The sequence below is a fragment of the Asanoa iriomotensis genome (assembly GCF_016862515.1).
GTDB classification, from domain to species: domain Bacteria; phylum Actinomycetota; class Actinomycetes; order Mycobacteriales; family Micromonosporaceae; genus Asanoa; species Asanoa iriomotensis.
In genome coordinates, this window is the sequence record NZ_BONC01000001.1 from 115344 (window position 1) to 170966 (window position 55623).

Sequence of the window (55623 nt, forward strand, 5' to 3'; positions counted from 1 at the left end):
GGTCAGCCGGCGGGTCGCTTCGATGCCGTCGACGCCGGGCATCCGGATGTCCATCAGCACCACGTCCGGCCGCGTCCGCCCGCAGACCTCCACCGCCGTCGCGCCGTCGGCCGCGGTGCCCACCACGGAGATGTCCGGCTGCGTGGCGAGCAGCCCCGCGAACCCGCCGCGGACCACCTCGTGGTCGTCGGCCACCACCACCCGGATCATCCGTCCTCCGAAACCGGTGCGGGCAGGGTGGCCTCGACGACGAACCCGCCGGCCGCGCCGGCCACCCCGGTGCGCAACCGCCCGCCGACCGCCGCCGCCCGCTCCCGCATGCCGCTCAAGCCATGGCCCCCGGCGTCGAGCGGACCGGCGGGTCCGGGGCCGTTGTCGCGGATCCGCACGCACACGCCCTCCGGGGTATAGGTCACCGACACGTCGACCGCGGCGCCGGGCGCGTGCCGGCGGGCGTTGGTCAGGGCTTCCTGGACGATGCGGTACGCGGCCAGCTCCACCCCCGGGTCCAGCGGCACCGGCGGCCCGCGCAGGATCAGCCGCGTCCCGGCGCCCGACGCGTCCCGCGCCTCGTCCAGCAGTGCCGCCAGCTCCCGCAGGCCCGGCTGCGGCGCCCGCTCGGCGACGGCCGGCGCGTCCGAGCGCAGCACGCCCAGCAGCCGCCGCATCTCGGTCAGTGCGGCCCGGGCCGTGCCGCCGATCGCCGCGAACCGTTCCGCGCCCGCCGGTGGGAGGGCGGGCGTCGTGAACCGCGCGTTCTCCGCCTGCACCGAGATCATCGAGATGTGGTGCGCCACCACGTCGTGCAGCTCCCTGGCGATCCGTGCCCGTTCCCCACGCGCCGTGTGCTCGACCAGCGTCCCCGCGAACGCGGACCGGGCCGCGGAGTGCGCCGCGTCGGCGCTGCCGACCCGACCGGCGAGACCGGCGAGCGCGCAGAACGGGACCAGACCGGCCAGCAGCACACCGAGCGGGTCGAAGAAGGCGAGCACGAGGTACGGCAGGCCCAACGGCACCGCGACCGCCAGCGCGCCGGACCGCCCTACCAGGTAGGCCGCGGCGAGCTGGGCCAGCACACCGGCGACGGTCCAGAGGCCGAACCCGGCCAGCGAGACCACCACGGCGGCGGTCACCACCACCGCGACCGCGGTCGGGCGGCGCGCGGCCAACGCCAACGGACCCGTCGACGCCAGCGCCAGGCACCCGACCAGCACCAGGAACGGGCCGCCGGTCACGTCCGAGGCCACGTACCGGGCCAACGCCTCGACGACGGCGGCCACCGCCAGCACGGCGGGGGCCACCCGGCGCGCGGCGGTTCCCTTCACGCTGCCATTCTGACCGCCGGCCGCGCACCGGTCGTCCCTCGTGCCAGGGACTCCGAAGATGGCTCCCACGCGGGACGACCACGGCCGCCGCGGTTCGTAGCGTGATCTGTCATGGAAGCCACCATCGAGGTCTCCGACCTGCGCAAGACCTACGGGTCGACGGTCGCGCTGGACGGGATGACGTTCACCGTCACGCCCGGCCGGGTCACCGCGTTCGTCGGGCCCAACGGCGCCGGCAAGTCCACGACCATGCGCGTCGTGCTCGGTCTCGACCGGGTCGACGCGGGCACCGCGCTGATCGGCGGCCGCCCGTACCGCAGCCTGCGCACCCCGCTGCGGCACGTCGGCGCGCTGCTCGACGCGTCCGCCCTCCACCCGGCCCGCAGCGGCCGCGACCACCTGCTCTGGCAGGCACACTCCCAGGGCCTCGGCGCGCCCCGGGTCGACGAGGTGCTCCGGCTCACCGGCCTCGCCGACGTCGGCCGGCGCCGGGCCGGCGGCTACTCGCTCGGCATGCGGCAGCGCCTCGGCGTCGCGGGGGCGCTGCTCGGCGACCCGCCGGTGCTGATGCTCGACGAGCCGTTCAACGGGCTCGACCCGGAGGGGATCCGCTGGATGCGCGGCTTCCTGCGGGCGCTCGCCGCCGAGGGCCGGGCCGTGCTGGTCTCCAGCCACCTGATGAGCGAGCTCCAGGACACCGCGGGCCACCTCGTGGTCGTCGGCCGCGGCAAGGTCGTCGCCGACACCAGCGTCGCGGACCTGATCGCCGCCGCCTCCGCCGACCGGGTCACCCTGCGCACCATCGCCCGCACCGAGGCGATGACCGCCCTGGCCGAGCGCGGCGCCACGGTCGCGGTCACGGACCGGGACACGCTGACGGTCGACGGCCTGCCCGCCGACCAGGTGGTGACCGTGCTCAGCCAGGCGAGCGTCCCGTTCTCCGAGATCTCCGCGCACCGCGCGACGCTCGAGGAGGCCTACATGGAGCTCACCCGCGACGCCGTCGAGTTCCGGGCGACGGAGGTGGCGGGATGAAGGGGCTGCTCCGGGCCGAGTTCACGAAGTTCCGGTCCGTCCGCGGTTGGGTCGTCGGGTGCGGCGTCGCCGTCGTGCTGATGCTGTTCTTCGCGGTGCTGGCCGGCGCCGGCACGAGCGACCGGGGCGGTGGCCCGCGCGGCGGCGGCGCGCCGCCCAAGGGTCCCGACGGCACGCCGGTCGTCGACGGGTTCACCTTCGTGCGGCAGCCGCTGCCCGCCGACGGCACGCTCACGGTGCGGGTGGCCGACCTGACCGGCACCGACCTGCCGCCGCCCCGCCCGGGTGACGACGGCGCGCCGCCGGCTCCGGCCGAGCCGGAGCGGCCTGGGCCGGCCGAGGCCGAGCCATGGGCAAAGGCCGGCCTGATCGTCAAGGCGGGCACGACGCCAGGGTCGCCCTACGCGGCGGTGATGGTGACGGGCGATCATGGCGTACGCATGCAGCACGACTTCGTCCACGACCTCGCCGGTCCCGCGGACGCCCGCTGGCTGCGGCTGGAGCGCAAAGGCGGGACGGTCATCGGGTACGCGTCGGCGGACGGCGCTGCCTGGACCAGGATCGGCACGGCCGCGCTGGCGACCGGGGAGGTGGAGGCCGGGCTGTTCGTCGCCACCCCGCCGCACGAGGAGTACGACCAGTTCCTGGGCGGCACCAGCAGCATCGGCGGCAAGGTGATCGCGACCGGCACGTTCGAGCACCTCACGGCCACCGGCACGACCGGCGACTGGGAGACCGAGATCGTCGGCGCCGACCCGTCAGCGGGCCGGCCGGACGTCGGCGCGACCCGCACCGGCGACGGGTTCACCGTGACCGGCACGGGCGACATCGCGCCGGCCGGCGGCGGTGCCGGGCCCAAGCTGGAGCAGACCTTGGTCGGCGGGTTCGCCGCCCTGACCGTGCTGGCCGTGCTCGGCGTCCTGTTCGTCACCACCGAGTACCGGCGCGGCCTGGTCCGCACCACGTTCACCGCGACGCCGGGCCGGGCCCGGGTGCTCGCCGCGAAGGCCGTGGTGATCGGGGCGGTCACGTTCGGCGTGGGCCTGGTGGCGTCGGCGGCGGCGCTGTTGATCGGCGAGGCGGTGCGGGGCGGCGACCCTTATCCGGTAGCCGTGTCGACCCAGGTCCGGATCGTGGTCGGCACGGCCGCGCTGCTCGCCGTCGCGGCGGTCTTCGCGGTCGCGATCGGCACGATCCTGCGGCGCGGTGCGGGCGCGGTGGCGGCGGTCGTCCTGCTGACCACTCTGCCCTACATCCTGTCGGTGGCGGCGGTGCTGCCGGCCGTACCCGCGCAATGGGTGTTGCGCCTGACCCCGGCGGCGGCGTTCGCCGTCCAGCAGACCGTGCCGGAATGGCCGCAGGTGCACCAGGCGTACACGCCGGCCTTCGGCTTCTTCCCCCTGCCGCCGTGGGGCGGGTTCGCGGTGCTCTGCGCCTGGACCGCGGCGGCCCTGGCCATCGCCGCCGTGCTGCTGCGCCGCCGGGACGCGTGATGGGCACCGCGTTGCACGCCGAGTGGACGAAGCTGCGCACCGTCGCCGGCCCGTACTGGCTGGTCGCCACGGCGGCGGTGCTGACCGCGGGCCTGAGCGCGGCGACGGTGGCCGCGGTGACCTGCGCGGACACCGGGTGTGGGCTGGACGCGCCGCGGATCGCGCTGACCGGCGTGCAGATCGGCCAGGCGGTCGTGGCGGTGCTCGCGGTCATGGTGGTCGGCGACGAGTACCGGACCGGCATGATCCGCACGACCCTGGCCGCGGTGCCGTCGCGGGTCGCCGTGCTCGCGGCCAAGGGCGTGGTCGTCGCCGGCGCCACGCTCGCCGCGGCGGTGCCGGGCGTGCTCGGAGCCTGGCTGGCCGGTCGGCTGATCATGCCGGGCCAGGGCTTCACCGCCGCGCACGGGTACGCGCCGCTGTCGCTGACCGACGGGCCGACCCTGCGGGCGGTGGCCGGGTCGGTGCTCTACCTGACGCTGGTCGCGCTGCTGAGCCTGGGCCTGGCGGCGGCGGTACGCGACGCCCCGACGGGGGTGGGCGTCGTGCTCGGCGTGCTCTACCTGGCACCGATCCTGGCCGCAGTCGTCTCGGACCCCGACTGGGAACGCCGCCTGCGGCAGATCACGCCGAGCACCGCCGGGCTGTCGGTCCAGCACACGCTCGACGTGGCGAGCCTGCCGATCGGCCCGTGGCCCGGTCTCGGGGTGCTGGCCCTGTGGGCGGCGGGTGCACTGCTGCTGGGCGGGCTGCTACTCCGTTTCCGGGACGCGTGACCGGGATCGCCACAGGAGGCCGGCGCCGAGCGCGAGCAGCGCGGCGCCGGCCACCGTCAGCGGCAGGTCCAGCGGGTCGCCGGTGGTGGCCAGGGCCGGCGGATCGGCCGGCGGCCCGCCCGGCCCCACCTGGAAGGCGCGCAGCGGGGTCGTCTCCGTGCCGTCGGTGGCGCTCAGCGTCCACCGGCCCGGGCCGAGCCTGGTCAGCACGCACGACCAGGTGCCGGCCGCGCCGGCCGACCCGCCGCAGGACGCGACGTCGATGTCCGGGCCGCTACCGGTGGCGGCGGTGACCACCACGGCGGCGCCGGGCCGGGCGGCGGCGCCGGAGACGGTGGCCGACGCGCCGTCGACGGTCACGCCGGTGACCTCGACGGCACTCGCCGCCGCGGCGGGCAGGGCGAGGGTGAGGGCGGCAGCTCCGAGGGCGACCGCCGTACGCAGCAGGATCATGTCGTGGGCACCTCGCCGGGCTCGAGCGTCGCGTGCACGACGAGCCGCTGGTCGTCGGACCACTTCGGCTCGCAGGTCGTGAGGGTGAGGGACGCCGCGGTCGCGGTGGCGTCCGGCCGGTCCGGGACGGGCGCGAGCACCTCGACCGCGGTCGGCGCGACCACCCGCGCGCCGGTCACGGTGTAGGTGAAGGTGCGGCGCCCGTAGTCGACGACCACCGCGTCGCCGGGCACGAGCCGGTCCAGGTCCCAGAAGAGCCCGCGAACCCGGTGACCGGCGACCGCGAAGTTGCCGACCGCGCCGGGCACCGCGGTCTGCGGGTAGTGGCCGGGCGCGTCCTCGATCGACGCGGCGTCGACACCCTCCACCACGGTCCAGCGCTCCCCCAGACGCGGGATGGCGAGCCGGGCGATCGGGGTGCCGGGCCGCGGCCGGACCGGCGGATCGGCCGCCAACCGGGCGCCGAGGTCGGCCTGCGCGACCGCCTTTTCGGGCCCGCGCGAGCGCGGCACGCCGGCCAGCGCGAGCAGCACGAGACCGGCGCACACCACGACTGTGCCTGTCCACCGGCGGACGCCCACACAATGGACGATAGGCGCGAAAGCCCCTCAACCAGACCAGAATCTCCGATCCGGTGCCGGCGACGCGGCGGTTAGTCGCCGCCGTCGCCGGCGTAGGTGTGGCGGAGTGTGTGGGGTGGGCTCAGCAGGCGGCGGGCGAACAGCGGGTCGATCGCGCGCAGAGCCGTCGGTCCGAACAGGGCCACCGCCAGGGCGGCGTCCGACGAGGTCACCTCCCGCCACGACGCCCGCGGCCGTGGGTGCAGGTCCGGGCGGGCGGTGCGGACCTGGCGGACCAGACGCTCGCCGGCCAGGCTGCGCCGGGTCGGGCGGATCAGCACCAGATAGATCGGCACCAGCGCCGCGAGCGCCCACCACGGCAGCGCGGCGAGCGGGACGGCCGCGGCGGCCGCGCCGACGAAGGCGAGGGTGTGTGCCGGCAGCGGTCGTAGGGCGCCCGAGAGGCCCTGCGCGACCGCCCGCGCGGCGACCTCGTCGGTGGCCTCGCGCACGTCGACCCCGTCCCGCACCCGCGGCCAATCGCGGCCGCGCCGCACCGCGTCGACCACCGATCGCTCCACATCGGACAACCGCGAGCCACCCGGGAAGCGGAACACCGCCCCGTGCGGCAGCATGTCGATCGCGCCGGTGACGCGGGCGGCGGTGAGCGCCGCCAGGGCCACCCGCCCGCGCCCGCCGGCCAGGTGGGCGACCAGGGTGTAGTCCGGTTTCGCCGCGGAGCGCCGGCCCGGCGCGGGTGCCAGCCACCGGATCAGCAGCCGCACCACGACCAAGGTCACGGCGAGCGACAGGAACGGCGGCACACGGTCAGCATGCCGCGCTCCGGCGACGGGCGGATGACGGGCGGATGTCCGTTCAGCGCAACGCCGAGCGCGGGGTGGGCTCCAGCCGCAGGAGTTGGACCGGTCCGAGGCCCAGCGTGGCGACGTGCGCGGCGAACCCGTCGAAGTCCCCGTCCAGGCGCGCGAACCAGACGAACACGTCCTCGCCCTCGCGCACCGGCAGGGCCGGGAAGTCGTTGGGCTCGTGGATCGTCTGCGCCGTGCCGAGCACCTCCACGCCCAACCGCGGGCGCACCGCGCGGTCGAACTCGGAAGCGTAGGACGACGGTCCGGCCAGCGGGCACAGGCCCGCGACCACCACCGAGCCCGGCGGCGGCGCGACGTCGCGCGACGCGCCGCCGGTGAAGGGTTGGATCCCGCGCATCAGCAGCACGTCGTCGACGTCGACCATGGTGGCGTTGGCCGCGTCCCGATGCGCCTTCCAGACCGGGCCGGAGTAGAACGCGGTCAGCGCCGCGTGCCGCACCGCCATCGTCGGGAACTCCCGCACCCAGACGAACCGCTCGGGCCGGTCGAGGTCCCGGAACTGGCCGACGATCCGCATCCCCTCGGCCTCCTGCGACTCGACGAAACGCGCGTCGAAGAGCGCCACGAGCGTGTCCCGTCCGCCAGGCACGAGCGTGTACTGCCGAAGCTCCACAATGGTCATCTTCGCGCCCTCACGTGCCGGTGGTGCTGAAGTGCTGGTAGTCCGGGTTGGCGCCGCCGACGTTCCACTTCCAGCCGACCGCCGCGAACGCCTTGACCAGGACGCCGCCCTTGACGGCCATGCCGGGGCGGTAGCGGGACCGGTCGACGTACGCGCTGCCCGCCGGCGGCAGGACCTCGTCGCCGAACAGGTACGGGTTCTCCACCGGGTTGACGTCGATCGCCTTCCCGTACGCGTGCACCGACCACGACGGCTTGCCCGACGACACCGCGTTGCGGCAGTTGAACGCCGACGTGTTGTCGGCCGCCATGGAGTCGTCGTCGCTGCCGCCGTACGCCGAGACGGGTTTGAGGCTCCGGATCGGGAAATGCTTCGCGAACAGCGTGCGGAACACCGTGGTCACGTCGGCGGCCACGTCCTTGTGCACGACGATGGCGCCGCTGTGCGGCCGCTCGTCGAAGCCCCAGTAGCTCAACCGCAGCATGCGCAGGTCGGCCGGCCCGACCGGGCAACCCGCCCGCCAGCTCTTGCCGAGCTGGGCGGCGGTCACCGGCGAGGTCTTCGCGGCGAACGCGACGGGCGCCGCCGCGGTGGTCGCCACGGGAGCGGATGCGGACGGTGCCGGCGGCGGCGGCGACCACGCAGCGGACTCGGCCGGTCGCGCAGCGCAGCCGGCCAGCGCCAGGGCCACCGCCAAAACGGTCAACCGGTAAGGTCTCGTCCGCAGCATCGTCCATACGATACGGATCGGGTCTGACGTGTACGCACTGCGGCGGTCGGCGGTCGCCCTCCTGGCAACGTTCGCACTCGCGGCATGCGGCACGGTGCCTGGCGGCGGCGAGACCGACGCCGCACCCGGAACGAGCCCGAACCCGACGGCGTCCGCCCGCGACCAGCTCGCCCGCCGCGGCGACGTGCCACTCCCCGACCGCGCCACCCGCCCGACGCCGACGAAGACAGCGACGGCCAGCCCCAAGCCGAAGACCACCACCCCCGCCAACGACGCGTCCCGGCTGCGCACGCTGCCGTCCACCACCACCCAGGTGATCGTCGTCAAGGCGAGCGGCTACGGCACCAGCAACGGCACCCTGCAGGCGTTCAGCAAGCGCAACGGCGCCTGGACGCCGGCGTTCGGCTCGATGACCGCGAAGCTCGGCACCAAGGGCTTCAAGGACAGCAAGATCGAGGGCGACCTGACCACCCCGACCGGCGTCTACGGCATCGGCGGCACGATGTACGGCATCGCCGGCAACCCCGGCGTGAAATACGGCTACCACAAGCTGGTCGCCAACGACTGGTGGAACGAGAACCCGGCCACCGACGGTTACAACTCGTTCTTCCACGGCGCCGACCCGGGCGGCGCCAGCGAGGCGCTCTGGGAGACCGACCCGCAGTACCGCTACTTCGCGGTGATCAACTACAACATTCCCGTGCGCAAGGCCGACCCGCCCCGCGGCAGCGGCATCTTCCTGCACGTGATGGTCCCGGGCCGGTCAACCGCGGGCTGCGTGGCGCTGGCCGAGTCCGATCTGGTCAAGGTGCTCCGCTGGCTCGACCCGGCCGCCAAGCCGCGCATCGTGATGGCGCCGGCGAGCGAGCTCGACCGCTACTGACGCGGCTCACTGGTCACTCTCAGCCAACTGTCAGTTTCGCCTGGTACGGTCTGCCGCACGGCCGCATTCTCCGATGTGGAGCAATTGTGAGAATGCCTTGCGCCGCAACGGATTGCGGCCCCGACTGATGCTTACGACACCAGGAGATACCACGTGGTCTTCAAGAAGATGTTGGGCGCCCTCGGGGTCGGCGGTCCCAGCGTCGACACGGTGCTGTCCAATCCCAACACCCGGCCCGGTCTGCCGCTGACCGGCCAGGTCAACCTCACCGGCGGCAGCAACGACGTCGAGCTCGCCCACGTCACGCTCGGCCTGGTCACCCGCATCGAGGTCGAGACCGGCGGCGGCGACCACGGCGCGGTCGGCGAGTTCCACCGCACCCCGGTGGCCGGCCGCTTCAAGCTCAACGCGGGCCAGCAGCTCTCGATCCCGTTCCAGGTCGACATGCCGTGGGAGACACCGGTCACCGACGTCTACGGCCAGCGCCTGCACGGCATGACGATGGGCCTGCGCACCGAGGTGGCCATCGACCGCGCCGTCGACAAGGGTGACCTCGACCCGGTCGCGGTGCACCCGCTGCCCATCCAGGAGCGCATCCTGGAGGCGTTCGGCCGCCTCGGCTTCCGGTTCAAGGGCGCCGACCTCGAATACGGCCGGATCCACGGCGTCAACCAGACGCTGCCGTTCTACCAGGAGATCGAGTTCTTCTCGGCGCCGCAGTACGCGCACGGCATCAGGGAGGTCGAGCTCACCTTCGTGGCCAACCCGCAGACCGTCGACGTGGTGCTCGAGTTCGACAAGCGCGGCGGCATGTTCGTCGGCGGCCACGACGCGTACGGCCGCTACACCGTGCCGCACGCCGACGCGGACGCGGCCGACTGGGCGCAGGTCGTCGACGGCTGGGTCCGGCAGGCGCTCGACCAGCGGCAGTCGTTCTTCGCGAGCCGCGGCGGCTTCCCCGGCATGGGCGGCGGCCACGGCTACCACGGCGGTCACCAGGGCCACGGCGGCCACCGCGGCAGCGGCGTCGGCGGCGTCGTCGCGGGCGCGGCCCTGGGCGTCGCCGGCGGCCTGATCGCCGGCGAGCTGATCGAGAACGCGTTCGAGGACGACGGCGGCGACGACGGTGGAGACTTCGGCGACGAGTGATCCGGATCGGCGGGGGCGGCCCGGTGCGGGCCGCCCCCGCGCCCGTCCTCAGGCGGTCGCCGCCGGCGCCAGACCCAACTCGGCCACGGCCCACTCGCGCATCTCGACCTTGCGGACCTTGCCGCTGATCGTCATCGGGAACGACTCGACCACCCGCACGTACCGCGGGATCTTGTAATGGGCGAGCTGCCCCTGACAGAACGCCCGCACCTCGTCGACGGTGAGCTGCGACCCCGGCTCGCGGACGATCACGCACGCCATGATCTCCTCGCCGTACTTCTCGTCGGGCACCCCGATCACCTGCACGTCCGAGACCTTCGGGTGCCGGTAGAGGAACTCCTCGATCTCGCGCGGGTAGACGTTCTCACCACCGCGGATGATCAGGTCCTTGATCCGGCCGACGATGTTGACGTAGCCGTCGTCCCGCATCGTCGCGAGGTCCCCGGTGTGCATCCACCGCGCCGAGTCGAGCACCTCGGCGGTCTTCTCCGGCTCGTCCCAGTAGCCGAGCATCACCGAGTAGCCTCGCGTGCACAGCTCGCCCGGCTCGCCGCGGCGCAGCGTCACCCCGGTCGCCGGGTCGACGACCTTGACCTCGAGGAACGGCAGCACCCGGCCGACGGTGCCGGTGCGCCGGTCGAGGTCGTCGTCGACCCGGGTCTGCGTCGACACCGGCGAGGTCTCGGTCATGCCGTAGCAGATCGACACCTCGGACATGTGCATCCGGTCGACGACCTTCCGCATCACCTCGACCGGGCACGGCGAGCCCGCCATGATGCCCGTACGCAGGCTGCTCAGATCGAATGAGGCGAAGTCCGGCAGGGCCAGCTCGGCGATGAACATGGTCGGCACGCCGTAGAGCGAGGTGCACCGTTGCGCGGCGACGGCCGCGAGCGTCGCCGCCGGCTCGAACGAGGGCGCGGGGATCACGATGCACGCGCCGTGCGAGGTCGCCGCGAGGTTGCCCATCACCATGCCGAAGCAGTGGTAGAACGGCACCGGCACGCAGATCCGGTCCACCTCGGTGTAGCCGCACAGCTCGCCGACGAAGAAGCCGTTGTTGAGGATGTTGTGGTGCGAGAGCGTCGCGCCCTTGGGAAACCCGGTCGTGCCCGACGTGTACTGGATGTTGATCGGGTCGTCGCTGGTCAGCGTCGCGGCGCGGGCCTCCAGGTCGGCCGCGCTCGCGCCGGCCGCGCCCGCCACCAACGAGGTCCAGGTCGGGTCGTCGAGATATGCGACGGTACGCAGCGCGGGGCACTCGCCGGCCACGGACTCGACCATCTCGCGGTAGGCGCTGCCCTTGTGCGCCAGCGCCGACACGAGCACGGAGATCCCGGACTGCCGGAGCACGAAACCGACCTCGTGCCGCCGGTACGCCGGATTGATGTTGACCATGATGGCGCCGATCGCGGCGGTCGCGTACTGCACGAGCACCCACTCGGGCCGGTTCGGCGCCCAGATGCCGACCCGGTCACCCTTGGCCACCCCGATCGCGAGCAGCGCCCGGGCCAGCTCGTCGACGTCGGCGGCCAGCTCGCGATAGCTCCAGCGCCGCCCGGAGGGCACGTCGACCAGGGCTTCGCGATCAGGAAAGCGGGCGACCGTGCGGGCGAGGTTCTGCCCGATGGTGTCGGCCAGCAAAGAGGTGTCGGACGGTCCGCTGGCGTACGCGAGCTCACTCATGTCGCCTCCCGGGTGCGATCCCCAACGGCACCGTACCCCCACGCGCACGCTGTCGGGAAAGGGACAGATAACGCCGGCCGCGCCGTCCAGAGTTGACCCATGGCAGGCGGCGTATCAGCGGATCCGATATCCGGGCACCCGACGTCCGAGATACCTCCGGAGAAGATCACCGAGTGGCTGGTCGCCGAATGCCGCGACGTCGGCAACCAGGTCGCACACCTGAACGCGGTTACCGAACGGATCATGGGCACCGTGGTCGCGGCGTTGGCGCTGACGGTCACCATCGCGGTCGGCGGCGGCCGAGCCTACCTGGCGATGTGCGTCCCGGTCCTGCTCACGGTGATCTGGGCGTACGTCCTGGTGTCGCAGAGCGATCTGCGCGGGCTCGCGGCCTACAAGGCGGAGCTGGAGATCGAGATCTCCCGCCGCTGTGGATTCCCGATCTCCCAATGGGAGTCCACCGTGGTCGCGGGTCAGCACAGCCGGACCCAGGTGCGGGTCGGCTGGTTCGTCTCGTTCGTCCTGCTCGCGATGTCCTCGGTCGCCGCGCTGGCCGCTGCCTTCACCACGCGGAAGGCCGGTAGCTGGGGACACGAGCACTCGGACCTGTTCGTGGTGTTGACCGTGCTGTCCATCCTCGTGGAGGTGGCGGTCATCGTGATCCTCACCGTGGCCAACCAGCACACCGCCACCCGGGTGGCGGCGTCGGTGCGGCGCTCGTTCGCCGCGTCGGCGGCCTAGCTACTCGACGCGGGGGCCGGTCTTCCCGGAGACGCCGAGGTCCAGGATGACCGGGATCTCCGGTGCGTCGAGCGCCTCGCGGGCGTGCGCGAGCGCCTGGCGTTCGATCCGGTCGCGCACCTCGGCCACGCGGGCGTCCTGCGTGAGGTTGACCCGGACGCCGATCTTCGGCTCCGTCGGTTCGCCGTACACCCGGACCTTGGCGTTCTGCACGCCCCGGTAGCCCTGGATCTCGTTGGTCAGCGCGTCGCGCAGCGCGGCCGAGCCGAGGGTCGTGCGCGCGCTGCCGTCGATCGAGATGTCGCCGGTCTTGCGCGCCGGGCGCAGGATCGCCACCAACCACAGCAGCGAGAGCACACCGAGCAGCGTCAGCGCCGCGGCGGCGATCGGCCAGAACCACGTGCTGTGTCCGCCGATCCAGCTCGCCGCCGGGTTCTCGAGCAGGGTGCGCGAGCTGAACCCGCTGGCGTACACGCTGAGGTTGGCCGCGATGATCGCACCGCCGATGGCGGCGAAGATCGCGCCCAGGACGATCAGGATGAGCCGGGTGGTCCGGTCGGCGTGTCCGCGCAACATCAGCGTTCCCTCGCCGTCGCGAGCTTGATGGTGATCCGCGGCGGCCGCCGCAGGTGCAGGTCGTCCACCGCCCGGTGCGTCACGTCCGCGACCGCCTGGGTGGTGACCCCCTCGGCCTGCTCGGCCCGCCGCCGGGCGTCCACGGTGACCTTGTTGCCGTGCAGGGCCACCTTGGCCTGGCTGATCCCGTCGATGTCGCCGACGGCCTGCTGGACGGTGCGCACCAGGCTGCGCCGGTCGATCGCCGCGTCGACGCCCTTCTCGCGGCCGTGCACCCGCAGCCGCTCGGGCTTGCGGGGGATGAACTGGAGGCCGAGCAGCAACAGCCCGCCGAACGCGCACAGGCCGCCGATGATCCGGACGCTGGTCGAGCTCCAGGTCTGCGTCGCCATCCAGTTGTACATGTCGTGCCAGTTGACGATCACCGGGCCGGCGCCGACCCGCTGGGCGATCAGCTCGACCACGACCAGGACGGCCAGGAACATGAAACCGAGCGCGATCGGGATCGCGATGATCCGGTTGAGCTGTTTCATCAGGACGCTCCGTCGACGACGAGGTCGGTCACGGAAATCCGGGTACGGGCGACGGTCAGCCCCGTCAACGCCTTGACCCGGTCCTCGACCGTGTTCCGGATCCACTCGGTCACGTCACCGAGCGGCTCCGCCCACCGCACGCTGATCGACATGTCGATGTAGACGACCGACGCGTCGATCCACGCGCTGACCTTGGGCCGCGAGGTCAGGTCCGAGGAACGGATGCCGAGATGCCCGGCGCCCGGCACCACGCTGCCGAACATCCGCGGTGCGGCCGAGCCGGCCCGCGGGTGCTCGTACACCGCCTGCGCCGCGAGCTTGGCCACGACCTGCGGCGCGACGACGATGTCGCCGAGGTAGTCCGGGTCGCCCGGCTCGGGCGGCGGCGCCGGCGCGGCCTCGGCGAGGTGCCGTTCCGCCCGTGCCGTGGACGTCGGTGCCGCGGAGCCGACCGGCCGACCCTGGACCGGACGGTCCTGGGTCACTGCTGACTCCGCTGCTGCTGCGACCGCTGGCGCAGCGGCGCGAACGTGGCGCCGAAGTCGACCTGACCGCCGAGCACCTTGCTCAGGGCGTACCCGACGATCGCGAACGCACCGACGATGGCCATGTCGCCGAAGTTGCCGAATGCCACCGCGAAGCCGAGCGCGATGCCGACCGCCGTACCAAAGATGGTCCTGACCATTGTCATTGTCTTCACACCCCCGAGCGCGGATCCGTGATGTCCGCGACCACGATGTCCACCCGCCGCGGCCCGGCCAGCGGCGTCGCCGCGGCCCACACCTGTCTGGCGAGTTGCCCGACCGTCGACCCGTAGCGCAGGCGCACCTGGGTGGTCACCACGTCACCTTCGATCCGGATCCCGGTGACCCGGCGCCGGGGCAGGTACGTGGCGGCCATCGCGGGTGGGCCTTCGACCAGCGCGTCGACGGCCGGGCAGTCCTCGACGACGGCGGCGAGCTTGTCGACGTCGACGCCATCGACGGTGGCGTCCGCCTCCGTCATCGGCTCCGCCGTCATGACACCCGCGACTCGCTGCTGTCGGTCGGCGTGAAGCTGCCGGAGCCGGCGCCGCTGCTCATGCCCTCGCTGTCGTCGGGCAGGTGCACGTCGTTGATGTTGACGTTGACCTCGACGACGTCCAGCCCGGTCATCCGCTCGATCGACGACTTCACGTTGCGCTGGATGCCCTTGCCGAGCTCGTTGGCGGAGATGCCGTACTCGACCACGATGTCCAGGTCGACCGCGGCCTCGTTCTCGCCGACCTCGACACCGACGCCCTGGCCGACGCTCGCCCCGGTGCTGCCGGGGATCCTCTCCTTTATGGCACCGACGGTCCGTGCGGTCCCGGTGCCCATGGCGTACACGCCGGAGACCTCGCGCGCCGCCATTCCGGCGATCTTCTGAACCACACCGTCGGCCACGGTGATCTTGCCACCGTCGTGGCCACCGCCCCGAAGGTGCTGCTGCGTATCGGCGGACCGCTGCTCGGTCCGGCTGGCAGTCTGCGTCATCACTACGTCCCGTTCGTGAGGATTGACGACAGGTTGTGCAACGACAACTGACTTACCGCGATAATCTCCGTTAAACCACCCCGTGGTGTTTGACGAGTCACGACATGCCCGCCCTCGCGGGGTGCGGGTATGGGACGGGCCGCGTCGGGGAACATGGCCGCATGGCCAGGTACGCGCTCAATCCCGCCGCGGTGCGCAAGGCGCGCCAGTTGATCGACGCGAAGCAGTACGTGCTCAACAGCGACTGGGGTGTGGCGCAGCCGCGCGCCGACGACGAGAACAGCTATCTCGAACGGCACACCTGGGACGAGCTCGCGCAGTGGCATCTCGGCCTGACCGAGGGCGCGGCCGACGAGACCAAGGCGCGCTACGCGTTCGTCTACGGCGACCTGCGCCGGCTGCACCGGGCCGGGCTCATCGCGGTCGTCTACCGGGCCTCCTCCTGGAAGCACAAGGAGGTCGAGCTGGCCGCGCACGACCTGCTGCAGTACCTCGACAAGGTCACCGGCTGATGGAACGCGACCTGCGCCGCCTCGCCGCCGCACACGGAGTGGTCACCGCCTACGACGCGGCCGACCGTCGCCGGACCCAGGTCGACCGGGACATCGTCGTACGCGTGCTCGGGCTCCTCGACGTCGACGCGTCCGGCCCGGCGGCGATCCGGGCGGCGCTGGCCGACGCGCAGCGGGCGGCCGACCGGCTCCCGCCGACGATCGTCCTCCGCGAGGGCGACCGCCGCGACCTGGCCGGCACCGTCACCCTCGAGGACGGCTCGACCCGCGCGGTCGCCGCGCTCGAGGACCTGCCGCTGGGCTGGCACCGCCTGACCGTCGGGGACGAGACGGTCACCCTCGTCGTGGCTCCCCGCCGCCTGCCGCCGCCACCGGCCGCCTGGGGCTGGATGGTGCAGCTCTACGCGCTGCGCTCCCGGGCCTCCTGGGGCATGGGCGACCTCGGCGACCTGCGCGAGTTCGCCGGCTGGGCCGCCGGCACCGGTGCCGGTCTCGTGCTGCTCAACCCCCTCCACGCGATCGGGCCCAACCACCCCGTGCAGGCATCGCCCTACTCCCCCTCGTCCCGCCGGTTCGCCAACCCCCTCTACATCAGGGTCGCCGACACCGCCGAATATCGGCGCGCCGACGACGCGCTCAGGGCCAAGGTCGACGCCCTGCGACCCGACCAGGCCGAGCTGATCGACTACGACGCGGTCTGGCAGGCCAAGCGCGGCGCCCTGGAGCTGCTCTTCCCGTCGGCGGCGCGCGAGCCCGCGGGCCAGGACCTGACCCGGTTCGCCACCTACTGCGCCCTCGCCGAGCAGCACGGCACCGACTGGCGGCGGTGGCCGGCCGGCCTGACCGCGGACCAGACCCGCGTCGACTTCCACGCCTGGCTCCAGCGCCTCTGCGACCAGCAGCTCGCGGCCGCCGCGGAGGCGGCCCGCGACATGCCGGTGGGCATCGTCCACGACCTGGCCGTCGGCGTCGACCCGGGCGGCGCCGACGGCTGGCAGCTCGGCGACGTCCTGGCACAGGGCGTCCGGGTCGGCGCGCCGCCGGACGCGTTCAACCAGCTCGGCCAGGACTGGGGGCTGGCGGCCTGGCGACCGGACCGGCTGGCCGCGACGGGCTACGCCGCCTACCGCGACATGCTGCGCGCCCTGCTGCGGCACGGCGGCGGCATCCGCGTCGACCACGTGGCCGGGCTGTCCCGGCTCTGGTGGATCCCGCCGGGCGCCGGCGCCGCCGAGGGCACCTACGTCCGCTACGACGCCGACGCGATGTTCGGCATCCTCGCCCTCGAGGCCCACCGGGCCGGCGCGGTCGTGATCGGCGAGGACCTCGGCACCGTGCAGCCGTCCGTGACGCGGGCCCTGCGCGGGCGCAACATGCTCGGCTCGACCGTGCTCTGGTTCACCCGCGACGGCGACGAGTTCGTCGCGCCGCGGAAGTGGCCGCGCACCGCCCTCGCATCGGTCTCCACCCATGACCTGCCGACCGCCAAGGGCTTCCTGACCGAGGAGCACGTGGACGTCCGTGCGCGGCTGGGCCTGCTGGCGACGTCCGAAGAGGCCGAACGCACCCGGGCACGGGCAGACAAAGCAGCCCTGGTCGCCATGTTGCGGCAGGCCGGACTGTTGTCCGAAGTGGACGATGATGCGATCGTCACAGCGTTGCACGCGGCGCTGGCGGCCAGCCCAGCCCGGTTGATCACCGCTTCGCTCTACGATGTCCTCGGCGAGACCCGCCAGCCCAACCTGCCGGGCACGACCGACCAGTACCCCAACTGGCGGCTGCCGCTGCCGCTGTCTCGGGAGGAGATCCAGGAGCATCCGGGGGTACGCGAGGTCGCGCGCCTGTTGGCCGCCGCGCGGCCGCGGCCACGGCACCGGGATTAACCGGGCAAAAAGGGTTTACCACCGCCCGAATGGGGCACCCGCGTCAACACGGACGGCGGCTCACCGGTCAGCGACGACGAGCGCCGGCGTCCGGCGTGACAGAAGAGCACGGAGGGGTAGATGAGCACGGAAGCTCGCGCCGAGATCGGCGTGACCGGCCTGTCGGTGATGGGTCGCAACCTCGCCCGCAACCTGGCCCGCAACGGGTTCAGCGTGGCGCTGCACAACCGCACCGTCGCGCGCACCAACCACCTGGTCGCGGAGCACGGCGACGAGGGCGACTTCATCCCGAGCGAGTCGATGGCCGACTTCGTCGCGTCGCTGAGGCGGCCGCGCGCGGTCATCATCATGGTCAAGGCCGGCAAGGCGACCGACGCCGTGATCGACGAGCTCGTGCCGTTGCTCGAGAAGGACGACATCGTCATCGACGCCGGCAACGCCCACTTCGTCGACACCGCCCGGCGCGAGCGCGACCTCGCCGCCAAGGGCCTGCACTTCGTCGGCACCGGCGTCTCCGGCGGCGAGGAGGGCGCGCTGCTCGGGCCGAGCATCATGCCCGGCGGCTCGGCCGAGTCCTACCGCAAGCTGGGCCCGATCTTCGAGAAGATCGCGGCGCAGGTCGACGGCACCCCGTGCTGCGTGCACGTGGGTCCGGGCGCGGCCGGGCACTTCGTCAAGATGGTGCACAACGGCATCGAGTACGCCGACATGCAGCTCATCGCCGAGGCGTACGACCTGCTCCGGGCGGGTCTGGGTGCTTCGCCGGCGGAGATCGCCTACATCTTCCGCGAGTGGAACAGCGGCGACCTCGACTCGTTCCTGATCCAGATCACCGCCGAGGTGCTCGCGCACACCGACGGCAAGACCGGCCAGCCGTTCATCGACGTCGTCGCGGACCGCGCCGAGCAGAAGGGCACCGGCCGCTGGACCGTGCAGAGCGCGCTCGACCTGGGCGTGCCGATCACCGGCATCGCCGAGGCGACGTTCGCGCGGTCGCTGTCGGGCCACGTCAACCAGCGTGCGGCCGCTCAGGAGACGTATGCGGGCCGCGCCGCCGACACCGACATCGCCGGCCTGGTCGAGGACCGCAAGCAGTTCATCGAGGACGTGCGCAACGCGCTCTACGCGTCGAAGATCGTCGCGTACGCGCAGGGCTTCGACCACATCCGGGCCGGCAGCAAGGACAACGACTGGGGCATCGACCCGGGCGCCATGGCGACGATCTGGCGGGGCGGCTGCATCATCCGGGCCAAGTTCCTCGACCGGATCCGCGAGGTGTACGCCGAGAACCCGTACCTCGAGAGCCTGCTCGTCGCCCCCTACTTCGCCGAGGCCGTCGCGAACGGCTTCGAAAGCTGGCGGCGGGTGCTCGTCACCGCGATCCGCGGCGGCGTGCCCACCCCGGTCTTCTCCTCGTCGCTGGCCTACGTGGACGCGCTGCGCCGCCCCCGGCTCCCCGCCGCGCTGATCCAGGGCCTGCGGGACAACTTCGGCGCGCACACCTACAACCGCGTCGATCGCGACGGCTCCTTCCACACGATGTGGGCCGAGGACAAGCGGGAGGTCGACGCCTAGCGGCGGCCGCCCGGCCGCGGCCCCGGACTCATCCGGGGTCGCGGCAGGAATGAGGCGAGGGTCATGAGTGAGCAAGGCGTAGCGGTGCTGAGCCGGCCGGTCCGGCGCTTCGTGATCCACACGGGGCGGCCGTACGACCAGTTCCGCAAGCAGTGGGAGCGCGCCGTGCCGGCGTGGTCCTGGGGCACGGCGGTGGCGGAGGCCAAGGGCGGCGGCGGCTGGCCGGCCCTGGAGAACCTGTCCAACCGCACCGCCGCCGACGGCCTGGTCAACATCTCGACGTTCGACCCGAGCCCGGTGATGCGGCTCGCCGGCCACGAACTGCGGGCGGTCACCTACCTGGCCGACAACCTGGTGATCGAAGAGGGCCTCTACAAGCACGACCCGGCGGTGATCGAATACCTGCCGGTGCGCCTGACCATCTCCGAACAGCCGGGCGACGACTCGACGCTGACCTTCGACAAGCCGTGCGACCTCTTCGGCGGCTACGCGATCCAGGACCTGGTCGAACACGCCACCCAGGTCGAAGAGGCCATCGCCACGGTCCTACGCAAGGTCAACCTGCCGATCCCGCCGGAACTGACCAGGCCTTAGACACGCCGTTGGACGTGTAGCAGGTACTCCCGGCGGTCGAGCGGGTTGTGGTCGGTGCGCGGGCGTTCCGGCCGCGGGCACGGTGTCGGGCGGTAGTGGTCGAAGGCGGTCTCCAGCACGCCCTCGCCCCGGGTCAGGGACGGCAGGCGGGTCTCCCACTCGTGCACCCGGGCCGCCGCGACGTCGCCCTCGACCACCGCGGTCCTGCCGTCGGTCGTGGTGCCGGTGGGCAGGCCGCCCAGCTTGCCGAGCACCGGGACCACCGCGCCGAGCAGGTCCGTCGGCAGCTCCAGGCGGAACCGGTGCACCGGCTCCTCGACGACCGTGCCCGCCCGCTGGAGTGCGGACATCAGCACCAGCGGGGTGAGGTTGCGGAAGTCGCCGGCCGTGCTCGACATGCTCTTGTCGAACGTCCCGTGCGCGTGGCTCTGCCGCGCCCAGTAGCCCGAGTGCGTCATCGTCACCACGCAGTCGACCACCTGCCAGCCGTGCGGTCCCGCGCCCAGCACCTCGTGCACGGTCTCCTGCACCGCGGTGAAGAACGCCGGCGGCATCGAACCCAGCTCGACGCCGAGCCGGAACGCGTTGCCGGAGCCGGGCGGCCCCGGCTCGACGCGCAGGCCGACGGTGGCGAGGAACGGCCCCTCGCCGATCCGCTCGACCGCGGCGCCGGCGCCGGCCACCCGCTCGACGCAGATGGTCGTGGACTCGCGGAACGTGACGGCCAGCCCGTACTCCGTGGCCAGGGTCGCCTGGATGACCTCTTTCTGCACCTCGCCGTAGAGCGAGACCGACGTCTCGTCGCGGACGTCGTCGCGGCGCAGGTCGATCAGCGGGTCCTGCTCGGCGAGCTGGGTCAGCGCGGTGTGCAGCGCACCCGACCGGTCCGCGCGGTCCGGGACGACGACCGTCTCCAGCGAGGGCGGCGCGAAGTGCCGGTCGGCGCCGCTGGGGCGGGGCGCGCCGACCGGGTCGCCGATCCGCACGTCGGCCAGCCCGCGGAGCACGGCGATCCGGCCGGCGGACACCGCGGTCGCGGCGACCCGGGCGTTGCCGCGGTCGAGCACGCTGATCCCGGTGATCCGCGCTTCGCCACCCGGCACGGCCACCTTGTCGCGGACGGCGAGGGTGCCGGCGAACATCCGCACGTAGGCGAGCTTCTCGCCGGCCGGGCCGCGGTCGACCTTGAACACGGTGCCGGACGGTGGCGCCGCCGGGTCGCCGTCCGCGGCCGGCAGCAGGTCACGGATCCCGGCCATCAGCTCGGGTACGCCGGTGCCGGTGATCGCCGAGCCGGCGTACACGGGATGGACCCAGGTCCTGGCGGTCTGGACCGCGAGCTCGCGGCGGAGCTGTGCCCGGGTGACACCGCCGTCCCGGACGAACGCGGTGAGCACCGCGTCGGACCGCTCGGCCAGCAGGTCCGCGAGCCCGGGGTGCCCGGGTGCGAAGGTGGCGTCGCGGGTGCCGGCGGCGTGGACCGTGCCCATCGGCTGCGGGGTCAGGCCCAGCTTGTGCGCGAGGTCGGCGAGCAGCGCGGCCGGCCGGGCACCGCCGCGGTCGACCTTGTTGAGGAAGACCAGCAGCGGGATGCCCAGCCGGCGCAGCGCCCGGGTGAGGATCCGGGTCTGCGGCTGCACGCCCTCGACGGCGGAGACCACGAGCACGGCGCCGTCGAGCACGGCGAGGACCCGCTCCACCTCGGCGATGAAGTCCGGGTGGCCGGGCGTGTCGATCAGGTTGACGGTGACGTCGCCGATCGCGAACGACACCACCGCGGACTTGATGGTGATGCCGCGCTGCCGTTCGAGAGCGAGCGTGTCGGTGCGGGTGCTGCCCGCGTCGACGCTGCCGACCTCGTCGATCACACCGGCGGCATGGAGGAGCCGCTCGGTCAGACTGGTCTTACCGGCGTCGACATGAGCGAGAATCCCGAGATTGAGCGTGCGCAAGCGCGATGTCCTTCACGAAGGCGGAATGGGCCAGCGGAACGAACACGCGAGCTGCACGCATCTCTTGGTTCTCCTCTCGATGTCTTTGGGCTTACACCTCACCAGCCCGCGGCGCGGGCCGGCAAGCGATTTACAGGTGCGCGGTGAGCAGGGCGCGCAATGCCGACTTGGGCCGCGCGCCGACGGTGGCACTGACCAGCTCGCCACCCTTGAAGATCAACAGCGTGGGCAACGACCGCACCTGGTACGCCCGGCAGGTAGCCGGGTTCTCGTCGGCGTCGAGGGTGGCCACGACCATCTTCCCGGCGAGCTCCTCGGCCAACTCGGCCAAGCTGCGCGAGATCGCGTGACAGGGCGGGCACCACTCTGCCCAGACGTCGACGACGACGGGCGTCTGCGACGCGAGCACGTCAGCGGCGAACGTCTCGTCGGTAACGGTGACTAGCAGGTCTTGCTGAAGCATGCGGTCTCCCGGCTCTGGATGGCGAGGTTGAGCTGACCGACGAGCGTCTCCCGCACGTCCCGCATCCGCGCGATGCCGGCGTCGACCTCGGCGATCTTGCGACGCAACACGGCGACCGAGTCGGGACAGACATCCCCGGACGGATGCCCGGCCCGCAGACAGTCGACGAACGGGCGTATGTCGTCGAGCCCGAACCCGACGGCGAGCAGTGCCCGAATCTCCCGCACGACCCGCAACTCCGCGTCGTCATAGACCCGGTAGCCGTTGGCGGACCGCCCGGCCCGCAGAAGCCCGTGCGTCTCGTAGTACCGCAACGCCCGGGCACTCGTGCCGGCCGCCTCGGCCAACTCCCCGATCAGCATGGAACCGACGCTAGACCTTGCCACCGACGTCAAGGCAAGGACGACGGTCACGCCGGCCCCGGGAATCGCTGAGCGTTGCCTTTCCTGAATTAGCCTAGGCTTACCTTTCGAGCCTGCGTCGGTAACGCCGTTTCCGATCTCGCCATCGCCTTTAAAGAGAGCCTCTGACCTGCTTAAACATCATTAGCAACGCACGACTCAAATCGTTGCGCCCGAGTGCTGGAGGTTATTTGTTGTTAGGCTCGACGGAACATCTTGCGGCCCATTGAGGAAGCAGAGGACATCATGAAAACTCTCCTGCAGATGCCGGCCGTTGGTGAATGCGCGGCCACCGCGTGCAGCTTCAACGACGGCGGCTGTCACGCGCCCGCGGTGACCATCGCGTCGACCGGCGACGCCGCGTCGTGCGCGACCTTCGTCGAGTCGTCGGTGCGCGGCGGCATCGCCGACGTCACCGGCAGCGTGGGTGCCTGCGCGCGCACGGAATGCGTCCACAACACCAACCTGGCGTGCAAGGCGGAGTCCGTGCGGATCGGCCCCGGCGCCACCGTCAGCGACTGCCTGACCTACCAGGCCGCCTGACCAGGCAACGGCCCCTTCACGGCGGGAATTAGGTAAGGCTACCCTGGACGCCTGCACCGGTTCCCGCCGAAGGAGGCCGCATGGCGTCGGACGCCAGCCGGATGTCGGACGGCGTCCCCATCAGCGACGCGGTGGCGGCGCGCTCCGTCCTGGCGGTGTCCGGCTCGTTGCGGCTGACCGCGGGCAATGCGACCGCTGACCTCGTCGCCGCGCACACCGTCCTGCCCGACGGCTCGGTGGCGCTCGCGGTCGACGCCATGACCCCGGCCGGCGGCGGCCTCGTGGGGGCTCGCGGCCGGCACGGCGGTGTGCGGCTCGAGGTGACCTCGGTGGTGCCGGTGCGGGTGCGCTGCCGCGTACGCGCCCGGGTCACCGTTACGGGCACCGTGCGCCCGCTGGACCCGGCGACTCTGGACGAATGTGACGCCGACACCGTGCAGGCGCTCCTCGACCTGCCGCCGGCGGCCCTGTGGACCGTCGAGCCGGTCGCCGTGCACATCGCGCGGCACTCGACCGCCGCGGACGTGGCGATCGCCGACTACCGTGCCGCCCGGCCCGACCCCGTCGCGGCGGTCGAGGCGACCACGTTGCACCACCTCGTCCGGCACGACGGCCCGGGCATCGCGCACCTGACCCGGCTCCCGTCGACGGCCGGCGCCCGCCTCGTCCCGGTCGCGATCGACGCCGACGGGCTGACGATGCGGTCCGAGACCCGCGACGCACACCACGACGTCCGCGTGCGGTTCGGGTCGCGGGTCACCGGCGAGGCCGACCTGGCCCGCGAGCTGGCCCTGCTCCGGGCGGACCAACCCGGCCGCCGCTGACCCGCGGCAGGGACGCATGGCTCGTCCCCGCCGCGGTGGCCTTTCAGATGCCCTGGGCCAGGCGGTGGTAGGCGGCGCTCCAGCGCAGCTCCTTGGTCAGGCCCCGGCGGGTCGTGTCGGCGTCGATGTGGACCAGTTCGATGCCCAGGTGGTCGGCGATGATGGCGATCTCGTCCGCCGTCACCGCCGTCGACAGGACCGTGTGGTGCGGGCCGCCCGCGGTCAGCCAGCCCTCCGTCGCCGTCGAGAAGTCCGGGCGGGGTGTCCAGACCGCGCGGGCCACCGGCAGGTTCGGCAGCGGCTCGTCGGGCGACACCAGGTCGACGTCGTTGGCCACCCAGCGGAACCGGTCGCCCAGGTCGGCCCAGCCGACCACCACGCCCGGGCCCGTGGCCGCGGTGAAGACCAGGCGGGCCGGGTCTTCCCGGCCGCCGATGCCCAGCGGGTGCACCTCGATGCGCGGGCGTTCGCCGGCGATCGTCGGGCAGACCTCCAGCATGTGCGCGCCGAGGATCTTCGGGGTGCCGGGGCCCAGGTGGTAGGTGTAGTCCTCCATGAAGGACGTGCCGCCGGGGCGGCCGTGGCCGACCACCTTGAGGATCCGCAGCAGCGCCGAGGTCTTCCAGTCGCCCTCGCCGCCGAAGCCGTAGCCGTCGGCCATCAGGCGCTGCACCGCCAGGCCCGGAAGTTGCCGCAGCCCGCCCAGGTCCTCGAAGTTCGTGGTGAACGCCCGCGCCGGGCCGAGGAACGACCGCAGGCCGGCCTCGATCCGCGCCTGGTAGCGGACGCTCTCGTGCCGGTCGCCGCCCGGCCGCAGGTCCTCCGCGATCTCGAACACGTCGAGGTACTCGGCGACCAGCGCGTCCACCGCCTTGTCGGGCACCGCGTCGACCGCGGCGACCAGGTCGTTGACGCCCCACGTCGACACCGACACGCCGACCCGCAGCTGGGCCTCGACCTTGTCGCCCTCGGTGACCGCGACGTCGCGCATGTTGTCGCCGAACCGGGTCAGCTTCAGCGAGCGCGCCTCGGCCACGCCCGTCGCCGCGCGCGCCCACGCGCCGATCCGGGAGGCGACCGCCGGGTCGCTGACGTGCCCGGCCACCGTGGTGCGCGGCACCCGCAGCCGGGTCAGCGTGAAGCCGAACTCCCGGTCGCCGTGCGCCGCCTGGTTGAGGTTCATGAAGTCCATGTCGATCGTCGCCCACGGCAGGGCGGCGTCGGCTTGGGTGTGCAGGTGCAGCAGCGGCTTGCGCAGCGCGTCGAGACCGGCGATCCACATCTTGGCCGGCGAGAACGTGTGCATCCAGGTGATCACGCCGACGCACGACGGGGTCTCGTTGGCCTGCCCGATCACGGTGCGGATCGCGTCGGAGCTGGTCAGCACCGGCTGCCAGACGACGCGGACGGGAAGGTCCAGCGCGGCCGCCACCCGCTGGGACTGGGAGGCCACCTGGGCGAGGGTGTCCTCGCCGTACAGGCCCTGGCTGCCCGTCAGGAACCACACTTCCCTGCCGGCATAGGGGTCGTCGATCACGATCTGTCCTTTCACCGCTGCCCGTAGACGTTCTGGTACCGCTCGTAGAGCGAGTCGATGTCGGCCTGCGCGATCGGCAGCGGCTCGCCGAGCTGCCGGGCCAGGTGCACCGTGCGGGCCACGTCCTCGCACATCACCGCCGCCTTGACCGCCGACCGGGCGCTGTCGCCGATGGTGAACACGCCGTGGTTGCGCATCAGCACGGCCGGCGAGCGCTGGCCGGCGAGCGTCGCGACGATGCCCTGGCCGATCGAGTCGTCGCCGATGAGCGCGAACGGGCCGACCGGGATCGGGCCGCCGAACTCGTCGGCCATCGCGGTCAGCACGCACGGGATCGCCTCGCCACGGGCGGACCAGGCGGTCGCGTACGGGCTGTGGGTGTGCACCACCCCGTTGACGGCCGGGAGGTGCCGGTAGACGTACGCGTGCGCGGCGGTGTCGCTGGACGGCCGGCGCACACCGTCGACCACGGTGCCGTCCAGGTCGCACACGGTGATGCCTTCCCACGAGAGGCCGTCGTACGAGACGCCGCTGCCCTTGATCACGAACAGGTCCTCGCCCGGCACCCGCTCGGAGACGTTGCCGGCCGTCCAGGTGACCAGGGCGTACCGGACCAGTTCGCCGTGCAGGGCGGCGACCTGCGCCCGCTGCTCCTGGTGCAGCCCGCGCTCGGTCCGCGTCGGTGCGGTCACGCGTCCTCCTTCGACTTCGAGCCGGCCACCGCGGTGCGGCGGATGTCGCGCAGCCGGTGCAGCACGTCGTTGCCGCCCCGGCCGAAGTGGTCGTGCAGCCGCCGGTACTCCTCGTACAGCGCGTCGTAGGCGGTCGCACGCTTCTCGTCGGGCACGTAGACGGCCCGTTCGACCTTGCCCATCGCGGCCGCCGCGGCGTGCACGTCGGGGTAGGCGCCGGCCGCGACCGCCGCGTGGATGGCCGAGCCGAGCGCCGGACCCTGCTCCGACCCGATCACCGACAACGGGCGCCGGCAGACGTCCGCGTAGAGCTGCATCAGGAACGCGTTGCGCAGCAGCCCACCGGCGACGACGAGCTCGGAGACCGGGACGCCGCTGCTCTCGAACGCCTCGACGATGGTCCGGGTGCCGAACGCGGTCGCCTCCAGCAGCGCGCGGTAGACGTCCTCGGCCCGGGTCGCCAGGGTGGCGCCGACCAGCACACCGGACAGCTCGTGGTCGACCAGCACGGACCGGTTGCCGCCGTGCCAGTCGAGCGCGACGAGCCCGTGCTCCCCCACCGCCTGGGCGGCGGCGAGCGAGGTCAGGTAGTCGTGGATCCCGACGCCCTCGGCGGCCGCCGCAGACACATAGGACGGTGGCACGAAGTTGTCGACGTGCCACGCGAAGATGTCGCCGACCCCGCTCTGCCCCGCCTCGTAGCCGTAGAGGCCCGGCACGATCCCGCCGTCGACGACGCCGCACATGCCGGGCACCTCGCCCAGCCGGTCGCTGTTCATCACGTGACAGGTCGAGGTGCCCATCACCATCAGCATCTGACCGGGCTGCGTGGCCTGCGCGGCCGGCGCGGTGACGTGAGCGTCCACATTGCCCACACACACCGCGATGCCCTCGGGCAGCCCGGTCCACTCGGACGCCGCGGCCGTCAGCCCACCGGCCAGAGCGCCGAGCTGACCGATCTCGTGCTCCAGCTTGTCGGTCACGAACGACGCGAACCCGGGGTTCAGCTCGGCGAGATAGGCCGGGGACGGATAGGCACCGTCCTGGTAGATCCCCTTGTAGCCGGCAGTGCAGGCGTTGCGCAGGTAGCGGCCGCAGAGCTGCCAGACGATCCAGTCGGCCGCCTCGACCCAGCGCTCCGTCGCGGCGTACACCTCGGGATCGTCCTCGAGCACCTGCAGCGCCTTGGCGAACTCCCACTCGCTGGAGATCCTGCCGCCGTAGCGCGCCAGCCACTTCTCGCCACGGGCGGCGGCCAGCGCGTTGATCCGGTCGGCGTGCGGCTGCGCGGAATGATGCTTCCAGAGCTTCGGGTACGCGTGCGGCCGGTCCCGGAACGAGGGCAGCGCACACAACGGCGTGCCGTCCACAGTGGTCGGCAGCACCGTGCAGGCGGTGAAGTCGGTCCCGATGCCGATCACCTCGGCCGGGTCCACCCCGCTGGCCCGCACCGCCGCCGGCACCGCCGTGCGCAGCACCTCGACCCAGTCCGACGGCATCTGCAGCGCCCAGTCCGGCGGCAGCTTCGCACCGGTGGCCGGCAGCCGGTCCTCGACCACGGCGTGCTCGTAGGGGTGCACCGCGCTGGCCAGCTCCGCACCGTCGGACACCCGGACGACCACCGCCCGGCCCGACAAGGTGCCGAAGTCGACCCCGACGACGTACGCGTTCGTCATGCTCACCCTTCCCCGCGGCCCCGACCGCGAGCCGGTGGCGCGGTCGTGGCCCGCACCAGCAACTGCGGCGCGACCGGTCGCGGCCGCGCCTCCTGTCCCGCCAGCAGCCCGAGCACGAGCTGCAGCCCGCGCCGCCCGAGCTCCGCGAAGTCCTGCCGGACCGTGGTCAGCGGCGGGATCGAGTACGGCGCCTCGGGCACGTTGTCGAACCCGACGACGCTGACGTCGTCCGGCACCCGCAGCCCCGCCTCGTGGAACGCGTTGAGCAGCCCGAAGGCCATCTGGTCGTTGGCGACGAACACGGCGGTCACCGACTCGCCGCCGCGCCGGCGGGCGACCAGCTCCCGGCCGGCGGCATGCCCGGAGGCCGGCCACCAGTCGCCGTGCAGCACCGACGGCACCGGCGCGCCGACCGACTCCAGCACCTCCCGCCAACTCCGCAGCCGGGCCGCCGCCTCGATCGAGCCCGCCGGCCCGGTCACGTGGTGCACGGTGCGGTGGCCGAGGTCGAGCAGGTGCCTGGTGGCCAGCGCGGCGCCGGCCTCCTGGTCGACCCAGACCGCCGGGTCGTGCCCCTCGGGCCCAGCCTGCACCCTGATCAGCGGCACCGGGGTCTGCACCTGGCGCAGCGCGCGCACGGCCTCGTCGTAGGTGCTCAGCGCGATGATCGCGTCGAGCGACTGGGTGGCCAGCCGGTCGATCGCCTCGGTCATCGTCCGCGCGCCGGTGTCGTCGAGCACCGACACGGTCAGGAAGTAGCCGGCCTCCCGGGCCGCGCGCTCGAGCCCGAGCATGGTCTGCGCCGGCCCGTACTGGCTGCTGTTGGCGGTGACCAGGCCGATCGTCCGGGTCGACCCGGTGGCCAGGGCCCGGGCCGCGCCGTTGGGGCGGTAGCCGAGCTCCTCGATCGCCGCCAGGACCCGTGCCCGGGTGGCCACCGCCACGTTCGGATGGCGGTTGATCACCCGCGACACGGTCTGGTGTGACACGCCGGCGCGGGCGGCGACGTCCGACATGGCCAGCGGCCGGGCCGGCGCGGCGTCCGCGGAGGGTGTGTCCATGGTTCCTGTTCCGGGGCGCCGCGTCAGCGGTTGGCGCCGACGCGGCGCTTGTTGTAGATGTCGAACGCGACGGCGAACAGCAGCACGAGGCCCTTGATCACCGACTGCACGGACTGGTCGATGCCCATGAGCTGCATGCCGTTGCTCATCACGGCCATGATCAGGCCACCGACCATCGCGCCGACCACGGTGCCGACGCCGCCCGCGACGGCCGCGCCGCCGATGAAGGCCGCCGCGATCGCGTCGAGCTCGAACATGTTGCCGGCCGCCGGTTGCGCGCCGTTGGACCGCGACGAGTAGATGACGCCCGCGACACCGGCCAGGAAGCCCATGTTGACGAACATCCAGAAGTTGACCGACTTGACCTTGACGCCGGAGAGCTGGGCGGCGCTGAGGTTGCCGCCGATCGCGTAGACCTGGCGGCCGAACACTGTCCGGCGGGTGACCAGCCCGTACACGATGACCAGGATGGCCAGGATGATCAGCACGATCGGCAGGCCGCGGGCGTGCGCGAGCTGCCAGGCGAAGTACATGATCACCGCGCCGATCAGCAGGATCCGCAGCACGAACAGCGGGAACGACTCGACCGACTGCTGGTAGCCGATCCGGGCGGCCCGGGTGCGGTAGCCGCTGACCGCGATGCCGGCCACCGCGACCGCGCCGATGATCAGCGTGAAGGCGTCGTAGCCCTGCCCGCCGAGCAGGCCGTTGAGGAACCCGTTGGCGACCTTCTGGTATTCGGCCGGGAACGGCGAGAGCGAGATGTTGTCGAGCACCTGCAGCGTCAGGCCGCGGAAGAGCAGCATGCCGGCCAGCGTCACGATGAACGCGGGCATGCCGATGTACGCGACCCAGAAGCCGTGCCAGGCACCGACCGCGAGGCCCACCGCGATCGCCGCGACCACGCCGACCCACCAGGGCAGGCCCTGCTGGATCACCAGCACCGCGGAGACCGCGCCGGTCAGCGCCACCACCGAGCCGACGGACAGGTCGATGTGGCCACCGATGATCAGGATGACCATGCCGATCGCAAGGACCAGGATGTACGAGTACTGCAGCACGATGTTCGTGATGTTGCCCGGGCTCAGCGAGACGCCGTCGGTGAGGATCGCGAACAGCGCCACGATAACGACGAACGCGACGTAGATGCCGCTCTGTCGCAGGTTGCGCATGATCAGCGTACGCGGGTCGCTGGTGCCCGTGGTCAACGCAGCGGCCGGGGAGCCCCCGGACTCCCGCGTCTGCGGGGGTTTGGTGCTGGTCATCCGGCGAGCTCCTTCTCCTTGGTCATGAGCGCCATGAGGTTCTCCTGTGTGGCCTCGCGCACCGGGACTTCACCGGTGATGCGGCCGGCCGAGAGGGTGTAGACGCGGTCGCACATGCCGAGCAGCTCGGGCAGCTCCGACGAGATGACGATGACCGCCTTGCCCTGCGCGACGAGCTTGTTGATGATCGTGTAGATCTCGTACTTGGCGCCGACGTCGATGCCGCGCGTCGGCTCGTCGAGGATCAGCACGTCGGGGTCGGTGAACAGCCACTTCGACAGCACGACCTTCTGCTGGTTGCCGCCGGAGAGCGTGCCGACGGTGGCCATCACGGTCGAGGTCTTGATGTTCATGTCGCGCCGGCTCTGCTCCGCGACCTTGATCTCCTCGTTGCCGTTGACCCAGCCGCCCCGGGACAGCTTGCGCAGGGCGGCCGAGGAGATGTTGCGGCAGACGTCGGCGATCAGGTTGAGGCCGTAGCGCTTGCGGTCCTCGGTGGCGTACGCGATGCCGTTGTTGATCGCTTCGGCGACCGTGCGGGCGCGTACCTCCTTGCCGTGCATGAAGATCCTGCCGGAGATGTCGCGACCGTAGGAGCGGCCGAACACGCTCATCGCGAGCTCGGTGCGGCCGGCGCCCATCAGGCCGGCGATGCCGACCACCTCGCCCGCGCGCACGTTGAGGCTGGCACCGTCGACGACCTTGCGGTCCTGGGTCGGGTGCCAGGCGGTCCAGTCCTCGATCCGGAAGACTTCCTCGCCGGGCGCGGACTCGCGGTCCGGGTAGAAGCTGTCGATGTCGCGGCCGACCATGCCGCGGATGATCCGGGCCTGCGTCGAGTCCGCCGCGCTCATGTCGAGCGTCTCGACCGTGCGGCCGTCGCGGATGACCGTGGTCGAGTCGGCGATCGCGGTGATCTCGTTGAGCTTGTGCGAGATCATGATGCAGGTGATGCCCCGGTCGCGCAGGCGCCGGAGCAGGTCGAGCAGGTGCGCCGAGTCGACGTCGTTGAGCGCGGCCGTCGGCTCGTCCAGGATCAGTAGCTTGACCTCTTTGGACAGTGCCTTGGCGATCTCGACGAGCTGCTGCTTGCCGATGCCGAGCTGGATCACCGGGGAGGTCGGGTTCTCAGCGAGGCCGACCTCGGCGAGCAGCTTGGTCGCCTCGGCGTTGGTGCGGTTCCAGTCGATCAGGCCGCCGGCGCCGCGCACCTCGTTGCCGAGGAAGATGTTCTCGGCGATCGAGAGGAAGGGCACCAGCGCCAGCTCCTGGTGGATGATGACGATGCCCTGGGACTCGCTGTCGCGGATGCCGTTGAAGTGCACCGGCTTCCCGTCCAACACGATCTCGCCCGTGTACGAGCCGGTCGGGTAGACCCCGGAGAGCACCTTCATCAGCGTGGACTTGCCCGCGCCGTTCTCACCGCAGATCGCGTGGATCTCCCCGCGCCGGACGGCGATCGACACGTTCTCGAGCGCCTTCACACCGGGGAAGGTCTTGGTGATGTCGCGCATCTCCAGCAGCACGTCGGCCATCCGTCCTCCTTCTGCGTGCGTGCGGGCGGCAGGCCCGGTGACCCGTCGCGGGTCACCGGGCCTGCCGGTCGGTCACTTGGCCTGGCCGGCCTTGACCTCGTCGGCCGTCCAGTAGCCTGAATCGATCAGCGACTTCTGGATGTCGTCCTTGTAGACGGTCTCGACCGGCAGAAGGTACGACGGGACGACCTTGACACCGTTGTCGTACGTCTTGGTGTCGTTGGCCTCCGGCGTCTGCTTCTTCAGGAACGCCTCCGCGGCCTTGACGGCCTGGTCGGCCAGCAGCCGGGTGTCCTTGAAGATGGTCGAGCTCTGCACGCCGTCGTTGATCAGCTTGACGGAGGCGATCTCGGCGTCCTGACCCGTCACCACGGGCATCTTGCCGCTGTAGCCGGCGTTCTGCAGCGCGGTGATGATGCCGCGGGAGAGGCCGTCGTAGGGCGAGAGCACGCCGGCCACCTTGGCGCCGTCGTTGTAGCTGGAGGTCAGCAGGTCTTCCATCCGCTTCTGGGCGGTCTCCTGCTGCCAGCGCAGGGTCGCCGCCTGCTCGATGGCGGTCTGCTTCGACTTCACGACGAGCGTGCCGTTGTCGATCTGCGGCTTGAGGGTGTCCATCGCGCCGTCGAAGAAGAAGTGCGCGTTGTTGTCGTCGAGCGAACCGGCGAACAGCTCGATGTTGAACGGCCCCTTGGCCGTGCCCGGCGAACCGTCCTTGTTGAGGACGCCGAGACCCACCAGCAGCGCCGTCGCCTGCGCGACGCCGACCTTGTAGTTGTCGAAGCTGACGTAGAAGTCGACGTTCTTGCTGTCGCGGATCAGCCGGTCGTAGGAGATGACCGGGATCTTCTTGTCGGCGGCGGCCTGGAGCTGGCTGGACAGCGCGGTGCCGTCGATGGCCGCGATGATCAGAACGTTGGCGCCCTGCGTGATCATCTGGTCGACCTGTTGCGACTGGGTCGGGATGTCGTCGTTGGCGTACTGCAGGTCGACCTTGTAGCCCTTGGCCTCCAGCTTCTCCTTGACGGAGTTGCCGTCGGCGATCCAGCGCTCCGAGGTCTGGGTCGGCATCGAGACGCCGATCTTCAGCTCGGACGGTGCCTGCGCGGCGGTGTCGGTGCCGCTGCCGGCGCCCTCACCGCTGCAGGCCGCCATGCTCAGCGCCAGAGCCGCGGCGCCCAGAGCGGCCAGAATTCGTCTGTTCACAAGCTGTCCCCCCTCCGGGGTTGGTGCCATCAACGTTCCGCGGATTACAACGTCGGCCAGTGTTAGCGCTAACAACTGGAGCGTCAAGCCTTCGTGGGGAAATCCAGCGGTCACGGTCTCGTAACAAGGCGACGGTTGAAGGCCCGCGCTGACGGGCGAGTGTCGCAAATGGTGTGAGCGCTAACAGCTCGAACACCCGGCGAACACCTAGAGTGACACCATGCTCGATGCGTTGGTACGCCGGTTCGTCGCCGCCGGCGCGGTAGGAGCGATCGCGGCGCGCCGCCATGGTGACACGGGCGAATCAGCCACATTCGGGCGGGCCGGCGCCCGGCGAGAGGCAGGCCCGCCCGATGCGGACGGACATTTCCGAATTGGCAACGCGACCACGGTCTTTACCGGCACCCTGGTCCTCCACCTTCTGCCCTCCCGAGGGCCGCCCGCGGCGGACGACCATCGCATCACGCTGCGTCATCCACCCACCCACCACAGCGGCCTCGATACAGTCCGGAACATTTGTCGAAACCGATAGAACTTCTCTCTGGACGATTGAAAGTTCTGAATAGTCACGCCTATCTTCTGGTATGCGAACCCATTCCCTCGCAGTTCTTGCGTTGATTGCCGGATTTGTCGTGGCGGCTCCCGCACCCGCTTCCGCCGCTGTCGTGGCCGACCCCGTCGTCTCGGGGCCGGTCGCGGCCACCACTCCCGTCGGCGACCCCGGCCACGGCTATCCCTTCCTCGCCACCGACGTCGATCTGGCCGCGGCCGGCTACGTCGAGGAGGAGTTCCTGATCAGTGGCTCGGCCACCCGCTACGCCACGAGCGGCACCGCCACGGCGACCGCGGTGAGCACCGGGCACCCGTACACGACGAGGATCGTGGTCCGTCGCCCCGTCGCGGCCAAGGCGTTCAACGGCGTCGTGGTCGCCGAGTGGTACAACGTCAGCAACCAGTGGGACCAGGAGGTCGACTGGTTCCAGTCGCACGAGCACTTCCTGCGCGCGGGCTACGCGTGGGTGGGTGTCTCCGCGCAGCGGGCCGGCGTGCACTCCGCGACGGGGCTCAAGGCGTGGAGCCCGCAGCGGTACGGCGCGCTCGACGTCACCGCCGGCGGCACGATCAACGACGACTCCCTGTCGTACGACATCTTCAGCCAGGCCGTCCAGGCTGTGCGCGCGCCCGCGGCCGTCGACCCGCTCGGCACGCTGCCCGCGCCGTCGATGGTGATCGCCACCGGTCACTCGCAGTCGGCCGGGCGGCTGGCCAACTACTACAACGGCGTCCAGCCGCTGGCCGGCGTCGTCGACGCGGTCGTGCTGCACGGCGGCGGCGGTGTGCTGCGGACCGACCTCGCGACCAAGGTGTTCCGGATCAACTCCGAGGGCGACGTGGCGAGCGGGATCCTCTCGGCCGCGGCGCGCGCCCAGGCCGACTCGCCGGTGCTGCGGGCGTGGGAGGTGGCCGGCGCGTCGCACGGCGACTGGAAGCTGATCACGGACTACGGGCCGCTGCGGAAGCGGGACATCGGCACCTATCCCGGCGGGTACCCGGGCGAGCCGCAGACCTGTGCGCTGCCGTCGCTGTCGCGGGTGCCGCAGCACATGGTGCAGAACGCGGTGTACGACCACACGGTGGCGTGGGTGTCGCGGGGCACGCCGCCGCCCTCGGCTCCGAAGATCACCATGTCGGGCACCGCGGTCGCCCGGGACGAGCTGGGGCTCTCGCTCGGCGGCATCCGGCTGGCGCAGCACGAGGTGCCGGTGCGGGTCAACAGCGGCAGCAACACCGGGCCCGGCTTCTGCTTCCTCGACGGCAGCTCGCTGCCGCTGACCGACGCGCAACTCTCGGTGCTCTACCCGACCATCTGGTCCTATGTGGAGCCCTCGGTGGCCGCGACCGCGGCGGCCGTGCGCGCCGGGTTCGTGCCGCGCACGGTGAGCCGGGATCCCGCCTGGTACTCCGACATCCGCTACCTCATCGAGGAGTACGCGGCGGCGGACCGCATCGACCAGCAGGTCGCCGACGACCTGACCGCTCGGCTCGCGCGGGCCGAGCAGCACGGTGTGGCGGGACGGGACTTCGCGGCCATCGCGCAGCTCCTGCAGGTCTCGCTGCATGCCACCCTGCGGGTGTCCGACTCCGGTGCGCGGGCCGGGGTGCTGCGGGCGACATCGGCGCTGAGCGGGGTCCTCGCACTGACATAAGGCGTAAAATCCAACAATATGGTGACTGAGTCGGCGGCCCCGGGTGCCAGCTCGGGGCCGTCGCTGCTCGACCGCTGGCTGGCCCGCGCGGCCTTCCTGGCGGTGTTCGCCGCGTTCGTGCTGCCGGTCCTGGTCGGGGGCATCGTCGGCAGCGTCTCGATGCTGGCGATCGCGGCGGGCTGCCTGGTCGCCACGATCGCCGCGGCCTGGTGGTTCCTCGCGCACGCGGGCGTGCTGCGCTGGCTGGCCGCGCTGCTGCTGGTGGCCGCGCCGATCACGGTGCTGGTGGTCTTCGCGCTCCACCACCTGGTCTGGGTGGCCGCGGTCTCGGCGGGCCTGATCGTGCTGGCCGCCGGGCTCGGCCGGCGCGCACTGACCCAGGCGGTCCACTCGCCCCACGAGACGTTCACCCCGCCACCGAGCCGGCCATTCCTGATCATGAACCCGCGCTCGGGCGGCGGCAAGGTGGCCCGCTTCGACCTGGCGTCCCGGGCGCGCGCGCTGGGCGCGGAGGTCTTCCTCCTGGACACCACGGGCACGACGGACGTCGCGGCCGTCGCCGAGGACGCGGTCCGCCGCGGCGCCGACCTGCTGGGCGTGGCCGGCGGCGACGGCACCCAGGCCCTCGTCGCGGGCATCGCGGCACGGCACGACATCCCGTTCCTGGTCATCTCGGCGGGCACCCGCAACCACTTCGCGCTCGACCTCGGCCTCGACCGCGACAACCCGGCCGCCTGCCTGGACGCCCTGACCGACGGGGTCGAGGTCCGGGTGGACCTGGGCGAGCTGGGCGACCGCACGTTCGTCAACAACGCCTCGTTCGGCGTGTACGCGGCCATCGTGCAGAGCGACGCCTACCGGGCCGACAAGGCGCGCACCGCCCTGTCGATGCTGCCGGACCTGCTGGCGCAGCAGACCGGCCCGCCGTTGTCCCTGCGGGTGGGCGACACGGTCCGCGCGGCGCCGCAGGCGATCCTGGTGAGCAACAACCCCTACACGGTGGACGACGTCGCGGGCCTGGGCCAACGCCCGCGCCTCGACCGTGGCCGGCTGGGCGTGATCGCCCTGACGGTCGACTCGACCGCGGACGCGCTGCGGCTGGTCCGCGGCCGCCGGTCCACGTCGGTGACCGTTCTCGCGGCCCGGGAGGCAACCATCGAGTCCGGCGGCCGCCCGGTGCCCGTCGGCGTCGACGGCGAGGCGCTGCTGCTGCCGACGCCACTGGTCGCCCGCATCCGCCCGGCCGCCCTCCGGGTCCGGGTCCCCCGCCACCGCCCCGGGGTCCGCGCGGCCCGAGCGGCCCTCGACTGGGCCCACCTGGGCAGGGTGGCCCTGTCGGTCCCCCACCCCTTGCGCCGCGACTGACCTCACTGCCGGCGGAACGACTCGATGTCCTCCGCGAAGGCGGTGACGGCCTCGTCGGTCAGCGTGGGCCTGGTCTCGCTGATCGCGCTCAGGTAGTCGCCGGTGGTGGCGGGCTCGCCGCGGGGCTCGCGCACCTCCCGTTCGAACGCCGCCTGTGCGCCCTTGCGCGCGGCGAACTCGATGTCGGCCGGCGTGAACAGCTCGCTCGCGGCGACGAGCCGGTCCAGGTCGACGTGCTCGGCGGCCGGCCCGAGGTAGCGGCGCCAGATCGCGGCCCGCGCGGTGCGGTTGGGCGGTCCGACCGGCAGCACGTAGTCGAAGCGGCCCGGACGCAGGAACGCCGGGTCGAGGGCCCGCACCGAGTTGGTCGCGCAGATCAGCAGCCGGTCGCCGCGCTCGCGGAAGCCGGGAATCGTCTTGAGCAGCTCGTTGGTGACGGCGTGGCTCGGGTCGGTCGCCTTGCCGGAGCGTACGCCGGCGATCTCCTCGACCTCGTCGATGAAGACCAGCACCTCGTCGAGCTCCGCGAGGTCGCCGAAGGCCGAGCGGAGCGCGGCCGCGAGACCGTCGCTGTCGGCGGCGAGCCGGGCCGGGAACAGCTCGACGAACGGCCACTGCAGCCGCGACGCGATCGCCTTGGCGAAGCTGGTCTTACCCGTACCCGGGGGCCCGAACAGAATCGCGGCCTTCGGCGGCACGACGCCGTAGCGGTCCGCGAGCTCGGGATGGGCCAACGGCAGCACGATGCGCCGCTCGATGGCGTCCTTCTCGACCTCCATCCCGGCCAGCAGCTCCCACAGCCCCGGCGCCAGGAGCTGGCCACCGACCGCCGCGAGCAGCCCGGCGTGCCCGGCACCGTGCTCGACCTTCTCGTAGTACGTCAGGTCGGCGCGCGCCCGGTAGCCGGAGTTGCGCATGGCGATGCTGCCCGTGGCGTCCTCGGGCAGGACGGCGCTGATCCGGCGCACGCCGAGCCCGCGCAACCGGTGTTCGAGCCCGGCGAGCAGGGAGCTGCCGACACCCCGGTTGCGCCAGTGTCCGGCGAGCGCCACGATCTGGATCCACGCCCGCTCGCCGTCGACCCGGGCGACCGCCACACCGATGATCTCGTCGGCGTTGACCGCGACCACCGCGGGCTGACCCGCCCGCACGGTCGACACGGCCTCCGCGATCCCGAAGACGGGCGCGGGCGCGCCGGGCGGGCGGCCCTGCTCCCAGATGGCGATGGCGGCGTCGAGGTCGGCGCCGTGGAAGTCGCGGACACGCCAGGCGGGCACGCCGCCTCCTCAGGCCGGGGTGACGATCGCGGCCGTACCGTAGGCGACGATCTCGGAGAGCCCGTTGCCGATGTCGGACGAGTCGAACCGCACGCCGACCACCGCGTTGCCGCCCAACTCGTGCGCGTGCGCGACCAGCCGCTCGAACGCCGTGTGCCGCGCGGCGTCGACCACCTGCGTGTACTCGGGGACCTCACCCTGCCGCAGCGCCTTGAAACCGCCGGTCACCCCGCGTACGACGCCGACACTGCGCACGATGATCCCCCAGGCGATGCCCAGGGTCCGCTCGACCCGATAACCCGGCACCTCGAACGTGGTCGAGGCGAGGAACTCCGTCGTCGTCATATCCCCATCCTGGCGCCCGGATCAACGCCGGATGGCCGTTTTGCTAGCCTCCGGTGGCATGGCTCTGCACATCCAGAACGACGACCTGCCGGGCAACGAGACCTCGCGTACGTTTCTCGGGCGTGACCACGGCGGCGTGCCCGTCTCGTTCTTCATCCAGGCCAGTCCCAACGGACACGGTCCCAAGCCGCACCGCCACCCGTACGCCGAGGTGTTCGTGCTGCACGAAGGGTCCGGCACCTTCCTCGCCGGCGACGCGACCATCGAGGCCACCGGCGGCTCGGTCGTCGTCGTGCCGGCCGGGGAGCTGCACGGTTTCACCGCCTCGTCCGCCGGACCGCTGCGGATGACCTGCATACACACCAACGACGAGATGGTCACCGAGTGGGCGTCACTCGCGGCGGAAGACGACGACCAGCACCCGTAGCACCAGGACCACCGCGACGATCAGCAGGCCGTAGCCCAGCAGCGGGAACAGGTCGACCGTCGCGCTGACCCGCGGGCCGCCGCCGGCGCCGAGCAGCACCACGGCGATCACGCCGGCGGCGGCGCCGATGACGGTCAGCAGCGCCTGGTGCACGAGGCCCGTGACCAGCCGCCGGTCCTGGTCGTCGGCGAACAGCCGCACGTTGACCCGCAACCGGCCGTGTTCCAGCGCGTCGCCGATGCGGTCGATCCGCCGCGGGAGGCGACGCAGCACCGGCAGCAGCTCGACGAGCTCGTCCTCCAGCGAGCCCCGCAGCCGGGCCGGGCTGAACGCTTCCGCGACGCGCCGGCTGCCCGAGGACCGGGCGTGCGCGACGAGGTCGAAGCCCGGCCGGACCAGGGCGAGCGTGCCCTCCAGCGTGGCGAAGGCCCGGAAGACGGCCGCGACGGCCGGTGGCACGCCCAGCCCGTACGACGTGAAGGTCCGCAGCAACGCCGCCACCGCCGCGGCGCTCGCGGTGCCGCCGGGAGCCGCGTACCGGACGATCATCGCTCCGATCGCCCGCTGCAGGTCGCGTTCGTCGACCTCGTCGGGCCGGTCGACGATCTGGAGCAGCGCGTCGCTGGCCGCGACCGAGTCGCCGCGGCCCAGCGCGCCGAGGAGCTGGCCGATGCCCGCCCGGGTCGCGGCGTCGAGCCGGCCCACGGAGCCGAGGTCGAGCACGCCGAGGCGCCCGTCGTCGGCCACGAGCACGTTGCCCGGGTGCAGGTCGACGTGGAAGATCCCGTGCACCAGCACCTGGTCGAGCATCGTGTCGACCAGCCCGCCGGCGAGCTCGCCGCGCCGCTCGTCGCCGAGCCCGTCGAGCACGGCGGTGGCGCTGCCGAGCGGCGTGCCGGGCACCCGCTCCATCACGAGCACCCGTTCGGAGCTGAGCTCGGCGTACGCCGCCGGCACGCGCACACCCCGGTCCGGCGACGCGGCGAGCGCGGCGGCCATGGCCTGGAGGTTGTCGCGCTCGACGGTGAAGTCGAGCTCCTCGCGCAGCGCCTCGGCGAACCCAGCGGCCAGGGCCCGCAACCCCAGCGGCCGCCCCCACGCGGTGCGTTCCTCGATCGTGCCGGCCAGCCGCAGCAGGATGTCGACGTCGCGCTCGACCACGGCGGCGATCCCCGGCCGGCGCACCTTGACCACCACCGCGGTGCCGTCGGGCAGCCGGGCCGCGTGCACCTGCGCGACGGAGGCGGCGGCCAGCGGCTGGTGGTCGAACTCCGCGAACGCCTCGCCGACCGGCCGGCCGAGGTCGGCCGCGAGCACGGCGGCCACTTCGTCCCACGGCACCGGCGTGGCCCGGTCCTGCAGGGCGGTCAGCTCGTCGGCGATCTCCGCGGGCAGCAGGTCGCGCCGGGTCGATAGGAGTTGGCCGAGCTTGACGAAGGTGACGCCGGCCTCGTCGAGGGCGTCCCGCAACGACCGGCCGAGCCGGCGCCGCGCGGCCGCCGACGACGGACCGGGCGGTGGACGCCCTCGCAGGAATCGGCCGAGACCGTGCCGCAGCACGATGCGGATGATGGCGGCGTACCGGCGGCTGCGCCCGACCCGCCGCCGCGTGCCGCGCCAGAGCTCCACGGGCCCCGGCACGGACCCGGTCGGCACGAGCACCTCGAGGATCACCAGCGCGGCCATGGCGAGCAGCGCGGAGACGACGATGGCGACGAAAGCGAGGAGCACGAGGTCGCCGCCGCTCACGGCACTGGGGTCGGCGGGCGCGAGGGCGTTGAGGATCGGCGTCGCGATGAGGATGGCGAGAACGGCGGCGAGCAGGGTACGCACGGGCCCGACCCGCACGCCGAGCAGCCGCCGGATGACCGCCGCGAACAGCAGCACGGTCACGACCATCGTGGGCAGGAACACCAACACACCGACCGTCGTCTCCACGGCGACCGACGATATCCCGATGTGAGGCGCCCTCGCCCCTCGCGGGCGATTGGCAGGGATTCCGGTGGCGGGGAGAATACGAACCCCGACCTGAAAGCGAGCCCGATGTCCGGCGACACGGATCGTGAACGGTTCGCCGACTACCTCGCGGTGCTCGGCGCCGCCGGCGAGGCGTTGCGGTCACACACCGATCTGGTCAGCGTCGGCGCGCTGGTCAAGCTGTACGGCAGCCTGCTCAAGCTCGACGCGCGGGCGCGGCGCGTCGTCGGCTACCTGGAGGCACAGACCGACCAGCCGAAGCAGGTGGACGTCGCGCACCTCGACCTGTTCCACGACTTCTTCCGGGAGCTCGACAGGATGGGCGCGGTCGTCGGGGAGCTGGACGTCGCGCTGCTGGACATCTACCACCCGGGGCTGATGGCCGAGCTGGCCGCCGCGACCGGCCAGGACAACGACGTCGTCTACTTCTTCAACCGGCACCTCGCTCCGAAGTACGGCCTCGACGTCGCGGATCTGCCGCCGGCGCTCGCGCACCTGCTCGCGAACTACAACAGCGATTACGGCTACTCGGCCGGCTTCGGCCACGTCGAGGGTGCGCTGCTGCGCGGCCGGTCGCGGCGGAGCTTGCGGTGGCGCAGCGAGCAGGACGAAGACCCGGTCCTGCTGGGCCCGGAGCAACTCCGCACGCTGGGCGACCTCGTGGACGGGCTCGGCCGGCTGCACCGGGCGGTCGGGGGCCTGGTCCGGGAAAACTGGCGCCTGGCCGAGCTGGCGGACACGAGACCACCGACCGAGCCGACAGTGAAGGTGATCATGGGCGACAACTACCAGAACATCACCGGGTCCACGTTGGTCAACCGCTCGCTGGTCCAGGAGTCGTTCCAGCAGTCGGTGGACCGCGGCGACCGGGCGGCCGCCGAAGCACTCCGCACGGTCGCCGACGCCATCGCGCGGGCCGGCAACGACGTGGCCGCCGACCACCTCAACGCCTTCAACGAGGAGCTGGCGAAGAAGCGCCCGAACAAGGCACTCCTCAAGACCTTCTGGACAGGCCTCGTCGCGGCGATGCCGGCCATCACCCAACTGACCGACGCCGTAGCAAAGATCGAGTCCTTGTTTTAAGAAGGCGTCGGCCCGAAGTCGTCCGAGAAACGCTCGTCCGAATACCTACGGCGCCAATCGGTCAGGAACCAGCCGCCAAGTTCGCCGTCGCCGACCTCAACCAGGTCGACGACGCTGCCGTCCGGCGTGCGAAACGTTAGCGGCATCAGGCCCTGGTCGAGTCCGCGGTTCAAGAAATGGAAGATGACCTCGTCCACAATGTCCGGTACGGCCATGCGGATGGCATCTCGTCCGGCCGCATCCGTCGCGTTGGCCCATCGCCGCCCAACAGGCGTGCGAGGGTCGGTGGCGAGGAAGCCGTCGCAACTCCGGATCGCCTCATCGCGGACAGCGCTCATCAGCTGTCGCGCGAACTCCTGCAGGTCGTCAGGCACGTCTGCATCCTCCCAGCAAGCGGCCCCGGTCCGCGTCGGACCGGGGCCGCCGATGTGGCCGACGCGTCAGCGCACGTAGACCGGGGAGGTCATCGCGACCATGGCCGCGTCGTACGGGCAGAGGTTCACGCCCGCGTTGATCGGGCCGCACAGTGGGGTCTGTTCGAGCAGGTCGTTGCCCAGCCGCAGCTCGGCGCGCAACCAGCCCGGCTGCGCCGGTGTGGTGAGCTCAATCGCGCCGCCGCGCGTCAGGTGCTGGTCCAGCAGCTTCGCGCCGTTGGCGATGACGCGCAGCGAGCCGTCGGTGAGCGGGTCGAGCGAGCGCACCCGCACCTTCTCGCCGGGTCGGACGTCTTCGCCGATGACCGTCACCCAGCCGTTGCCGCGCTTGGCCTCGATCACCAGCGGGGCGCCGCCGGCGGACGGCGGCAGCGCGGAGACGCTGGTGCGGCCTTCGCGCAGCGCCTCCAACACCGCGTCCGCCGTGTTCCTGCGGGCGAGCACCCAGGTGGTGGGATAGCCGGCGCCCTGCGGCTGCGCGGTCCGTGTCCGGGCGTCGCTGCCGCCGGTCAGCCCGACGCGGGCCCCGCGCTGCAGCCAGCAGTCGAGGTAGTCCTCGGCGGCGCGGATGCTCGCGCCCGGGTTCCAGACCTCGATCGTGTCCGGACGCACGTCGTAGCCGTACCCCCAGGTGAGCGTCGAGGCGTCGCACCCCGCGAAGCGTTTGGTGATCCCCGCGCCGGGGTGGTCGACCTGGAGGAGACCGCCCTTCGCGCGCGCGTCGTTCGCGAGGCCGTTGACCGCGGCGGCCGAGCCGTCGCCGCTGTCGAGTACCTTCTTGACGCCGAGCACGTTGGCGTCGCCGTCGAGCCGGGCCTCGTACCCCGGGATCGCGAGCACGCCGTGGCTGCCGGCGCCCGGCGCGGTCACCGAGCGGACGTCGTTGTCGTCGGTCACCGCGAGGTAGTCGAGGCCGCGGTCGCCCGCCTCGGCGAAGCGCGACCGCACGTCGACGCCCGCGCGGAACGGGTCGGCCTCGCCCGGCTCGTCGGTGCCGGCGCAGTAGACGTCGCTGGAGTAGCAGCTGTGCACGTTCAGGTCGCCCGCCAGCCACCGACCGTCCGAAGTGGTCAGATCCGCCTCGGGCGTCTTCGGCGGGCCGGCCTGCTTGCCGTCGTTGACCCAGATCGGGCTCGAGTACGCGACGGGAGCGCCGTCGCGGCGGACGCGCAGGAAGTACCACGAGTCCTTGGCCGCCGTGACCGAGGTGTCGAGCTGGTAGCCGGTCGAGCTGGCGACCACCTGACCACCGTTGCTGACGAGCTCCAGTTGCAGCGGGGTGCCCGATCCGCGGACCGCGGCCTTGACCGCCAGCTTGCCGTTGCCGCGGATCCGCTCGCCCATCGTGTGGCCGTCGATCGTGAAGTCCATCCGCAGCGCGTTGTCGAGCACCGCGTAGAAGCGGCGGTCCGCCATCGCCTGCTTGATGTCCTTCTCGGTGTTGGCCTTGGCCAGGACCACGGTCTTGGCGTACTGCGCGCCGCCCCAGTCGTCGGTGCGGTCGTGGCCGTTGTCCTCGGCGCCGATCGCGCCGACGTGCCAGCCCTTGTCGAGCGCACGGGCGTACCAGCCCTCGGGCGGAGCGTTGTGCCCGGGCGGCGTGCCGAAGTCGTTGTCACCGTTGAAGACCTCGATGCCGACCATCTGGTCGTCGGCCTTCGCGAAATACTTGAAGTCCTCCCAGCCGAAGCCGAGGTCGCTGCGCACGTCGCACTTCAGCGGCCCGCACAGCGTCTTGTCGCCGGGGTGGTTGAACACCGCCAGGCCGTCCTTGCCTGTGGTGGTCAGCCAGTCGTAGAAACGATCCATCGCGACGGTGCCGCCGTCGGTCTCGGGCAGCGAGTTCTCGCGCGAGAAATAGACGTTGATGTGGCCCATCCGGTCCGAGGTCCACTCGAAGCCGCGGAAGCCGACGAAGTCCTTCGCGGGGTCGGTTGCGGCCTTGGCCTGCTCGAGCTCCGCGTCCCACTTGCGCAACGCGTCGAGCGGGTTGACCGGGTCGGCGTTCTGGCAGCTCGGCGCGACCCGCGGGTCCAGGCACTCCTCGTTGAACACGAACGGCGAGTTGACGTTCGAGGTGTGCTCGCTCGACCCCATGAAGTTCAGGTCGTGCTTGTCACGCCCGGACGCGAAGTAGTCGGCGGGTCGGGAGCCGGGCCATCCGTCGGAGTAGCCGCTGTGCTCGTGCAGCGCGCCGATGAGCTCACGCAGGGGTGGCGCACCGGGACGGGATGAGGCTTCCTGGGAATGGTCTGCCGCGCCGATGGCGGGACTCGCGGCGAAAATGAGTGCGAGTGTGCCCGCGGCGGCAGCAGCGAACAGCGCGCGGATGCGCATGTGCGGTTCTCCGTCTGTTGGGTGGGACGTCCGCCTCGGAGGAGGGGCGGACGCCTTCACCCTTCAGGCGGGCGATGACCCCCGGATGACCCGCACCTGAACGCCCGGCGCAGGTTCCGCCATGTGCGACCTTGGTCACCCGCCCGGGCCGCGGTTGGCGATGTCCGGCGGCTGGGGCCGGGTGTCGACGACGATCACCGTCGGCCGGTCCGATTCGCTGTTCAGCGCTGCGGTGAACTCCCGCTTGAGGTCGTCGGTGGTCTTCACCTCGACGGCCCGGCAGCCGAAACCTCGTGCGATCGACGCGATGTCGAGGTCGGGCAGTTCCAGCCCGGGTACGCCCGGCGTGTGCTCCAGCTCCCCGAAGGCCTTGAGGACCGCGTACTCGCCGTTGCGCATCGCCACGTACACGTTGGGCAGCTTGTGTGTCGCCGCCGTCCACAGTGACTGGATCGAGTACTGGAAGGAGCCGTCGCCGATCAGGCCGATCACCGGCCGGTCGTCGCCCCGGTCACGGTCGCCGAGCGCGATGCCGACGGAGGCCGGCAGCGCCCAGCCGATCCCGCCGCTCGGGGTGGCGTAGTCGGAGTCGGGCTCGACCGTCGGCAGCCATTCGGTGTGCTGCTTCATCGTCGAGGTCGACTCGTTGACGAGGACCGCGTGCGCCGGGCGCACCTCCGCCAGGGCCGCATAGACCTCGTCGGGTGTCAACGGGCTGCTCTCCTTGCGCGGCAGGGTCGTGTGCGCGCGCGACATCGGCGCGGGCCGCTCCCGGTGGCCGCCGTCGTCGACGAGCCGAGTGAGCTGCTCGATCGACAGCCGCAGCTCGCCGAGGACGCTGTCGCCCGCGCGGGCCGCCTCGGCCACCTTCGGGTCGTGGGTGACCTGGAGGAGTTCCGTGCCGGGCGGCAGGACGTCGCCGGCCTGGAAGGCGTAGTAGCGGAACACCTGCGCACCGATGACGACCACCAGGTCGTGCCCGGCGAGCGTGTCGCTGATCGACTTGAGCGACTCGCCGATCGGGCCCTGGTAGAGCGGATGGTCCTCGGGGAACGCGACCCGGTCCGGCAGTGGGGTGCCGTAGACGGCCGCGTTGAGCTTCTCGGCCAGCGCGACCGCCGCGTCCCACCCGCCGGCGCGGTCGACGTCGGGCCCGAAGATCAACGCCGGGTGCGCGCTCGCGCTGATCCGCCGCGCGAAGTCGCGCAGCCGGTCGGCGTCCGGCGCGTAGCTGGTGCTCGCGGTGCGCCGCACCGCCGGCCCGTCGAGCGGCTGGTCCCAGTCGTCGAGCGGCACCGACAGGAACACCGGGCCGGCCGGCGGCTGCTGGGCGGTGAGGAAGGCGCGCATGAACGCGGCCGGCACGTCCTCCGCGCGGTACGGCTCGTAGGCCCACTTGACCCAGGGCCGGGGCGTCACGGGCGCGTCCGGGTTGCTCAGGTACGGGTCGCCGATCATCATCTCGCGGTGCTGGTTGCCGGCCAGCACGATCAGCGGCGAATGGGCCTGGCTGGCGGTGACGATGCTGCCCATGCCGTTGCCGAGCCCCGCGTGTGAGTGCAGGTTCACCAGCGTCGGCCGGCGGGTGGCCTGCGCGTACCCGTCCGCCATGGCGACCGCCGACGCCTCCTGCAGCGCCAGCACGTAGGTGAAGTCGTCCGGGAACTCCGACAGGAACGTCTCCTCGGTCGAGCCCGGGTTGCCGAAGACCGTGGTCAGCCCCAGGTCCCGCAGCAGGTCGTAGGTGACGCTGTGCACGGTGGTCATGGCGCCCCCTCAGCTTTCGCTGCGGTCGAGGTCGATGAGCGCGAGCCCGATGTCGGGACGCGGCACCCGGCGCAGCTCCGCCGGCGTCTCGGTGGCCATCACCTCCAACGTCGGGAAGACCCGCGCCTCGAGCAGGTGGCCACCGCGGGTGGTGCCGTCGGCCAGGCCGAGCACGACGTGCACGTTGAGGCTGGGACCGTCGGGCCCCTCGGCGACGTCCCCGATCAGCGACAGCACCTCGGCGGGCTCGTCGATCCTGGTGCGCCGGAAGTCCTTCTTCTCCCTGTCGAACCAGCCGACGGTCGCGCTCTCGAAGCCGCCGAGGCCGCTGAGATGGGCCGCCTCGAGGTGCTCGTCGCGCGCGAACCCCTGCAGCGCGCCGAAGGCCTCCTCGCCCGGATCACAGACCATCACGTACGTGACGACGTCGGCGTCTTCCACGATCTTGGACTTCACGGGTCGCTCCTTCGGTCGGGAAACCAGCGCATTCCCCGCTTCGCCCGGCTCAACCGGCATGCCCGGCCGCCGACCCGGGTAGGCGGCTGGCACACGACGACGAGGAGGCGGACGACGTGACCGAGCCGGAGGAAAGCCGGGAGAAGGCGCCCAAGACCGACGCAGTGCTGTTCAAGGGTGACGAGAAGGACATCGACGACATGAAGCGCGAGGAGGAGGAGGACGACCTCAAGAAGGAGGAGGCACGGCGGCGCGAGCGCCGCACCCGCGACTGACCGCGACTCAGCAGCGGGGCACGCCGGGGATGAAACCGTTGTGTCCCGTGCGGACGTAGGTGTCGGAGACCCAGCGGTTGAGGCCGATCCGGTTCCAGACGTTGCTGGTGCCGAAGGTGCCGGTGACGGTCGTGCCGGTGGCCTGGCACCAGATGGTCACGGCGGCGCCGTCCGCGACCGAGCCGACCACCGCGTAGCCGGTGCCGGGTCCACTTCGGACGTTGAGGCTCGTCGAGGCCGTGTCGACGGTGCCGCTGCCGATCCCGGTGATCCCGTTGACGAGCTGCATGTAGTAGGTCCAGTTCCAGTTCGGACCCGGGTCGGTGTGCGTGGCGCCGGGCACCTCGCGGTGGCCGATGACGTGGGCGCGGTCGCGGGGTATGCCGTACTTCGTCGTGAGGTTGCGGGTCAGGGCGGCGGACGCGCGGTACATCGCGTCGGTGAACCACGCCGGGTTGTCGACGAAGCCCTCGTGCTCGATGCCGATCGAGCGCGTGTTGTAGTCCCAGTTGCCGGCGTGGTAGCCGATGTCCTTCTCCCGCACCGTCTGCGTCACCGCGCCGTCCGACGAGCGGAAGACGTAGTGCGCGCTGACGTTCGACGACGGGTTCTGGAACCAGGAGATGCTGCCCGCGTACGAGCCCTGCGTCACGTGGATGACCACGTAGTCGATCGGGTAGCTGCTCTCCCGGCTGGAGACCGTGAAGTTGCCCGCGTTGGCCGGCGCCCAGGCGGCCGGGCCGTAGTCGGTGCTCAGCACGGTGACGTCGCCGGCGAGGCGGCCGCGGTCGGGCGCGACCCGGCGGGGCGGCGCGCTGACCGGGCCGGCGACACCGGCGGCGAGCTGTGCGTAGACCGTGTCGGCGAACAGCCGCGCGACCGGGTCGCTCACCGCGCCGGCGAACCGGGCGACCGGGCCGTACCAGCGGCCGAGGTCGCGGCGCCCGGCCGCGTCGAGCCCGTCCCGGTCCGCATAGGAGCGCAGGACCGCGGCCGCACCGGCCACGTTGGCCGAGGCGTCGGTGCGCAGCTCCGCCCGCGACAGGCCGGTCAGGGCCGCCGCCTCCGCGAGCGTGTGCGTCACCGCGTTGTCGGCGAGCTGCATGATGCCGTGCCCGCCCTCGCGCCCGATCGCGGCCTGGTCCAAACGGGACTGCGTGAAACCCAGGGAAACAAGGAGATCACGGGGTACGTCGTACCGGGCGGCCGCCGACGCGAACGACCCGGCCGGGGTGGCGGCGGCCGCGGCCGGCGGAGCGGAGGTCGGTGCGGCGGCCAGCACCGCGGCGAGAACCAGACGAAGGACCATCGCGGATCCCCTTCCCGGCGAGCGATGGCCGAACCGTACACGGTGATGACCTTCGATGTAAAGCATGTTCGATGAATCCCGCGGACCCGAATGTTTCCTTCACGTTGCCGCTGCTAGGGTCGCCGTTATGCGGAGAATCGTCGCGCAGATGTTCATTTCGCTCGACGGCGTCGTCGAGGCGCCCGACCAGTGGCACTTCCCGTACTTCAACGACGAGATGGGCCGGGCCGTCGGCGGCACGCTCAGCGCGGCCGACACCTACCTGATCGGCCGGAAGACCTACGACAGCTTCGCCGGCGCCTGGCCGGCCCGCGAGCTGGCCGGCGAGGAGGACGCCCCGATGGCGAAGACCCTCGGCGACACCCGCAAGATCGTCGTGTCGCGCCAGCCGCTGGAGTTCACGTGGCGCAACTCGGAGCTGCTGCGCGGCGACCTGGTCGCGGCCGTCACGGCGCTGAAGAACGAGCCCGGCGGCACGATCGGCATGTCCGGCTCGGTCTCCGTCGTGCGCCAGCTCCTCGCCGCCGGCCTGCTCGACGAGCTGCACCTGCTGGTGCACCCGATCGTGGTCGGCAAGGGCATGAAGCTGTTCGCGGACGGCGAGCAGCCGGTCCCGCTGACGCTCAACAAGTCGGAGACCTTCACGACGGGCGTCCTCAACCTCTTCTACAGCCCGGCCGACCTCGCACCCGAGGGCACGTACGAGGACGCGAAGAAGGCTCTCTAGTCGCGCATCGGCGGCATCCCCGCGCCGCTGCCGGTCTGCAGCGTCCAGCTGATGGCGTGGCGGATGGCCAGGACGATGCCCGCCGACAGAGCCTTCAGGTAGGACGGGTTGGCGGCCAGGTGCAGCAGGCTGGCCGCCGTCAGGAAGTCCAGCAACACGGCCAGCGCGGCCAGCGGGCGGCGGGTCGAGACGAGTGTCGCGGCACCGGCCACGATGCCCATCGCCACCACGACCGCACTGGCCGCGTCGGTGAGCTCGCCCAGGCTCACGGGTTGCGCGAGGCGTGGTCGTCGGCGGCGCGGTCGCGCGCGTCGAGTTGGCGGCGTTCCTGGTCGATCTCCCGGCGCAGGGTCCAGTTGAGCGCGGTCCGGATCGCCGCGATCGCCGCGAGCTGGCCGATGTCGCTGAACGACGGTGAGATCGCGGTGCGCAGGATGTCGCCGGCGAGCTGGAACTCCAGGCCCAGCGCCAGGAACCGGCCCAGGTCCAGCCGGACCAGCACGAACGACGCCGTGTCCCGGTCGCGCGCGACCACCCACAGCAGCCGGCCGAACGCGTACAACGCGCCGGCGCCGATGATGATCGCGCCGCCGGCCTCGACGATCGTCACGAGGTTGTTGACGGCCTCGTCCACCCGCTCCGCGAGGCTCACCCGTCCACCTACTCATCGCCGCGCCGCGTCCCGCCGGCATCCGGCGCCGCTGTCACCCGGACGGGTGATTGCCGCTACTTGGTGCGGGTCACGCTCGTCGCGGTCACCGTGCCCGACCCGTCGTCCGCGCCCTCGACGGTCACCGGGTCGCCGGGCTTGAGGTTCTTCAACGCCGATGGGGTACGCACAGCCGTCTCGCCGGAGGTCCGCACCGTGACCACCTCCCCGCCCTCGGTCTGCACGTAGAGCGTGGTGCCGTCGACGAGCTTGACCGTGCCGGTCGTGGCCTGCGCCGTCGCGGCGGCGGACGGCTCGGCACCGCGGCCCGGGAACGCCGTCGGGAAGCCGCCCGGCCGGTTCCCGCCGGGGCCGGCCGCGGCCGCCGGCTCCGGACCGTACGCCTTCTGCACCTGCACCCCGGCCACGAACCCGCCGAGCAGCAGCACGAGCACGCCCAGCGCGAGCGTCCACCGGTTCCACCACCGGCGGGCGCCGGCCGCGGCCAGCTCGGCCCGCAGGATCTCGTCGTCGTCGACCGCGTGGGTCACCGTGGGCTCCTTCTCACTCGTAACGCAACGCGTCGATCGGGCGCAGCCCGGCCGCCCGGTGGGCGGGCACGCTGCCGAAGAACAGTCCGATGGCGACGGAGACGCCCAGCGCCAGCGCGATCGAGGCCGGCACGACCTCCGGGCGCACGCCGGCGATGGTGAACCGGCTGCCGGCCAGCGCCACCGCCACGCCGAGGCCGCCGCCGAGCAGGCTGAGCATCGTCGCCTCGGCCAGGAACTGGGTCAGGATCGCGCCGCGGGGCGCGCCGAGGGCCTTGCGGATGCCGATCTCGCGGGTCCGCTCGGTCACCGTGACCAGCATGATGTTGGTGATGCCCAGCCCGCCGACCAGCAACGAGATGCCCGCGACGGTGCCGAGCAGCGTGGTGAACGTCTTGGCGGTCTCGGTCTGCGTCTCGAGGAGCTGGGACGCGTTCTGGATCCGGTACGGCGTCTGGCCCGTGGTGGACGCCGGCAGCCGGGCGTCGAGGATCGCGGACACCTGCGCCTGTGCGGCGTCCACCTGGTCGGGGGCGGCCGCGCTGACCAGGATCGACGTGATCGACCCGTACCCGGTCAGCGTCTGCCGCACCGCGGTGACCGGGGCGATCGCGATGTCGTCGGGGTCGGCGAACCCGCCCGCGGAGCTCTTCGCGCCGAGCACCCCGCTGACGGTGTAGAGGGCGCCGCCGACGGTGACCTCCTTGCCGACCGGGTCGAGCCCGGGGAACAGCTCGTCCGCCGCGGTCTTGCCCAGCACCACCACGCGGCGCGCCCGGGTGACGTCGTCGGCGGTGAACGCCGAGCCGCTCGCGACCGGGCTGTTGGAGGCCGCGAAGTAGGCGGGGTCGGTGCCGACGAACTGCTGCACGTCGTGGTCCGTGCCGTCGTAGGTGATCGTCGCCTGAGCGGTGACCACCGGCGACGCGGACCGCACCGCGGGTGCGAGCACCGGGTCGACGAGCGCGCCGGCGATCGTGGTGGTCAGGCCGCCGGACGCGCCGCCCTGGACGGTCAGGGTGTTGGTGCCCAGAGCCTCGATCCTTTCGCTGACCTGCCGGGCCGAGCCCGTGCCGACGGCGACCAGCAGGATCACGGCCGCGACCCCGATCAGGATGCCGAGCATGGTCAGCCCGGAGCGCAGCTTGTTGGCCCCGATGCCGCGCAAAGCGAAGCGGAACGTCTCCCGCAGGGTCATGCCGCCGCCTCCCTTCGGTCGGCGGAGCAAGACCCTGGCACGCTGAGCTGACCGCGCTCGCTTCGCTCGCTCATACCGTCACCCGCGCGTCCTGGCGGTCGTCGGAGACGACCAGCCCGTCCCGGAGCCGGACCAGCCGCTTGGCCCGGTCGCCGACCTCCGTCTCGTGGGTGATCACCACGATCGTCCGGCCTTCCGCGTTGAGGTCGTCGAGGATGGCCAGCACGTCCTCGGTCGCCCGGCTGTCCAGGTTGCCGGTCGGCTCGTCGGCCAGCAGCAGTGCCGGCTCGGTGACCAGCGCGCGGGCCACGGCGACCCGCTGCTGCTGGCCACCCGAGAGCTGGTTGGGCTCGTGCCCGGCCCGGTCCGCGAGGCCCACCAGGTCGAGCGCCGCGAGGGCCCGGCGGCGGCGGGCGGCGGCACGGACGCCGGCGTACGCCAGCGGAAGCTCGACGTTGGCCAGCGCGGTCATCCGGGGAATGAGGTTGAACGACTGGAAGACGAAGCCGATCCGCCGGTTGCGCAGCAGCGCGAGCTGCCGGTCGCCGAGCGTGCCGACGTCGACACCGCCGAGCAGGTAGGCGCCGCTGGAGGGCACGTCCAGGCAGCCGAGGATGTTCATCAGCGTGGACTTGCCCGAGCCCGAGGCGCCCATCACCGCGACGTAGTCGCCCCGCTCGACCCGCAGCGAGACCTCCCGCAGCGCGTGCACGGCGGTCGGGCCGGCGCCGTACACCTTGGCGACCCGGCGCACGTCCAGGACCGCGGCCGTCATCGGCCGGTCCCCTGCCGCCCGCCGGCTCCGCGGAGGCCGCCACCGCCGGGCAGCCCGCCGCCGCCCGGGAAGCCACCGCCGCCGGGGAACCCACCGCCACCCGGGAAGCCGCCGCCGGGCTGGTTGCCGTTCTGGGTCCCGCCGGTCGGGATCGTCACCACGACCAGCTCGCCGGCCTCGAGGCCCGAGGTGATCTGGGTCGTCGAGTCGCCCTCGAGCCCGATCTCGACGCTGCGGGTCACGTGCTCGCCGTTCTGGTCGACCGTGACCGTGTGCCGGTTGCCGTTGCCGCTGACCGCCGCCGAGAGCACGGTCACCGCGTCGGTCGCCTCGCCGACCAGCACGGCCACCTCGACGGTCTGCCCGGCCCGCACGTCCTCGGGCAGCGACGCGAGCGTGAAGGTGGCCCCGTAGGTGACGGCGTTGCCGGACGAGGTCGCGGTCGGGTCGACCGCCGCCAGGGTCGCCTCGGCCCGCGCGTCGGGCAGCGCGTTCCAGGTCACCGTCGCCTTCTGGCCGGCCCGCAGCTTCGTGGCGTCGGCCTCCGGCACCGAGGCCGTCACCTCCAGCTTGGTGAGGTCCTCGATGGTGACGAAGCCGGAGCTGCCCGTGGACCCGGTGTCGCTCGTCGCACCGGTCCCGGTCCTAGACGACGAAGAGGACGACGAGGACGACGAGGAGGAGCCCGAGGCCGATCCGCCGAGGGTGCCGCTGACGGCGGTGACCGTGCCGGCCATCGGCGCCTTGAGCACCGTGCCCGTCACCGCGTCCTGCGCCGCGTCGACGTCGTTCTCGGCCTGGTCCACCGCCGCCTGCGCGGACGAGGTGTCGCCCTCGGCGCGGTCGAGCGCGTCCCGCGCGGCGTCCAGGTCGTCCTCCGCCGCGGCGAGCTGCCGCTTGGCCGCCGTGTCGTCGACGGTGGCGAGCGTGGCGCCCTTGGCCACCTTCTGGCCGACCGTGACCTTGATCGAGGTGACCGTCCCGCTGGTGCCGAACGACGGGGACGCGGTCGAGGCGCTGCGCACGGAACCCGACGCGGTGACCGTCCTGGTGACGGTCCCCCGCGACGCCGCTACGGTGCGGGTGGTGTTGCCGGCGGCACCGGCGGAGTCGCTGGCGGCGGCGGGCATGAACGACGAGTAGACCCAGAGGCCACCGCCGACGAGGGCGGCGCCGAGCAGCCCGTTGGCCAACCAGGCCGGGCGAAGGCGGACAGGCATGCGCGCCAGCCTGGCGGCCCCTCCTCGGAGTCAGCCCCACGCCACCTCAAGACCCGCTGGGAACCCGGCCGTCCTCGGGCAGCAGCACCCGGAAGGTGGCGCCGCCGCCCGGCGTCGCGTCGAGCTCGACCCGGCCGCCGTGGCTGGTCACGATCGCGGCCACGATGGACAGTCCGAGACCGGAGCCGCCGCTGCGCCGGTTGCGGCTGGGATCGGCCCGGTAGAGGCGCTCGAAGACCCGCTCGGCGTGCTCCCGCGGGACGCCCGTCCCGGTGTCGGCCACCTCGATGACGGCCAGCGGCCGGCCCGGCGCGATCTCGCCCACGCCCGGCACCGGTGCCAGGCCCGTGCCGGCGCCGCGGCCCACCCGCACGGTGACCGCGGCCGGCGCCGCGGTGTGCTGCAGCGCGTTGGCGACCAGGTTCGTGGCGACCTGGCGCAGGCCGTGCTCGTCGCCGAGCACCGTCACGGGCTCGAACGGGGCGTCGTCGCCGCCCAGCGCGGCCAGCCGCACGGGGCGGTCCGGCACGCGGGCGTGCGCGTCACGGATGGTGTCGGCGGCGATCGCCAGCAGGTCGACCGGGCGCCGCTCCGGGCGCCGCTGCAGGTCCAGCCGGGCCAGCATCAGCAGGTCCTCGACCAGGAGGCCCATCCGCGCCGCCTCCGCCTCGATCCGGGCCATCATCTCGTCGAGCCCCTGGCCGGGCACCGCTCCCCCGCGGCGGTAGAGCTCGGCGAAACCGCGGATCGACGTCAGCGGCGTACGCAGCTCGTGCGAGGCGTCCGCCACGAACTGCCGCAGCCGCCGTTCCGAGGTGGTCCGCGCGGAGACCTCGGCCTCGATCCGGTCGAGCATCGAGTTGAGCGCGATGCCGAGCCGCCCCGGCTCGGTGTGCGGGTCCACGTCTGTGACCCGCAGCGACAGCTCGCCGGCGGTGATCTGGATCGAGGTGCGTTCCATGACGGTCAGCGGGCGCAGCCCCATCCGCACGACCCACGCCGCGAGCAGGGCCAGCACGGCGAGCACCACGAGCATCACCGCGACGTCGATGGCCAGCAGCAGGTCGGCCGTCGCGTCGACACCCTTGAGCGACACGCCCGAGACCGCCAGGACGCCGTCACCCCGGTCGACCACGATCAGCCGCCACGACATCGAGTCGTCGACCGCGCCGACCGTGAAGGGACCGGCGCCGGCGTGCCCGACCAGCTCCGCGTACGCCGGGATGAGCGGCGCCGGCACACCGTCGGGCACCGCGACCACCGGCTGCAGGTCGCCCGGTGGCACGAACGCGACCGCCCGATCGACGTCGAACCGGCCGCGCGGGAACAGCGGGTTCGGCGGTGGCAGCGCGACGTCCCAGGTCGATCGGGCCCGCGCTGCCTGGCTCATCGCCCGGAGCTGCTCGTCGACCCGGTCGGTGAGGTTGCGCCGCAGCAGCGCCAGGCCGACCGCGTTGGCCACGAACAGGGCGACCGCGCACAGCGTGGCGACGACCACGACCAGCCGGGAGCGCAGGGTCCAGTGCCGCCACCGGCGCAGCCGTGGCGACACCACGGGGATCAATCCTGGTCCCGCGGCACGCGCAGCGCGTATCCGACGCCGCGCACGGTGTGGATCAGCGCGGGCTCGCGGGTGTCGATCTTCTTGCGCAGGTAGTACACATAGGACTCGACAATGCGGCCGTCCCCGCCGAAGTCGTAGCTCCACACCCGGTCGAGGATCTGCGCCTTGCTGACGACCCGGCCGGCGTTGACGAGCAGGTAGCGCAGCAGCTTGAACTCGGTGGGCGACAGGTCGACCAGCTTGCCGGCGCGGCGGACCTCGTGCGCGTCCTCGTCGAGCTCGAGGTCGGCGTAGCGCAGCACGCCCTCGTCGGGTGCCACCGCGTGGCTGCGCCGCAGGATCGCCCGGATCCGCAGCACGACCTCCTCGAGGCTGAACGGCTTGGTGACGTAGTCGTCCGCGCCGACCGTCAGGCCCGAGATGCGGTCCTCGACGGCGTCCCGGGCGGTCAGGAACAGCACGGGTACGGTGGCCCCGCCACCCGACCGCAGCCGCTGCGCCACCTGGAAGCCGTCGAGGTCGGGCAGCATCACGTCGAGCACGACCAGGTCGGGCGCGAACTCCTCGGCCGCGGTCAGCGCCTCGAAGCCGCCGGTCGCGACCCGCACGTCGAAGTCGACCAGCCGCAGCGTGGCGGAGAGCAGGGCGCAGATGTTCGGCTCGTCGTCGACGACGAGCACCCGGGTCGGTCGTGAGGGCACACCGTATCTCTTACGGTTCGTGGCTCGGAACTGCCTGGGAACGCCCTAGGAGGAAGCTGTGACGATCTCCTGACCATCGATGAGTCCGCCGGTGATCTCGGTGTACGCGTCACCGCGCAGCCCGACCGCGACCTGGGTCGCGCGGTCGCCGGCACCGTCGCGGACCAGCACGGTGTCGTCGGCGCGGACGGCGGTGCTGGGCACCCGCAGCACATCGCTCCGTGACGCCACCGTGACCCGGACCGCCGCGCTCTGCCCGACCAGCACGTCCTGCGGCGCCTGCTCGAACGCGAGCTG

Annotated in this window: 59 protein-coding genes (2 of these 59 running past the window's edge); 18 read left to right on the top strand and 41 right to left on the bottom strand. The window is 72.3% G+C overall.

Features of this window, described 5'->3' with window-relative positions:
- Together Air01nite_RS00495 and Air01nite_RS00500 are read right to left on the bottom strand one after the other, a co-directional pair.
- A protein-coding gene (locus Air01nite_RS00495) for a response regulator (protein ID WP_203699732.1) crosses the window boundary here: on the bottom strand, nucleotides 1–210 show its beginning. Its footprint begins 453 nt before the window's first position; only the first 210 of its 663 coding nucleotides appear in the window; its start codon is at nucleotides 208–210; its stop codon lies beyond the left edge, outside the window.
- Nucleotides 207–1325, bottom strand: coding sequence for a sensor histidine kinase (locus Air01nite_RS00500; RefSeq protein WP_203699733.1), 1119 nt, complete (start codon nucleotides 1323–1325; stop codon nucleotides 207–209). The genes Air01nite_RS00495 and Air01nite_RS00500 overlap by 4 nt, the downstream gene beginning before the upstream one ends.
- 111 nt (nucleotides 1326–1436) lie before the next feature.
- On the opposite strand from Air01nite_RS00500, the gene Air01nite_RS00505 reads away from it, so the two are divergent.
- Genes Air01nite_RS00505 through Air01nite_RS00515 form a run of 3 tightly spaced genes read left to right on the top strand, consistent with a single transcriptional unit; the run spans nucleotide 1437 to nucleotide 4629 of the window.
- The gene (locus Air01nite_RS00505) at nucleotides 1437–2360 is read left to right on the top strand and encodes an ABC transporter ATP-binding protein (RefSeq protein WP_203699734.1); all 924 of its coding nucleotides are present in this window, start codon (nucleotides 1437–1439) and stop codon (nucleotides 2358–2360) included.
- The gene (locus tag Air01nite_RS00510; protein WP_203699735.1) at nucleotides 2357–3853 is read left to right on the top strand and encodes an ABC transporter permease subunit; all 1497 of its coding nucleotides are present in this window, start codon (nucleotides 2357–2359) and stop codon (nucleotides 3851–3853) included. Before Air01nite_RS00505 ends, Air01nite_RS00510 begins: the two co-directional genes overlap by 4 nt.
- On the top strand, nucleotides 3853–4629 hold the full coding sequence (locus tag Air01nite_RS00515) for an ABC transporter permease (RefSeq protein ID WP_203699736.1): 777 nt from the start codon (nucleotides 3853–3855) through the stop codon (nucleotides 4627–4629). The genes Air01nite_RS00510 and Air01nite_RS00515 overlap by 1 nt, the downstream gene beginning before the upstream one ends.
- Here Air01nite_RS00515 and Air01nite_RS00520 read toward each other — a convergent pair.
- The 5 genes from Air01nite_RS00520 to Air01nite_RS00540 form a co-directional block, all read right to left on the bottom strand.
- Entirely contained in the window at nucleotides 4606–5082 is a 477-nt protein-coding gene (locus Air01nite_RS00520) for a hypothetical protein (protein ID WP_203699737.1), read from the bottom strand. The genes Air01nite_RS00515 and Air01nite_RS00520 overlap by 24 nt on opposite strands.
- Complete coding sequence (locus tag Air01nite_RS00525; protein ID WP_203699738.1) at nucleotides 5079–5663, bottom strand: class E sortase; 585 nt, start codon at nucleotides 5661–5663, stop codon at nucleotides 5079–5081. Before Air01nite_RS00525 ends, Air01nite_RS00520 begins: the two co-directional genes overlap by 4 nt.
- Before the next feature lie 71 nt (nucleotides 5664–5734).
- The gene (locus Air01nite_RS00530; protein WP_203699739.1) at nucleotides 5735–6466 is read right to left on the bottom strand and encodes a TIGR04222 domain-containing membrane protein; all 732 of its coding nucleotides are present in this window, start codon (nucleotides 6464–6466) and stop codon (nucleotides 5735–5737) included.
- Between the two features lie 52 nt (nucleotides 6467–6518).
- Complete coding sequence (locus Air01nite_RS00535) at nucleotides 6519–7154, bottom strand: NIPSNAP family protein (protein ID WP_203699740.1); 636 nt, start codon at nucleotides 7152–7154, stop codon at nucleotides 6519–6521.
- Nucleotides 7155–7164: 10 nt separating this feature from the next.
- The gene (locus Air01nite_RS00540; protein ID WP_203699741.1) at nucleotides 7165–7884 is read right to left on the bottom strand and encodes a M15 family metallopeptidase; all 720 of its coding nucleotides are present in this window, start codon (nucleotides 7882–7884) and stop codon (nucleotides 7165–7167) included.
- Between the two features lie 28 nt (nucleotides 7885–7912).
- On the opposite strand from Air01nite_RS00540, the gene Air01nite_RS00545 reads away from it, so the two are divergent.
- On the top strand, nucleotides 7913–8767 hold the full coding sequence (locus tag Air01nite_RS00545; RefSeq protein WP_203699742.1) for a L,D-transpeptidase family protein: 855 nt from the start codon (nucleotides 7913–7915) through the stop codon (nucleotides 8765–8767).
- 153 nt (nucleotides 8768–8920) lie between these two features.
- Complete coding sequence (locus Air01nite_RS00550) at nucleotides 8921–9916, top strand: sporulation protein (RefSeq protein WP_203699743.1); 996 nt, start codon at nucleotides 8921–8923, stop codon at nucleotides 9914–9916.
- 48 nt (nucleotides 9917–9964) lie between these two features.
- Here Air01nite_RS00550 and Air01nite_RS00555 read toward each other — a convergent pair whose 3' ends face one another.
- A complete protein-coding gene (locus Air01nite_RS00555) occupies nucleotides 9965–11602 on the bottom strand; it encodes an AMP-binding protein (protein ID WP_203699744.1) in 1638 nt (545 codons plus the stop codon).
- A 99-nt stretch (nucleotides 11603–11701) separates the two neighbouring features.
- On the opposite strand from Air01nite_RS00555, the gene Air01nite_RS00560 reads away from it, so the two are divergent.
- Nucleotides 11702–12343: a hypothetical protein gene (locus Air01nite_RS00560; protein WP_203699745.1), complete on the top strand. Its 642-nt coding sequence runs from the start codon at nucleotides 11702–11704 to the stop codon at nucleotides 12341–12343.
- Here the strand turns inward: Air01nite_RS00560 and amaP are convergent, their stop codons facing one another.
- The 6 genes from amaP to Air01nite_RS00590 are packed head-to-tail and all read right to left on the bottom strand — an operon-like array spanning nucleotide 12344 to nucleotide 14966.
- A complete protein-coding gene (amaP, locus tag Air01nite_RS00565) occupies nucleotides 12344–12919 on the bottom strand; it encodes an alkaline shock response membrane anchor protein AmaP (protein ID WP_203699746.1) in 576 nt (191 codons plus the stop codon). It abuts the gene before it with no gap.
- Nucleotides 12919–13452, bottom strand: a complete 534-nt coding sequence (locus tag Air01nite_RS00570) for a DUF6286 domain-containing protein (protein ID WP_203699747.1) — start codon at nucleotides 13450–13452, stop codon at nucleotides 12919–12921. The genes amaP and Air01nite_RS00570 overlap by 1 nt, the downstream gene beginning before the upstream one ends.
- Nucleotides 13452–13937, bottom strand: coding sequence for an Asp23/Gls24 family envelope stress response protein (locus Air01nite_RS00575; protein ID WP_203699748.1), 486 nt, complete (start codon nucleotides 13935–13937; stop codon nucleotides 13452–13454). Before Air01nite_RS00575 ends, Air01nite_RS00570 begins: the two co-directional genes overlap by 1 nt.
- Entirely contained in the window at nucleotides 13934–14143 is a 210-nt protein-coding gene (locus tag Air01nite_RS00580) for a hypothetical protein (RefSeq protein WP_203699749.1), read from the bottom strand. The genes Air01nite_RS00575 and Air01nite_RS00580 overlap by 4 nt, the downstream gene beginning before the upstream one ends.
- Before the next feature lie 5 nt (nucleotides 14144–14148).
- Complete coding sequence (locus Air01nite_RS00585; protein WP_203699750.1) at nucleotides 14149–14472, bottom strand: hypothetical protein; 324 nt, start codon at nucleotides 14470–14472, stop codon at nucleotides 14149–14151.
- Entirely contained in the window at nucleotides 14469–14966 is a 498-nt protein-coding gene (locus Air01nite_RS00590) for an Asp23/Gls24 family envelope stress response protein (RefSeq protein ID WP_239090399.1), read from the bottom strand. The genes Air01nite_RS00585 and Air01nite_RS00590 overlap by 4 nt, the downstream gene beginning before the upstream one ends.
- Nucleotides 14967–15127: 161 nt before the next feature.
- Between Air01nite_RS00590 and Air01nite_RS00595 the strand changes: the two genes are divergently transcribed.
- From Air01nite_RS00595 to Air01nite_RS00610, 4 genes are all read left to right on the top strand, one after another.
- Nucleotides 15128–15478, top strand: coding sequence for a hypothetical protein (locus Air01nite_RS00595; protein ID WP_203699752.1), 351 nt, complete (start codon nucleotides 15128–15130; stop codon nucleotides 15476–15478).
- A complete protein-coding gene (malQ, locus tag Air01nite_RS00600; RefSeq protein ID WP_203699753.1) occupies nucleotides 15478–17361 on the top strand; it encodes a 4-alpha-glucanotransferase in 1884 nt (627 codons plus the stop codon). Before Air01nite_RS00595 ends, malQ begins: the two co-directional genes overlap by 1 nt.
- A gap of 120 nt (nucleotides 17362–17481) precedes the next feature.
- Nucleotides 17482–18936, top strand: coding sequence for an NADP-dependent phosphogluconate dehydrogenase (gnd, locus tag Air01nite_RS00605; protein WP_203699754.1), 1455 nt, complete (start codon nucleotides 17482–17484; stop codon nucleotides 18934–18936).
- 63 nt (nucleotides 18937–18999) lie between these two features.
- A complete protein-coding gene (locus Air01nite_RS00610) occupies nucleotides 19000–19530 on the top strand; it encodes a DUF302 domain-containing protein (protein ID WP_203699755.1) in 531 nt (176 codons plus the stop codon).
- On the opposite strand, the gene Air01nite_RS00615 is transcribed toward Air01nite_RS00610, so the two are convergent.
- The 3 genes from Air01nite_RS00615 to Air01nite_RS00625 all read right to left on the bottom strand — a co-directional run bounded on the left by Air01nite_RS00615 (nucleotide 19527) and on the right by Air01nite_RS00625 (nucleotide 22307).
- Nucleotides 19527–21482, bottom strand: coding sequence for an elongation factor G (locus tag Air01nite_RS00615; protein WP_203699756.1), 1956 nt, complete (start codon nucleotides 21480–21482; stop codon nucleotides 19527–19529). The two genes, Air01nite_RS00610 and Air01nite_RS00615, sit on opposite strands and share 4 nt — an antisense overlap.
- Before the next feature lie 130 nt (nucleotides 21483–21612).
- Nucleotides 21613–21945: a thioredoxin gene (gene trxA / locus Air01nite_RS00620; protein WP_203699757.1), complete on the bottom strand. Its 333-nt coding sequence runs from the start codon at nucleotides 21943–21945 to the stop codon at nucleotides 21613–21615.
- A complete protein-coding gene (locus tag Air01nite_RS00625; protein ID WP_203699758.1) occupies nucleotides 21924–22307 on the bottom strand; it encodes a MerR family transcriptional regulator in 384 nt (127 codons plus the stop codon). Before Air01nite_RS00625 ends, trxA begins: the two co-directional genes overlap by 22 nt.
- A gap of 285 nt (nucleotides 22308–22592) precedes the next feature.
- On the opposite strand from Air01nite_RS00625, the gene Air01nite_RS00630 reads away from it, so the two are divergent.
- Nucleotides 22593–22889, top strand: a complete 297-nt coding sequence (locus Air01nite_RS00630) for a DUF1540 domain-containing protein (RefSeq protein ID WP_203699759.1) — start codon at nucleotides 22593–22595, stop codon at nucleotides 22887–22889.
- Between the two features lie 80 nt (nucleotides 22890–22969).
- The gene (locus Air01nite_RS00635; protein WP_203699760.1) at nucleotides 22970–23713 is read left to right on the top strand and encodes a DUF2470 domain-containing protein; all 744 of its coding nucleotides are present in this window, start codon (nucleotides 22970–22972) and stop codon (nucleotides 23711–23713) included.
- Nucleotides 23714–23756: 43 nt separating this feature from the next.
- On the opposite strand, the gene araA is transcribed toward Air01nite_RS00635, so the two are convergent.
- The 7 genes from araA to chvE all read right to left on the bottom strand — a co-directional run bounded on the left by araA (nucleotide 23757) and on the right by chvE (nucleotide 32682).
- Nucleotides 23757–25250 carry an L-arabinose isomerase gene (araA, locus tag Air01nite_RS00640; RefSeq protein ID WP_203699761.1) on the bottom strand — a complete coding sequence of 498 codons (1494 nt, stop codon included), beginning with the start codon at nucleotides 25248–25250 and terminating at the stop codon, nucleotides 23757–23759.
- Nucleotides 25251–25261: 11 nt separating this feature from the next.
- Nucleotides 25262–25942, bottom strand: a complete 681-nt coding sequence (locus Air01nite_RS00645; protein ID WP_239090400.1) for an L-ribulose-5-phosphate 4-epimerase — start codon at nucleotides 25940–25942, stop codon at nucleotides 25262–25264.
- A complete protein-coding gene (gene araB, locus Air01nite_RS00650; protein ID WP_203699762.1) occupies nucleotides 25939–27618 on the bottom strand; it encodes a ribulokinase in 1680 nt (559 codons plus the stop codon). Before araB ends, Air01nite_RS00645 begins: the two co-directional genes overlap by 4 nt.
- Before the next feature lie 2 nt (nucleotides 27619–27620).
- Nucleotides 27621–28679, bottom strand: a complete 1059-nt coding sequence (locus Air01nite_RS00655; RefSeq protein WP_239090401.1) for a LacI family DNA-binding transcriptional regulator — start codon at nucleotides 28677–28679, stop codon at nucleotides 27621–27623.
- Between the two features lie 23 nt (nucleotides 28680–28702).
- Entirely contained in the window at nucleotides 28703–29944 is a 1242-nt protein-coding gene (mmsB, locus tag Air01nite_RS00660; RefSeq protein ID WP_203699763.1) for a multiple monosaccharide ABC transporter permease, read from the bottom strand.
- Entirely contained in the window at nucleotides 29941–31479 is a 1539-nt protein-coding gene (gene mmsA, locus Air01nite_RS00665; RefSeq protein WP_203699764.1) for a multiple monosaccharide ABC transporter ATP-binding protein, read from the bottom strand. Before mmsA ends, mmsB begins: the two co-directional genes overlap by 4 nt.
- A 72-nt stretch (nucleotides 31480–31551) precedes the next feature.
- The gene (gene chvE / locus Air01nite_RS00670; protein WP_239090402.1) at nucleotides 31552–32682 is read right to left on the bottom strand and encodes a multiple monosaccharide ABC transporter substrate-binding protein; all 1131 of its coding nucleotides are present in this window, start codon (nucleotides 32680–32682) and stop codon (nucleotides 31552–31554) included.
- A gap of 665 nt (nucleotides 32683–33347) precedes the next feature.
- Here chvE and Air01nite_RS00675 point away from each other — a divergent pair.
- Both Air01nite_RS00675 and Air01nite_RS00680 read left to right on the top strand, forming a co-directional pair.
- Nucleotides 33348–34889 carry an alpha/beta hydrolase domain-containing protein gene (locus Air01nite_RS00675; protein ID WP_203699765.1) on the top strand — a complete coding sequence of 514 codons (1542 nt, stop codon included), beginning with the start codon at nucleotides 33348–33350 and terminating at the stop codon, nucleotides 34887–34889.
- A gap of 18 nt (nucleotides 34890–34907) precedes the next feature.
- Nucleotides 34908–36254, top strand: coding sequence for a diacylglycerol/lipid kinase family protein (locus Air01nite_RS00680; protein ID WP_203699766.1), 1347 nt, complete (start codon nucleotides 34908–34910; stop codon nucleotides 36252–36254).
- A 2-nt stretch (nucleotides 36255–36256) separates the two neighbouring features.
- Here Air01nite_RS00680 and Air01nite_RS00685 read toward each other — a convergent pair whose 3' ends face one another.
- A complete protein-coding gene (locus Air01nite_RS00685) occupies nucleotides 36257–37531 on the bottom strand; it encodes an ATP-binding protein (RefSeq protein ID WP_203699767.1) in 1275 nt (424 codons plus the stop codon).
- Between the two features lie 9 nt (nucleotides 37532–37540).
- Nucleotides 37541–37876 (bottom strand): YbjQ family protein, encoded by a 336-nt coding sequence (locus Air01nite_RS00690; RefSeq protein WP_203699768.1) that lies wholly within the window; start codon nucleotides 37874–37876, stop codon nucleotides 37541–37543.
- Nucleotides 37877–37934: 58 nt separating this feature from the next.
- On the opposite strand from Air01nite_RS00690, the gene Air01nite_RS00695 reads away from it, so the two are divergent.
- Nucleotides 37935–38303, top strand: coding sequence for a cupin domain-containing protein (locus Air01nite_RS00695; protein WP_203699769.1), 369 nt, complete (start codon nucleotides 37935–37937; stop codon nucleotides 38301–38303).
- Here Air01nite_RS00695 and Air01nite_RS00700 read toward each other — a convergent pair.
- Nucleotides 38268–40241 carry an ABC1 kinase family protein gene (locus Air01nite_RS00700; RefSeq protein WP_239090403.1) on the bottom strand — a complete coding sequence of 658 codons (1974 nt, stop codon included), beginning with the start codon at nucleotides 40239–40241 and terminating at the stop codon, nucleotides 38268–38270. The two genes, Air01nite_RS00695 and Air01nite_RS00700, sit on opposite strands and share 36 nt — an antisense overlap.
- Before the next feature lie 105 nt (nucleotides 40242–40346).
- Between Air01nite_RS00700 and Air01nite_RS00705 the strand changes: the two genes are divergently transcribed.
- The gene (locus Air01nite_RS00705) at nucleotides 40347–41363 is read left to right on the top strand and encodes a hypothetical protein (RefSeq protein ID WP_203699770.1); all 1017 of its coding nucleotides are present in this window, start codon (nucleotides 40347–40349) and stop codon (nucleotides 41361–41363) included.
- Here Air01nite_RS00705 and Air01nite_RS00710 read toward each other — a convergent pair.
- From Air01nite_RS00710 to Air01nite_RS00725, 4 genes are all read right to left on the bottom strand, one after another.
- Nucleotides 41360–41737, bottom strand: coding sequence for a hypothetical protein (locus Air01nite_RS00710; protein WP_203699771.1), 378 nt, complete (start codon nucleotides 41735–41737; stop codon nucleotides 41360–41362). The two genes, Air01nite_RS00705 and Air01nite_RS00710, sit on opposite strands and share 4 nt — an antisense overlap.
- Nucleotides 41738–41803: 66 nt before the next feature.
- Nucleotides 41804–44134, bottom strand: a complete 2331-nt coding sequence (locus tag Air01nite_RS00715) for a CehA/McbA family metallohydrolase (protein WP_203699772.1) — start codon at nucleotides 44132–44134, stop codon at nucleotides 41804–41806.
- Between the two features lie 135 nt (nucleotides 44135–44269).
- Nucleotides 44270–45901 (bottom strand): benzoylformate decarboxylase, encoded by a 1632-nt coding sequence (mdlC, locus tag Air01nite_RS00720; protein WP_203699773.1) that lies wholly within the window; start codon nucleotides 45899–45901, stop codon nucleotides 44270–44272.
- Between the two features lie 9 nt (nucleotides 45902–45910).
- Complete coding sequence (locus Air01nite_RS00725; protein ID WP_203699774.1) at nucleotides 45911–46357, bottom strand: PPC domain-containing DNA-binding protein; 447 nt, start codon at nucleotides 46355–46357, stop codon at nucleotides 45911–45913.
- Between the two features lie 116 nt (nucleotides 46358–46473).
- Here Air01nite_RS00725 and Air01nite_RS00730 point away from each other — a divergent pair, with 116 nt between their 5' ends.
- On the top strand, nucleotides 46474–46632 hold the full coding sequence (locus tag Air01nite_RS00730) for a hypothetical protein (RefSeq protein WP_203699775.1): 159 nt from the start codon (nucleotides 46474–46476) through the stop codon (nucleotides 46630–46632).
- Between the two features lie 7 nt (nucleotides 46633–46639).
- Here Air01nite_RS00730 and Air01nite_RS00735 read toward each other — a convergent pair whose 3' ends face one another.
- Nucleotides 46640–47941 carry an N-acetylmuramoyl-L-alanine amidase gene (locus tag Air01nite_RS00735; RefSeq protein ID WP_239090404.1) on the bottom strand — a complete coding sequence of 434 codons (1302 nt, stop codon included), beginning with the start codon at nucleotides 47939–47941 and terminating at the stop codon, nucleotides 46640–46642.
- A 127-nt stretch (nucleotides 47942–48068) separates the two neighbouring features.
- Between Air01nite_RS00735 and Air01nite_RS00740 the strand changes: the two genes are divergently transcribed.
- Nucleotides 48069–48668 (top strand): dihydrofolate reductase family protein, encoded by a 600-nt coding sequence (locus Air01nite_RS00740; protein WP_203699776.1) that lies wholly within the window; start codon nucleotides 48069–48071, stop codon nucleotides 48666–48668.
- Here the strand turns inward: Air01nite_RS00740 and Air01nite_RS00745 are convergent.
- From Air01nite_RS00745 to Air01nite_RS00785, 9 genes are all read right to left on the bottom strand, one after another.
- A complete protein-coding gene (locus tag Air01nite_RS00745; RefSeq protein ID WP_203699777.1) occupies nucleotides 48665–48937 on the bottom strand; it encodes a hypothetical protein in 273 nt (90 codons plus the stop codon). The two genes, Air01nite_RS00740 and Air01nite_RS00745, sit on opposite strands and share 4 nt — an antisense overlap.
- Nucleotides 48934–49320 carry a DUF1622 domain-containing protein gene (locus tag Air01nite_RS00750; protein ID WP_203699778.1) on the bottom strand — a complete coding sequence of 129 codons (387 nt, stop codon included), beginning with the start codon at nucleotides 49318–49320 and terminating at the stop codon, nucleotides 48934–48936. The genes Air01nite_RS00745 and Air01nite_RS00750 overlap by 4 nt, the downstream gene beginning before the upstream one ends.
- Nucleotides 49321–49394: 74 nt before the next feature.
- Nucleotides 49395–49868: a DUF5666 domain-containing protein gene (locus Air01nite_RS00755; RefSeq protein WP_203699779.1), complete on the bottom strand. Its 474-nt coding sequence runs from the start codon at nucleotides 49866–49868 to the stop codon at nucleotides 49395–49397.
- Nucleotides 49869–49881: 13 nt separating this feature from the next.
- Nucleotides 49882–51066: an ABC transporter permease gene (locus tag Air01nite_RS00760; RefSeq protein WP_203699780.1), complete on the bottom strand. Its 1185-nt coding sequence runs from the start codon at nucleotides 51064–51066 to the stop codon at nucleotides 49882–49884.
- 70 nt (nucleotides 51067–51136) lie between these two features.
- Entirely contained in the window at nucleotides 51137–51841 is a 705-nt protein-coding gene (locus Air01nite_RS00765) for an ABC transporter ATP-binding protein (protein ID WP_203699781.1), read from the bottom strand.
- Nucleotides 51838–53061 (bottom strand): efflux RND transporter periplasmic adaptor subunit, encoded by a 1224-nt coding sequence (locus Air01nite_RS00770; protein WP_203699782.1) that lies wholly within the window; start codon nucleotides 53059–53061, stop codon nucleotides 51838–51840. The genes Air01nite_RS00765 and Air01nite_RS00770 overlap by 4 nt, the downstream gene beginning before the upstream one ends.
- Nucleotides 53062–53107: 46 nt before the next feature.
- Nucleotides 53108–54616 (bottom strand): sensor histidine kinase, encoded by a 1509-nt coding sequence (locus Air01nite_RS00775; RefSeq protein WP_239090405.1) that lies wholly within the window; start codon nucleotides 54614–54616, stop codon nucleotides 53108–53110.
- Between the two features lie 5 nt (nucleotides 54617–54621).
- Entirely contained in the window at nucleotides 54622–55326 is a 705-nt protein-coding gene (locus Air01nite_RS00780; RefSeq protein ID WP_203699783.1) for a response regulator transcription factor, read from the bottom strand.
- Nucleotides 55327–55371: 45 nt separating this feature from the next.
- Nucleotides 55372–55623 carry the end of an efflux RND transporter periplasmic adaptor subunit gene (locus tag Air01nite_RS00785; protein WP_203699784.1) on the bottom strand. The gene runs 924 nt beyond the window's last position, so the window shows 252 of its 1176 coding nt (coding positions 925–1176); the start codon falls outside the window, past its right edge; it ends in the stop codon at nucleotides 55372–55374.

Coding starts and splice junctions, on each gene's coding strand:
- Air01nite_RS00655 (WP_239090401.1), bottom strand. CDS start 28,679: ATGGACACACCCTCCGCGGACGCCGCGCCGGCCCGGCCGCTGGCCATG.
- Air01nite_RS00555 (WP_203699744.1), bottom strand. CDS start 11,602: ATGAGTGAGCTCGCGTACGCCAGCGGACCGTCCGACACCTCTTTGCTG.
- Air01nite_RS00580 (WP_203699749.1), bottom strand. CDS start 14,143: ATGACAATGGTCAGGACCATCTTTGGTACGGCGGTCGGCATCGCGCTC.
- Air01nite_RS00520 (WP_203699737.1), bottom strand. CDS start 5,082: ATGATCCTGCTGCGTACGGCGGTCGCCCTCGGAGCTGCCGCCCTCACC.
- Air01nite_RS00635 (WP_203699760.1), top strand. CDS start 22,970: ATGGCGTCGGACGCCAGCCGGATGTCGGACGGCGTCCCCATCAGCGAC.
- trxA (WP_203699757.1), bottom strand. CDS start 21,945: ATGCTTCAGCAAGACCTGCTAGTCACCGTTACCGACGAGACGTTCGCC.
- Air01nite_RS00680 (WP_203699766.1), top strand. CDS start 34,908: ATGGTGACTGAGTCGGCGGCCCCGGGTGCCAGCTCGGGGCCGTCGCTG.
- Air01nite_RS00585 (WP_203699750.1), bottom strand. CDS start 14,472: ATGACGGCGGAGCCGATGACGGAGGCGGACGCCACCGTCGATGGCGTC.
- Air01nite_RS00610 (WP_203699755.1), top strand. CDS start 19,000: ATGAGTGAGCAAGGCGTAGCGGTGCTGAGCCGGCCGGTCCGGCGCTTC.
- Air01nite_RS00505 (WP_203699734.1), top strand. CDS start 1,437: ATGGAAGCCACCATCGAGGTCTCCGACCTGCGCAAGACCTACGGGTCG.
- amaP (WP_203699746.1), bottom strand. CDS start 12,919: ATGTTGCGCGGACACGCCGACCGGACCACCCGGCTCATCCTGATCGTC.
- Air01nite_RS00715 (WP_203699772.1), bottom strand. CDS start 44,134: ATGCGCATCCGCGCGCTGTTCGCTGCTGCCGCCGCGGGCACACTCGCA.
- Air01nite_RS00765 (WP_203699781.1), bottom strand. CDS start 51,841: ATGACGGCCGCGGTCCTGGACGTGCGCCGGGTCGCCAAGGTGTACGGC.
- Air01nite_RS00515 (WP_203699736.1), top strand. CDS start 3,853: ATGGGCACCGCGTTGCACGCCGAGTGGACGAAGCTGCGCACCGTCGCC.
- mdlC (WP_203699773.1), bottom strand. CDS start 45,901: ATGACCACCGTGCACAGCGTCACCTACGACCTGCTGCGGGACCTGGGG.
- araB (WP_203699762.1), bottom strand. CDS start 27,618: ATGACGAACGCGTACGTCGTCGGGGTCGACTTCGGCACCTTGTCGGGC.
- Air01nite_RS00510 (WP_203699735.1), top strand. CDS start 2,357: ATGAAGGGGCTGCTCCGGGCCGAGTTCACGAAGTTCCGGTCCGTCCGC.
- Air01nite_RS00740 (WP_203699776.1), top strand. CDS start 48,069: ATGCGGAGAATCGTCGCGCAGATGTTCATTTCGCTCGACGGCGTCGTC.
- Air01nite_RS00590 (WP_239090399.1), bottom strand. CDS start 14,966: ATGACGCAGACTGCCAGCCGGACCGAGCAGCGGTCCGCCGATACGCAG.
- Air01nite_RS00560 (WP_203699745.1), top strand. CDS start 11,702: ATGGCAGGCGGCGTATCAGCGGATCCGATATCCGGGCACCCGACGTCC.
- gnd (WP_203699754.1), top strand. CDS start 17,482: ATGAGCACGGAAGCTCGCGCCGAGATCGGCGTGACCGGCCTGTCGGTG.
- Air01nite_RS00690 (WP_203699768.1), bottom strand. CDS start 37,876: ATGACGACGACGGAGTTCCTCGCCTCGACCACGTTCGAGGTGCCGGGT.
- Air01nite_RS00630 (WP_203699759.1), top strand. CDS start 22,593: ATGAAAACTCTCCTGCAGATGCCGGCCGTTGGTGAATGCGCGGCCACC.
- Air01nite_RS00625 (WP_203699758.1), bottom strand. CDS start 22,307: ATGCTGATCGGGGAGTTGGCCGAGGCGGCCGGCACGAGTGCCCGGGCG.
- mmsB (WP_203699763.1), bottom strand. CDS start 29,944: ATGACCAGCACCAAACCCCCGCAGACGCGGGAGTCCGGGGGCTCCCCG.
- Air01nite_RS00535 (WP_203699740.1), bottom strand. CDS start 7,154: ATGACCATTGTGGAGCTTCGGCAGTACACGCTCGTGCCTGGCGGACGG.
- malQ (WP_203699753.1), top strand. CDS start 15,478: ATGGAACGCGACCTGCGCCGCCTCGCCGCCGCACACGGAGTGGTCACC.
- mmsA (WP_203699764.1), bottom strand. CDS start 31,479: ATGGCCGACGTGCTGCTGGAGATGCGCGACATCACCAAGACCTTCCCC.
- Air01nite_RS00770 (WP_203699782.1), bottom strand. CDS start 53,061: ATGCCTGTCCGCCTTCGCCCGGCCTGGTTGGCCAACGGGCTGCTCGGC.
- Air01nite_RS00595 (WP_203699752.1), top strand. CDS start 15,128: ATGGCCAGGTACGCGCTCAATCCCGCCGCGGTGCGCAAGGCGCGCCAG.
- Air01nite_RS00760 (WP_203699780.1), bottom strand. CDS start 51,066: ATGACCCTGCGGGAGACGTTCCGCTTCGCTTTGCGCGGCATCGGGGCC.
- Air01nite_RS00540 (WP_203699741.1), bottom strand. CDS start 7,884: ATGCTGCGGACGAGACCTTACCGGTTGACCGTTTTGGCGGTGGCCCTG.
- Air01nite_RS00705 (WP_203699770.1), top strand. CDS start 40,347: ATGTCCGGCGACACGGATCGTGAACGGTTCGCCGACTACCTCGCGGTG.
- Air01nite_RS00570 (WP_203699747.1), bottom strand. CDS start 13,452: ATGAAACAGCTCAACCGGATCATCGCGATCCCGATCGCGCTCGGTTTC.
- Air01nite_RS00695 (WP_203699769.1), top strand. CDS start 37,935: ATGGCTCTGCACATCCAGAACGACGACCTGCCGGGCAACGAGACCTCG.
- Air01nite_RS00735 (WP_239090404.1), bottom strand. CDS start 47,941: ATGGTCCTTCGTCTGGTTCTCGCCGCGGTGCTGGCCGCCGCACCGACC.